The sequence below is a fragment of the Mesorhizobium sp. WSM4841 genome (genome assembly GCF_055811515.1).
In genome coordinates this window covers 1-54,022 of the sequence record NZ_JBVVQC010000040.1, presented here as the reverse complement: position 1 = coordinate 54,022, position 54,022 = coordinate 1, and the positions used below count along the sequence as shown (strand labels likewise).

The window sequence follows — 54,022 nt, the reverse complement described above, 5'->3', positions numbered from 1 at the left end:
GGGGCGCTCCTTAGGTAGCTGCTCAACAGCGTCGAGGGTGCCACACGCTCGCCGCCGCCCATAGCATCTACAGCGCTGTTGAGGGCGCGCTCGCGACCGGCTTCGCTACCGCCGACCTACACCACGTGGTGGGACACGACCTGTACATACACGAGACGAATCCAGGGTCGATCGGCTGGCCGCTGAAAGCAGCTCGACATCGTCGTCGGCCCGTAGTTCGCGACGTTCAACTTCTCTGTAACCGGCGGCAAGGATCTCTTCGCCTCGGCGAATACAGCTTCGCCCGGCGGTCCCTTGGCCAGCCTCTCGGCCGCTTCGAACAGAATTTCGGCTAGCTTTGGCGCCGCAACGCGCTGCTCGGCCGACAGCCTGAGATTGCGCGACGACAGCGCCAAGCCATCGGCTTCGCATACTGTCGGGAAAGCGATGATCTCGATCGGTATGTCGAGATCGCGGGCAAGCCGGGGCACTTGCAACTGCTGCAAATCCTTCTCGCCGAAGAAGGCGGACCGGCGCCGGTCTGGAGAAAGAGCTTCGTCACCAATGTCCCCACGCCGTCGAAATGGCCGGGGCTGCGCCGCATAGGCCTTCGCTCACCCCGCTCACCGCGACCGCGGTGGGCAAACCACTCCAGATAAATCTCTCTTGCATCCGGCGCGCAAAGCATGTGGTGCCGAGCGGCGCCAGCTTGGCGGCGTCCTCATGCTCCCGGCGTGGGTAGGTGGCAAGGTCGGCGGCGTCGTTGAACTGCTTCGGGTTGACGAAGAGGGTAAGGATCACCCGGTCGGCGCGCTGAAGTACGGCGCGCACCAAGCTGAGATGGCCTTCATGCAAGGGCGCCCATGGTTTAAACGACGGCGACCTTCATGCCCCGCCTGCGCCATGCCGCCACGGATTTGCGCAACTCGGTGACGGTCCGGGCGACCGGTGTGCTCATGTCGCTTCTCGTCCTTTGATGGCTTTCGGTTCATCGCCGAAGACATGTTCGGCGGTCGGAAACCGGCGCTCCTTCACTTCGCACGCGTAGGCCTCGATCGCTGCCGAAGCAGCCTCTCCCAGTTCGACATAGCGCTTGACGAATTTCGGGCGAAAGTCGCCGAACAGGCCCAGCATGTCGTCCACGACCAGGATCTGCCCGTCGCAGGCCGCCGAGGCGCCGATGCCGATCGTCGGGATTGGGATTTCCTCGGTGATGCGGCGGGCGAGCGGTTCGGGCACTTTTTCCAGCACGACGGAAAAGGCGCCGGCCTCGCTGACCGCAAGAGCATCGCGCCAAATGCGCTCGGCATCCTCGCCCCTGCCCTGCACGCGATATCCGCCAAACACGTTGACCGCCTGCGGCGTCAGGCCGACATGCGCCATGACCGGGATGCCGCGCGCTGTGAGGAAGCGGATCGTCTCGGCGATCGTCTCGCCGCCCTCGAGCTTGACCGCAGCGCAGCCGGTCTCCGCCATAACGCGCGCGGAATTGCGGAAGGCCTGCTCTAGGCCTTCCTCGTACGAGCCGAACGGCATGTCGACGACCAGGAGCGCCCGCTCCATTCCCCGCCGAACCGCCTTGGCGTGCATGATCATCATATCGAGCGTGACACTGAGCGTGGAGGGAAGGCCGTGGAGAACCATGCCGACGCTGTCGCCGACAAGAACGATGTCGCAGTGGCCGTCAACCAGCCTTGCGACCGGCGTTGTGTAGGCCGTCAGGCAGACCAGCGGCGTGCTGCCCTTTCGCGCACGGATATCCGGCGGCGTGATCGCCTTGACGACACCAGCAGCGCTCAATCCACGTCTCTCCTCACCCAGCGTCACCCACGGCCAGTGTCGCGTTTGGCATATTTTTGTCCAGGTGCGAAGAGGTAAATTGCCAGAGCGCGTGGTGTTGACGCGACGAGTGGTATGATAAAGAACAGAACTAAATCGGTTTAGACAGCCGGAGCTCTGCCAAGTAGGTCAGGAACCATGGATCAGGCAAAGGGACCAAGGAAAGGCAGAGCCATCGGCAAGACCAACGACGTCAACGCGGACCTGATCGCAGTCGTCGTCGCCGTGAACGACGCTGGACCATGTGTTCTGACCATCGAACAGGGGGCCGCCCTTCCCTCGGGCCCGTTTGAGCTCGCTCATCGTTCGCTCCAGTCGGGCCTCAGGGCATGGGTGGAACTGCAGACCGGTCAGCCTCTCGGTTATATCGAGCAGCTCTACACCTTCGCCGATCGCGATCGGATCGGCGCCAACGAGCGCGTGATCTCGATCAGCTATCTCGCACTCACCCGCGAAGAAGATGCGGGCGCCTCGGGCAGGCGCAGCTGGGCCAGCTGGTACGACTATTTCCCCTGGGAGGATCATCGCTCCGGCAGGCCCCCGATGCTGGAAGAATTGTGGCCGCGCCTTATCGAATGGGCGGACGGCGCGGACGACGGCGCGACGCGCTTCGATCGCCGGCGGCGAGCGGCGGTCGCTTTTGCCTTGGACGACCGGGCATGGAACGAAGAGCTCGCGCTGCAGCGCTACGAGCTGCTCTACGAAGCCGCCCTGGTGGAGGAAGCAAAGCGCGGCGGAGATTCTGCCATCCTCGCTCCGGTGCCGGGCAGATCGATGAGCGCCGATCACCGCCGCATTCTGGCAACGGCTATTGCGCGGCTGCGCTCCAAGATCAAATACCGGCCTGTTGTGTTCGAACTGATGCCGCCGCTCTTCACGCTTTTACAGCTACAGCGAACCGTGGAGGCGCTCTCCGGCAGGCTCATCAACAAGCCGAACTTTCGCCGGCTCATAGAGCAGCAGGAGCTGGTTGAGAAGACCGGGGCGACGACCGCCGAGACCGGCGGCCGGCCGGCGCAGCTCTACCGCTTTCACCATGCTATTCTAGACGAGAGGCCTGTGGCCGGCACAAAATTGCCGCTCGCACGGGCTTGACACCACTTATAGTCACAACGATTATATAGGCCTTATAATCGCGTTGACTATAACTGGAGGCTCGATGAGCGCCGTCCTGCCTTCGAGCGCCTCACTGTACGACCGCGTTCGGCGCGTTATCCCGCCGATCGAGTGGCCGGTCTTCGTCGAGGACATCGACGCGATCTGGAAACTGAAGCGACAGCGCAACGCGGTCATCCTGGCGCATAACTATCAGACGCCGGAGATTTTTCACTGCGTGGCTGACATCGTCGGCGACAGCCTGGCGCTGGCCCGCAAGGCAATGACGGTCGATGCCGAAATCATCGTGCTCGCGGGCGTGCATTTTATGGCCGAGACCGCCAAGCTCCTCAATCCGGACAAGACCGTGCTCATCCCGGATCTCGGTGCGGGCTGCTCGCTGGCGGACTCGATCACGGCCGAAGACGTGCGCCTGATGCGGCAGCGTTATCCGAGCGTTCCAGTGGTGACCTACGTCAACACCTCCGCTGCGGTGAAGGCAGAGTCCGACATCTGCTGCACCTCGGGCAATGCGCTCGCGGTGGTGGAATCACTCGGTGCGCCGCGCGTGATCATGCTGCCCGACGAATATCTGGCCCAGAACATCGCCGCCCAGACCGACGTCGAGATCATCGCCTGGAAGGGACACTGCGAGGTGCATGAGCGCTTCACGCCCGCAGACATCCGCCAGTTGCGCGAGGACAATCCTGGCGTCGCGGTGCTCGCCCATCCCGAGTGTCCGCCCGAGGTGGTAGCTGAGGCCGATTTTTCCGGTTCGACCGCTGCCATGGCCGAATATGTCGGACAGCAAAAGCCGGCGCGGGTCGTGCTGATGACGGAATGCTCGATGAGCGACAATGTCGCGGTCGAGCATCCAGAGGTCGAGTTCATCCGGCCCTGCAATTTGTGCCCACATATGAAGCGAATAACGCTCGCCAATATCCGCACAGCACTCGAGGAGAACCGCCACGTCGTGACCATCGAGCCGCAGGTCGCGGATCGGGCTCGTCATGCAGTGGAGCGCATGCTCGCTGTATGACTCCCGACATGCACGACATCGGCGGGGCGCCGGTCATTATCGGGGCTGGCGTTGCCGGGCTCATGACGGCGCTTCACCTCGCGCCGCAACCGGTCGTCCTTCTCTCCAGAACGCCGTTGGGAACCGATGCCTCCAGTACACTCGCTCAAGGCGGCCTTGCGGCGAGCCTCGGCGCCGATGACAGCCCCGAACTGCACCTCTCTGATACGCTTGCCGCCGGGAATGGGCTTTGCAATGAAGCGATGGTCAGACGGGTTGTCGAGGCGATGCCTCGCGCGATCGACCACCTCATCCGCCTGGGCGCTCCCTTCGACCGCAATTTGGATGGGAAACTGCGGCTTGGGCTGGAGGCGGCGCATTCGCGCCGTCGGATCGTGCATGCCGCCGGCGACGCTACCGGACGCGAGTTGTTCCGCGTGCTGGTCGCAATGGCGCGGCGGACACGTTCGATCACGATCATGGAAGGCATGGATGCACTCCGCTTGATCGTGGCGGGCGGTGCAATCGTGGCCGTGTTGGCGGTCCGACACACCAGCATCGTCGCATTACCCACGCGCCGCGTGGTGCTTGCGACAGGCGGTATCGGCGGGCTTTTTAACGACACGACCAACCCGCTTGCATCGTTCGGGCACGGACTGGCGCTCGCCGCCTGCGCCGGAGCGGAGCTCGCCGATCTCGAATTCGTGCAGTTTCACCCGACCGCGCTCGATACTCCGCGCCGGCCAATGCTGCTTGTGAGCGAAGCGGTGCGCGGCGAAGGCGCGGTACTGGTTGACGAATACGGCCAGCGCTTCCTGGCCGATACGCCAGGCGCCGAACTCGCATCGCGCGATGTGGTAGCGCGCGTGATCTCTGACCAGCTCGCGGCGGGGCATCGTGTCTATCTCGACGCCCGACAATGCCTCGGCGCGAAATTCGCAAAACGCTTTCCAGCGATCGAGGCGGCTTGCCGGCAGGCCGGCATCGATCCGGCCCTCGAACCGATCCCGGTGCGCCCGGCTGCACACTATCACATGGGCGGCGTCGCCGTGGATGTTGAAGGGCGCAGCTCGGTAACCGGGTTGTGGGCATGCGGCGAAGTCGCCTGTACCGGATTGCATGGTGCCAACCGGTTGGCCAGCAACTCGCTTTCCGAAGCGGTCGCAACATCGGCTTGGGTGGCGATAAGCGTCGCCGGCACTTGCGCGGGCTGGCAGTGGCCCAGACTTCCTGAGTTCGTGCCTGTGCGGCCCAGCCCGTCATCTATACGCCAGATCGCATCTGATGCACTTGGGATTGTCCGCAACGGCAAGAGGCTGCGCGAAGCGATCACGACATTGCTGCCACTGGCCGTCGGCGACACGGTCATGGCCGACCCGGCGTTGGTCGCACTGCTGATCGCAATTGCAGCACTTGGGCGCGAGGAGAGCCGCGGTTCGCATTACAGGTCCGATTTCACGGAGCGCAATGCCGCCGCCCTTCCCTCACGGCTGACGCTCAGCACGGCATTTGAAAGTGCCCTCGCGGTTAACTGCCTCGCCTCGGAACGGAGCTCCTGATATGGCCTCATTGTCACCGCTTCCCCCGGTCGTCATCGAGCCGATCGTACGAAATGCCCTTCTGGAAGATTTGGGCAGAGCCGGCGACGTCACGAGCGATGCAATTATCCCCGCCGGTTGCAAAGCTACGCTCTCGCTGAACGCGCGCCAGGCAGGGGTGGTCGCCGGGCTCGACCTGGTGGCGTTTGCTTTCCTGCTGATCGACCCGGCAGTGGAGATGCAAGTCCGCCGCCCGGACGGCAGCGATGTCGCAGCAGGGCAAACCATTGCGATCGTAAACGGGCCAGCGCGCAGCCTGCTCACGGCCGAGCGGACAGCGCTCAATTTCCTGTGCCGTCTGAGCGGCATTGCAACGGCTACGGCTGCGTTTGTCGAAGCGGTGCGCGGCCATAAGGCCAAAATTGTGTGCACACGCAAGACGACGCCTGGCCTGCGTGCCCTGGAGAAGTATGCCGTGCGTGCTGGAGGCGGCGCCAACCACCGCTTCGCGCTGGATGATGCCGTGCTCATCAAGGACAACCACATCGCCATTGCCGGTGACATCCGCAGGGCGATCGAGCGGGCGCGCGGCGCCGTAGGTCACATGGTCAAGATCGAGGTCGAGGTCGATACGCTCGAACAGCTCGATCTTGCGCTTGAAGTGGGAGTCGACGCCGTGCTCCTGGACAACATGTCGCTTGAGGAGCTTGCCCGGGCTGTGGCGATGGTCGGCGACCGCGCGATTACCGAAGCCTCCGGTCGGGTAACGCGGGCGACGGTCGCGTCGATCGCGTCGACCGGGGTGGATCTCATCTCCGTCGGCTGGCTCACCCACAGCGCGCCTATCCTCGATATCGGATTGGATATGCCTATCAATGGGAATTGCAGCAGACATCTGAACTGAGGAGGGGATATGCACGCGCTGCCAGGCGATACGGTTCAATCGACGAGGGGGAGGGATGACGGATAGAAAACGAACAAGCGACCGCACCGAAGCGCTTGCCTTTATTGTCTGCCGCCTGGACGAACTGCGTCAGATGGCGGCCTCGCACGGGCTCGATCTTCTCGGCTACCTGTTGGAAATCGCTTTCACTGAATCCTGCGACATGATCAGAAAGGAGCATCCTTCCGCTCAAGCGAAGCCAAAGATGCCGATAACTCCGGGCAGCACCTCAATTGAGCCATCGTGGCCAGCGGCCGGAGCATCCTGTTCTGAACGAGACGGGTAACCGACTCTGCGTACCGGCGCGGGGTCGCCGGGTCTTCAAGCATCGGCCGTCGACCAGCAGTCCCCTACAGTGCTCACCGGCCAAGCGGTTCTAATTTAAAGGACGAGGTGCAATGAACATCGAACTCAACCTGCTCTTGGATCCGATTGGTGGGGCGCTTCCTCGCTGGACGCGAAAGGCAGCCCAGGCGATCCACGATCTGCCTTTCAACGACCTGCTGTTTCAGGCGCAAACCGTTCACCGGCAGAATTTCGATCCCAACAAGGTCCAGCTCAGCCGGCTTCTCAGCATCAAGACAGGCGGCTGCCCCGAGGATTGCGGCTATTGCAGCCAGTCGGCGCATCATGAAAGCGGGTTGAAGGCGTCGAAGCTGATGGAGGTCCGGCGCGTCATCGCCGAGGCGACCAAGGCGCGTGACGCCGGCGCCACGCGCTATTGCATGGGCGCTGCCTGGCGAAACCCGAAGGCGCGCGACATGGATGCGGTGGTGGCGATGGTCGAGGGCGTCAAGGCACTAGGCATGGAGACCTGCATGACGCTCGGCATGCTCGATCTTGAGCAGGCCGCTCGGCTGAAACAGGCTGGTCTCGACTACTACAACCACAACATCGATACATCGAAGCGCTACTACAGCGAGATCATCTCGACCCGCACGTTTGCCGACCGGCTGGATACGCTCGCCAATGTCCGCGACAGCGGCATCAAGGTCTGCTGTGGCGGCATTGTCGGCATGGGTGAAGAGCCGGTGGACCGGATCGACATGCTGGTGACGCTGGCGAACCTGCCGGAGCATCCCGAAAGCGTTCCGATCAACATGCTGATCCCGATCGACGGCACCCCGCTCGCCGACGCCAGGCCGATCGAGCCGATCGAATTCGTGCGCATCATCGCGCTGGCCCGCATCATGATGCCGAAGTCGCATGTCCGCCTGTCCGCCGGCCGCACCGCCATGACCGACGAGATGCAGGCGCTGTGCTTCTTTGCCGGCGCGAATTCGATCTTCGTCGGCGACACGCTGCTGACGGCGGACAATCCCGGCGAGGACAAGGACATTCTGCTGTTTCGGCGCCTCGGCATCGAGCCAATGGAACTCGAGGCGCAATGAACGGGGCGCTTCTTGCCCGGTATGACGCGTCCTTGCGCGGACTGGCGCGCAAGGACCGGCTGCGGACGCTGGCACCGCGCGCCGGGCTCGACTTCTCGTCGAACGACTATCTCGGACTTGCCTCCTGCAAAAGACTTGGCGAGGCGGTTGCGGCGGCGATTGCGCGGGGCACGCCGGTGGGCGCCACCGGATCGCGGCTGTTGCGCGGCAACGCGCCGGAACACGAGGCGCTGGAGTCGGACGCTGCGGCGTTTTTCGGAGCCGATCGCGCCCTGTTCTTCGGCAGCGGCTACATCGCCAACTTCGCTCTGCTGACGGCCCTGCCGCAGAAGGGCGACCTGCTGGTGCTCGACCAGCTCGCCCATGCCAGCATGCATGAGGGCGCGCAAGCCGGACGCGCCGAGTTCAAGCTGGCCGCGCACAACGACGTCAATGCTGTCGAGGATGCGATCACGCGCTGGCGCGCCGAAGGCGGCATGGGGCGCGTCTGGATCGCGGTCGAAAGCCTCTATAGTATGGATGGCGACTACGCGCCGCTGGAGAGCCTGGTCGCGCTTGCCGATCGGCACGAGGCATTCCTTGTCGTCGACGAGGCACATGCCACCGGCGTCTGGGGACCGGATGGCCGCGGCCTTGCCACCGCGTTCGAGGGCCGCGACAACATCGTCGCGCTGCATACATGCGGCAAGGCGCTCGGCGCGTCCGGCGCGCTCGTCACCGGGCCAAGAACGCTGTGCGACTTTCTCGTCAACCGGTGCCGGCCGTTCATCTACGCCACCGCACCATCGCCGCTAATGGCGGTCGCGGCGCGCGAAGCGCTCACCATGCTGTCCGACGAGCCCATGCGCCGGGTTCAGCTGCGTGAGCGTATCGCTTTCGCGGGCCGGCAATTGGCCGAGCGCTGCGGCGTGGTGCCCAGCGGCTCGCAGATCCAGCCATTCGTCATCGGCGATAACAAGTGCACCATGGCGGTGGCGGCGGCACTGCAGGCGCGCGGCTTCGATATCCGCGGCATCCGTCCGCCGACCGTGCCAGAGGGCACATCGCGCCTGCGCATTTCGTTGACGCTCAACGTGGACGAGGCAGATATCTCCGACATGGTCGAGGCTCTTGCCGAGGAATGGGATCGTCCGCAATGACGGCACGGGTCATCGTGACTGGTACCGACACCGGTATCGGCAAGACTGTGTTCGCAGCCGGGCTTGCCGGCCTGCTCGACGGCTTCTACTGGAAGCCTGTGCAATCGGGCCTCGACGACGAGACCGACAGCGAGGTCGTGGCGCGGCTTGCCGGCCTGCCCGCAGATCGGGTATTGCCGGAAGCCTGGCGCCTCAAAGAGCCGCTCTCACCGCACTGTGCCGCCAAGTTGGACAGGGTGGAGATCGACGCGCAGGCACTCGCACTGCCCACGACCGACCGGCCGCTCGTCGTGGAAGGTGCCGGCGGGCTGATGGTGCCGATCAACAGGCGCGTGCTCTACATCGACGTCTTCGCGCAATGGGATGCGCCGGTGGTGCTCTGCGCGCGCACCGCGCTCGGCACCATCAACCACACGCTGCTCTCAATCGAGGCTCTGCGCGCCCGCTCCATACCATTGCTTGGCATCGCGTTCATCGGCGACAGGATGGTCGATACGCAAAGGACGATCGCCGAAATGGGCAAGGTGCGCGTGCTTGGTCGTCTGCCGCGTCTCGAGCCACTGTCGTCCGGAGCGCTTTCCGCAGCCATGCAGGCCTCGTTCAACGTCACTGATTTCATCGGAATCCGCGCATGAGCCGCTCTGCTGTCTGGCATCCCTTCACCCAACACGCCACGGAGCCCGTGCCGCCGACAGTCGCTTACACCGAAGGCACCTATGTCGAGACGCGTGAGGGCAGGCGTATCCTCGATGCAATCTCCTCCTGGTGGGTGGTCACTCACGGCCATCGCCATCCGCGGATCATGGAAGCAATCCGGAATGCAACCGAGACATTCGATCAGGTAATTTTCGCGGGCTTCACCCACGAGCCGGCCGAACGCCTGGCCGACGCGCTTGTCGCCCTCGTTCCTCCCGGCCTCGACCGAGTGTTCTATTCCGACAGCGGCTCGACCTCAGTCGAAGTCGCACTGAAGATGGCGCTCGGCTATTTCCGCAACATCGGCGCGCCGCGCTCGCGCATTGTCGTCATGGAGCACAGCTATCATGGCGACACGATCGGCACGATGAGCGTCGGCGCCCGCGGCGTGTTCAACGCCGCTTATGAGCCCTTGCTGTTCGAGGTGGACACCATCCCCTTCCCGGCCCCCGGGCGCGAGCAGGAAACACTGGATCGGTTCGAGGCAATCTCCCGCGACCGGGGCGCCGCCGCGCTGATTGTCGAGCCGCTCGTGCTTGGCGCCGGCGGCATGCTGATGTATCCGGCCTGGGTTCTGGCCGAATTGAAGAGGATCTCTGAGGCCTCCGGTACGCTCTTGATCGCTGATGAGGTTATGACCGGCTGGGGGCGCACTAGAACCATGTTCGCCTGCGAGCAGGCGAACATCTCTCCAGACATCCTGTGCACCTCGAAGGGCCTGACTGGCGGCGCCATCCCGCTGGCGGCAACGCTCGCCACCGATGCCATCTTCCAGGCCCATTATTCCGAGGACAGGAAGAAGACCTTCTTCCACTCGAGTTCCTACACGGCCAATCCGATTGCCTGCGCGGCAGCACTTGCCAATGTCGAGATCTGGCGCGACGAGCCGGTGGCCGAGCGGGTCGCGGCGTTGAGCGCCAAGCAGGCCGCCGGGCTTCGACGCTTTCGCGACAATCCATATTTCACCGACAGCCGGGCGACCGGCACGATCGCGGCCCTCGATCTGCGCACTGGCTCAGCCGGTTATCTGGCCGAGATTGGGCCAAAGCTGCGCGCCTTTTTTCTCGAGCGCGGCATGCTGGTGCGCCCGCTAGGCAACGTCCTTTATCTTCTGCCGCCCTATTGCATCACCGGCGAGGAACTGGACGGGCTCCACAACGCCATCGAGGAGGCCGGCGAACGCTTCGGTTCGCGGCCATGAACCGATCGTCGCGCATTCTCGGGTTTGGTCATCATGCGCCGTCGCGCAAAGTGGCGAATGCCGAGATCGAGAGCAATCTCGGGCTCGAACCTGGCTGGATCGAGCGCCGCACCGGGATACGGTCTCGCTTCTGGGCAACGGACGAAGACACGCTGTCGGGCCTTGCCGCGTATGCCGGCGACATGGCGCTGGCGAGCGCCGGAATTGACCGCAGCGACATCGGTCTGCTGCTGCTTGCCACCTCGACGCCCGACCATCTTCTGCCGCCAAGCGCGCCGCTGGTCGCACATCGGCTGGCACTGGGCCGTGCTGGCGCGATCGACCTGACCGGCGCCTGCGCCGGCTTCATATATGCGCTGATGTTCGCCGACGGCTTCACCCGCCTGCATGGCAAAGCGAGCCTTGTCATCGCGGCCAACATCCTCAGCCGTCGCCTCAATCCGACAGAGCGCGCCAGCGCCGTGCTGTTTGCCGACGCCGCCGGCGCCGTGGTGATCGGTCCTTGCGATGAATCCGATCGAGGCATTCTCGGCGCCTCGGTGGATTCCGACGGCTCGCGCTACGGGCTGATCCAGATTGCCGCCGGAGGAAGTAACAAGCCGTTCCATGGCGACCTCGACCTGGATCAGACTCGCATGACGATCACCGACGGCCGTGAAGTTTTCGCCAAGGCCGTGGAGATGATGGCCGCCTGCTCAAAGGACGCACTCGCTGCAGCCCAAATGCGGCCGCAGGACATCGATCGGTTCGTGCCGCATCAGGCCAATGCGCGCATTTTCGATGCCGTTGGAAGGAACCTCGGCGTTGCGGATGAAGCGATCGTCAAGACCATCGCCGAATACGGCAACTCTTCCGCCGCGACGATCCCGCTCTCGCTGTCGCTAGCCCATCGGACGCAGCCGTTTCGGGCGGGAGAGAAGGTTCTTTTGGCGGCCGCGGGTGCGGGTCTTAGCGGCGGTGCGCTCGTCGTTGGGATTTAGCCGCGCGAACCAACTGCCATTCACCTTGTATGATGATGAGGACAACAGAACCAATGCGAAAAATAGTGGCCGGCAAGCTGCACGGCATCCACGTCACCGAAGCGAACCTCAACTACCATGGTTCGATAACGCTCGACCCCGACCACTGCGAGGCAGCCGGGATCCTGCCGATGGAATTCGTGGAGATATGGAATAAGAATTCCGGTGCGCGGATTTCGACCTATGTCATCCTCGGTGAGCGCGGCTCACGGTGCTGCATCCTCAACGGAGCGGCGGCTCGCACCTGTCAGCCCGACGACCCGATCATTGTGTGCAACTCCATCTACCTGGACGAAGCGCATATCACCTCGCTGAAGCCGCGGATCGTCACGTTTGACCAGGATAACCACATACTCGACCGCCTGAGCTACTCCGTCGATCTTGACACAAGCGGCCGTTACAGTTTCTCCATTCTTGACGAGGCGGATGAGCCTTTGGTCATTCCTGCCCTGGTCTCCGGGGCGTGAGCAGCGCTCCACAGATGTGCGAGCCTCTTCGCCCCGTTGCAACTTGCTCGGCACTGAAGAGCGTCTAAAACTCGACGAAGTTGCTGACGCTCAGCTTCGAAAGGCCGATGCCCACCGCGCCTTCGGCACGGCGGCCTTCGTGGGATAGCGCAATGTCTCGCATCTGCTGATCCGCGAACAGCGGTTTGCATGTTGACCCCTATCTCAGTTACTTGCGGTGGCGGCTTGCAAATTCTTGCTGCTTTTTCCAGCGCCGCGGCTGGGTCCTTGACGACCTGGCGTTTCATGATCTTTGCCGCCGTGTCGATTAGGCAGGCCACATAGCCGTCTTCCGCATCGGCAGCGGTGCCAACCATCATCGCGAATATGGCCAGCCGGACGGCCACAAGCAGCATTGAAGTGGGCCTTCGGCAAAGTGTTTCCCGCCGGTGCCAAGGGCTCACCAGCCATCCAACGTCTAATCCGGTGCACATATCAGCGTTCGTCGATCGGTGGCTTGGCAGCAAGGCCGAGCCTGACTCGTTGGCAATCGGCGAAATTTTCAGCCGGAGACTGCGTTTTGAACCGAAGAACTGTTAGTTTGCCCTCCTCAACAATATGAACCACCCATCCGCCATGGGCGCGTTTGACGCGCACGTCATTTGGTTCGCCAACCACCATCACTCCCCCCATTTTCGCCGCTTCAGGATGGGACTGGAAGTCGTTCCCGCACATCGGAAAACATAGGACCTTACGTCACGTCAAGCGCCGATCTTTTGATAGCCGATGCTTGTCGATTTCAGGGTGACGGCGATTCAGGTCCGGAACGTCCGTGCGCGCGGAACCTCGCGCTCGGATCGATTTAGGTGCTCAGATTTTTGCCTGTTAATTCAGCCTTAATTATCCACAGCTAAGGTGAATGGGGACGCGTATTCAGTCCGAGTGGCTCTGCAAAAAACCCGCCGCTCTGGTGCGCTCAGCGCGATCACCCGGCAATTCACGATGTATCATAGCTCCGGACCGTTCCGATCGATCAGGCTGCCGGACGGCCACTCGCTCATCCAACGTCCAATCGGCACAACTACGACGAGCACGTCCTCGACGCACGTGGGCGGCAGGTCGAGATACACATCTGCGAGGGTGGACCGCACGCGAACGCCCGACACAATGGCCGCCAGGCCGTCTCTGCAGAACCTCTCAAAGGGCAGCGAGCGTTATATAGATATCGGTGCCCATCTAGATTTGAATGAATGTCCGGCCGGGATGATCAAGGCCCACGACCGAACGCCCGGCGCGCGCGCGCTCGACAGGCGCGGCCCTCATCAGAATGCCGACCAGCTTGAACACCGGCGCGACGAGCGCCCTGAAGCAAAGAAAGGGCAGGCGTGCCCTCTCTCCGAACATCGCCAGAGCGATGCCGGGAAGAACAGGACCTGGAGAATGTCGGAGCGGGTTGCGACTCGGCGGAACTGCTTGAGCTTGGAGAAGCAGCACTCGACGAGATGACGCGGGCATGGAGGTGCCTGTCGAGTGGATAGTTGAGTGAGCGTGATGGATTGTTGGGTATGACAGCAACCGGATCTTGGCGGCGATGGCTTGGCGGAAATAGTCGGCGTCATAGGCGGTGTCGGCCATGACACACGTCGGCGGACAGTCCTTCGATCAAGGCTGCGGCTTGCGGCGCATCGCCATTTTTGCCCTGCAGTAAGCGTGAACCGCACAGGGACCCCAATCCGCGAACGGCCATTGGTGCTCAAGCCGCCGCGGGAGCGACCAAGGGCTTGATTTTCAGGTCCTTTTTTGGCCCCAGCCGCATGTTGGTGGGCTCGGACGATGGTGGAATCGATGATTAGATATTCGAAGTCCGGATCATCGGACATCGAGATGCGCCACCAGATACTGTTGAGCTGCCTCCTCGCGCGCGATGTTCGTGCTCGCCGCACCGCCCGCGAGCCACAATAAGTTTGTCCCGCCCCTTACAATAATTCATCAAGGCGTCGACCTCGGCAATCACCAGATCGGGCGTGATGTCGAACTTGCAGCGGACTTTGATCGGACAGCGCCGCACTTTGTCCAGACCACATCCGCGACATTCAATAACGCTCATAAGCATGCTGACCAGGGGACCACGAAACCCCCAAATTTCCGGTAGATGTGACGCGGTGAAGATGCCGACAGTAGGGCGGCCAAGCTGGGCAGCGACATGCCCGGTGCCTGAATTGTTCGACACCACGAGCGCGGCCGAATTCATGAGATGATTGAATTCCAATTCTGACAAGTCGACAGCCGTTCGAATCTCCGCGGCTCCACGGCCGCGAGCTGTCATCGCGACCTCCTCAAGCGCTTCCCGGCTTTCGCCACGGCCGACGAGAACCACCTCACCGCGGGCAGAAAGAGCAGCGACAAGTTTGCCAAAATTTTCAATCGGCCAATCGCGCAGGCTGGAATTCGAAAACGGAGCCACGACGATCGGGGACTTGCCTTCTGTCGTACTCTGTCGGCGGCCCGCTTCACTTTCTCCGTCAAAATAGGCGGCTGCCTTTGCGACCAGAAAGAGGAGGATTTCCGACACATGCTGAAGACGTACGTGCTTACGGTCAACGAACCAATCAAGCCATCTGCGAGGGACTCTGTTGGCGATCCCTAATTTTTGGGCGAGCTTGTAGAAGATGGTTCTACGCAATTTCAGATCGAATGGGGCTATCGCAATATCGATCTGATGCATGCCGTAAGGATCAACTATCGCCGCACGATGCCTGGCGGGGACTTCCAGCAAAATGGGCCTTGTCTCATCCGGAACACGCATATCAATGGCAAGATCAAACTCACCGGTCAGCAGCGGCCGTATGTCGGCCGCTTTTTTGCGCGTTTCGACCTTCGGGTTGCGAGGAAAGAAATCAAAAGCAACGTAATCGTCGGCGAGGTCGAACTGTTTTGCAGTCTCGATGTTCCAGCTTCCGACCACCAGCGTAATGTGGGCATGCGCAAAGCGCTGACGCAGGTCCTTCAGGGGCGCTAGAGACATCCAAAAGTCCCCGACATGATCAAGCTTAAGCGCCAAAATTCTCATCTTGGCGCTTGACTGTTCCGGCTCTTCCCAGCTGCGGTATACAACTTGATTGCTGTCGTGCTTTGTAAAGTATCCCATTGCCATTCCGAAGATTATACGGATAACACTGCTAGCCCAGTGATGTCTGTGTAGGTTGGAGTGCTTCCCGTCTTATCCGCATGAACGAATTAAGCGGCAAAGACTCTGAAATGACTGGTAATTTTGCAGTGTTCGCGGCTGCGAGTGAAAGAGGAGTTCCGGCGTTCGGCCCGGTCAGTCGGGAAAGCTTTGCCGACCGGCGAGGGCAATCACGGGCGGAAAGATGGGCTGCCGGACTTCTTTGCGGGAAAGGGCAGGTGCGGTAGGCCCGGGTGACGCTGGCCGTTCAACCGTTCTGAGAGCTAAGACTCTCCGCTAATTACACCTGCGTGAAAAAGAGGTCTGAGTTCGAAATCGTCGGCCTGCTGCAACTCATTCCCAGGACAATTTCCAGCGCACGTCTGAGCTCATCCAAAGATTTTCCCCTTTCGGGTCCCTTTTCAAGCGACAGAGGCAACGGATGATCGGTGCGTGTCCGGTGCTCTTGTCAATGCGAGATTCCGGAAGGTTGATCAAATAGTTTGTTTCGATAAAGCGCATCCATGCCATGGATAGTGGATGCGGACCGGGACCACACCGCTTAACTGATGACGATGCCGGCCTCGGCACTTTCTAGTCTAGGGCATCGAGGATGACTAGCCAAAAGGGCCTTTGAAGCGGCGCTCGGCAAACGCTTTCAGGCTCTTTTCCAGATGCTTGCTGATGGCTGAGATGAAAGCGGTCGAGAAGGCGTGACCGCAGGGCACTTCGGGGGACTTTCAGGAATTCTGTGCGCGAGGCCGATTTCGTCATTGGCTGACCAACCTTCGCCGAAGACGGCGAACTGGGTCTTGGCCTCGAACCATTAGCGCGGCGGTCGTTTTCATTCCTCGGCGGCGTGGTTCAGGACCAAGTATAACGTTCCCGGCGGCGGCGTCGCGCTGCTGCGCGCTTCGCTGGCCATCACCGTCAGCGGCGCCAACTCCGACCAGACCGCCGGCATCGCCATCGTGCGTCGCGCGCTGCAGGCTCCGGCTCGCCAGATCGCGGCCAACGCCGGTGCGGAAGCATCGATCGTTGCCGGCAAGATCCTCGAGAACAAGGGCCCGACCTTCGGCTTCAACGCCCAGACCGGCGAATATGGCGACATGATCGCCATGGGTATCGTCGATCCGGTCAAGGTCGTGCGCACGGCTCTCCAGGACGCGGCCTCGGTCGCCGGCCTGCTGGTCACCACCGAAGCCATGATCTCGGAGGCTCCGAAGAAGGAGCCGGCTGGCGGCGGCATGCCTGGCGGCATGGGCGTCATGGGTGGAATGGACTTTTAATCCAGCCGATCTGGCTTCACATACGCGAAAGGGCGGCAGCGATGCCGCCCTTTTCTTTGAAGTCGGATCCGGCCGGAAATGTTCGGCGCGTACGCCGGCCGTATGGCCGTAGTAGCGATGGTCGTGAAAGCAGGACAAGGAGAGCGAGCGCGCGGGCACGGATGCGGCGGAGAGCCGCTGGCGCATCGTGGCTTCGAAGACAATCAACGTATTCGAAAACCGTTCAAGAGTATGAGGGAGCGGTGGCGAAACCGTGCAATCAGCCTAGATTCGCGCCACCCCCAAGTCGCCGAGAGCATGAGGCAGCAGCGACCGCTTGTCGTCGAGATCAACAGAAGCGTGGGCTCGTGAAGCGGCCACAGTCAATCTGGGCCGGCATCGACCTGACTGCCATCCCGAACGATATATAACGGTCGCAGCGGTGGCCAGAACGACTATCGGCATAGCGTCCGGCCGTTTTTCGCCAGCACGAATGCGGCAGCTCCATTGCGATCGCGGCAATTCGGATCGGCACGGGGCGCCGCTCCGACCCTCAGGGCTGTCCCGGTCGGCACAAGCCATCGCTCAGCGGGGATCAAGCCATCGGCTTTCGGAATGACCGGCGACGCTTCGTCTCAACGATTATGCCGGTCGGGCTGTCGGCCGTATTCTTCGCCTTGAACACGGCGGTTCGCTTCGGTTTTGGTTTGGGTGGCGCTTGAGGCTCTGCCCTTGGCTCCGGCGTTTGCTTGGTTTCTTGCTTGTGCTTGCGGGCGCAAAGCAAAGCCTTGGCGGTCGCCGCGTCCGCATCCGAGACCACGCCGGCCGGCTTGCCATCGAGATCGACCCGTGCGGCGCCGGCATCCAGTCTCGCCAGGTATTTGGCCATCCTGGTATACGCCAGCAGGGCTCTCCTCAATTCATCATCAGACAGTTCGCCGTCAAGCACCCGAATGTCATGATGGATGCCGATCTTGAGCGGCCTGGGCGCTTTCGGATTGAACGCCGCAGGCCACTTGGCCGATAGATAGCGGAAAAGCTGTGCAGGCGATTTGCCTCGGCTAGCGCTCAACATCATAAGCCTCGCCCGATTTGTTTTCGTTTTCGATTCGGACCTTCCTAGCACTGATATATGCGATGATTATGGAGAAATGGGCATTCATCCCGCAGAGCAAAGCAGCAGGGCGCCTCTTCATTCGGGCAGACGAAGTTCCTGGTGGACCGAGCAGGATCGGTACCAATCACGCCGAGCCGCCCCGATCGAGTTCATAGCAGTAGGGTCGGCGGTCTCTTGCCCCATATCTCCGCCAGCCCATTGAACCTTGGCAGCGTATCTGAAACGCCAGCAGCGAAAAGACTCGGCGGCCTCCGCCGTGCGCCCGTCGGCGAGTAGGACGCCGAAAGCGTCGCGGCTCCCCTCACCCGTTCGGCCGTTCCGTTCTACCAGGCGAGCGTCTCGTAGCGCGAAAGCTGCTCACGCGACCGTTTCGCGATCTCGGCCGGATCGACGCCGTCCTGGGACAGGAAACCATGCGGATGGCAGGCAAAACGGTTTCGCCGCAGTCCGGCGTCGATCACGAGAACCCGGCGTCGGGCGCGGAGCAATCTGCAGGGCGGCGGCCATTCCGGAATAGCTGCCGCCGATGACGATGATGGAACCTTCAGCCAGGGCAGCTCAATTCGATGGTTGTGAGCGAACGCTTCGGGCCCCATTCGATTGCCCGACTCGGCTCATGCCGGGACGGGCTGTATTCTGAGGATGTTTGCGCCATGTTCATGGTGGCCACCAGGAGATCGCCTCAGAAGCGGCGCTCAATCGGAAACATTAGCACCTCCGCGTCTTGTCGCGGCTGCTTGAACTCTTCGACGGCAACCGTCTCAATTAGCAGATCCAAGGCTTCGCGCCCCCTCCGACTCATCGGGTCATCGCCACGCAGGTAATGATACGCTCGATCTAAATGCACTCGCGCGGCGGAAAAATCGCTTGTCATATGACCCTCTCAGTTGCCGCCCGCGCTGGCCGTCTACGAGGTGAGGGTCGCGCAATCGTCAATATCCACAGACGGATTTGATTTAAATTGCGGATGATCTGAGAGAAATCCGGACCCCGGCTTGTCTTATGCGAGAGCCCCTTGCTGGACGTCGCCGGCCCGGCTCGGTTGGCTCTGCAATAGGGGTTTCGTTGTGTGCGCCGTCATGAAATGTCGCACGTTTTACGCTATGATCGGATTGAACCTCGCATCGGCCGCTACCGCTATGTTCGGTCGGCAGCCGATACCGGGAAAAGTGCTCCTCCGCGAATGACCTGACCAACGTGGAAGCATGGGTCCTACCTCGTGCAGGAGATTGTCGCTGGCGAGTTTTGGAATGGCCGCAGAAACGCCGCAGCTTGCATGAAACAGCTCCTTCGCGCGAGCTAACAAGCACACGACAGCCGTCAGCCGACAAGCGTGGCGCGCAATGCCTTTGCCGGGTTTGCCAAGCGAGCCCTGCCAATGTGTCCCCAGCATCATCCATAAGCCGTCCCGAGTTTCTGGCCGGTCGAGCGATCGCACGCGCAGGCATCCTGTTCTCCTGTCTCGCGCCGCTCGCGCGGGCCGTATATGCTACGGTCCCGGCACCAAAGAAAAACCTGCTCGAGCATGGCGCCAACCGATTGCCCGGTCGGACACAGTTCGCCAGCGATCCACAATGTCAGCTCTTCCCGATCGGGCCGTTTCAGGCGCCGTAAGCCGAGATACTGCAAAATCTCGGCACAATGCCGGCGCGCAGTCCGACCGGAGAAATCATACTGGTTCACGGCGTCACATTCGACGCCAAGCTGCTCAGCCAGCCAGGAAACGCTGTCGGTCGGGATCGAGGCGTGGTCCTGTACAAAGAAGCCGTGTGCGGCGAAGTAATAAGCTGAACCGCCAATCCCAGTAGCGCCGGGGCCGGCTTGCCGTTCACAAATCCATGTCGGAAAAGCTCAGGCTCCAACGCCCGATAAAATCCTCATTCGAAATACTCAAACCCATCAGCCTACTCCATAATTCGGAGCAGACTGTCATTCCCCGCAATTAGCGGGACAATTTTCCCACAACGTTCTTCAACTTGGCCAAAATCCCAGCTTCGAGCCGACAGGGCCAGGATCTGCTGCAGCGGCTGTTCCCGGGGCATGCCGGAGCCTGCTGCGCGAGCTGGGACCGTGAGAACAAGCACGAGCGCGGCGGTCCAAAGAAAGCGAAGCTTCTTGCACATGAATTAGCCCTTTCAAAACTGCTGAAGTTGCGGGAGCGTCAGTTGGGTGACGGCTTAATCGCCGCTGCCCTCTGACCGCTGGACCATGGTTCGTCCGGTTTGACGAACCGACTTTTCAAGACCGGTCGGCTGAGTAGCCAAGTCGCCTGCCGCCATCGAGACCGGCAACTGCAACGCAGAAGGACGAAGCCGACGTCACACATCCATTTCGTAAATGTTTCTATCGAATAAATCTATTTTTCCAATTGTCTGATGAGGAATATGAACTCGCCAGGTGGCGTGGGGGCTGTATCAGAAGGAGTGTTTGCGATGGAAAAGTTTATCCAGGGTGGTCCGAGGGGAGGAAAAACCGTCTTCGGCAGAGACCGCGATGATGATATACTTGGTTCCGATGGCGGTGACTGGCTCGAAGGTCGTGGCGGCGGTGACCGGATCTTGGCCGGCCAGGGTAGTGACCGAGCCATCGGCGGCGAGGGCAATGACCGAATCTTCGGCGAACAGGGCCCTGACCATCTCTCCGGCGACAACGGCCGCTACGAACCGCGAATCGTCGGTCAGGACAATGACGAGATCGACGGCGGTCCCGGCGACGATTTCATCTACGTAGGTGACGGCAGGGACTATCTGAGAGGCGGGGCCGATAATGACACTTTCGTGTTCCAGTTCCACGATCCAATTCTGGATATTGAGCCTTGGCCTGGGGAGCCTGAGGGGCCTGGGGGAGACTTGGAAGGAACCGGTGTTCCTGACATCACTACTATCAAAGATTTCGATCCGAAGGAGGATACCTTCGCCTTCGACGCCGTGGGCCTCTACAACGATGGTTTTGGCGCAAACTTCATCAATAACGCCAGCTCAGAGTCTGGCTACCCGGTGAGCAGCTTCTACAGCGGTGCGGCCTCGGATGCGAAGGGCGAGCACGTCGTGGTGATCACCGACAAATCTTTCACCTCTGCCTCTGACGCCGCGAATGCCATCTCCGGCGAAACCGTCGGCGACATCATCGTCTACCACGACGGCAGAACGGGACTCGCGAGTCTGGCCTATGTCACCGCCGAGAACCAGGCGGAGGACTTCACCCACCTGGGCGGTGTGGACAGTTTGGCCGACCTGGCCGGGCTGGGCCTGACAGCCTCGGACTTTACCTTCGTCTGATTCGGAAAGTCCATACGGGACGCGCGCGCCCCCCACGTGGGGGCGCATTCCTTTCCACTACTTGCCGTTGGCCGTGGGCGCAGCGTGTCCAGTTTGATAAAGGGCTGCTGGTCGTAGACCGTACTGAAGGTAAAATATTCAGGCGGTGAGGCTGTTCGGGCCCTCACGGCAGGCGCGGAGCACTGATCGCTGAGAGCGAGCCGATGCGATCAGTGTCGCTGCCCCTTCGGCGAGCACTACGCGTGCTGTGCTAACAGTTTAACGGAGGCATCCCTGAGCAACCATCCCTCGAATATTTCAGCTTTGAGACCTTCCGGTCTGACTTCCACCATTGGGGGAATTTTGTTGATAAGCGGCGTGGTCAATGTGCTTGCGCTGACCTCGCCGCTGTTCATGCTGCAGGTCTATGACCGCGTTCTGGCAAGTGGCAGCGTACCGACGCTGGTGGGGCTCGCCGTGCTTGCTGCTGGGCTTTGTGCGTTCCAATGCCTGCTCGCAGTTCTGCGCGCCCGCGTGCTGCTGCGGATCGGCGAGCGTTTCGACGGACAGTTTTCCGGACGCATTCACGATGCTATCGTTCTGCTTCCGCTTTCAATGCGCATGCCGGGCGACGGCTTGCAGCCGCTTCGCGATCTCGACAATGTTCGCGGATTCCTATGTGGAAAAGGTCCGACGGCCTTTTTTGATCTGCCATGGATGCCGCTTTATCTTGGCATTTGCTTCCTCTTTCATTTCTGGATCGGCGTGACGGTGACTATCGGAGCGGTCGTTCTGATATCTATGACATTTCTTACCAATGCTCTCTCGCAACGGCCGACACGCGATACAACAGCCCACAACATAGTACGTCATCGCCTGTTGGAAGCAGGGCGCCGCAATGCCGAGGTCGTGCAGGCGTTTGGTCTCGGAAAGCGAATCGCTGCCCGATGGCACCAAGCCAATGCCAAGTATTTGGCCGCCAGCCGGAAAGCCGGGGACGTGGCAAGTGGGCTCGGCGGCATTTCAAGCTCGCTGCGTGTGATGCTGCAATCGGCCGTCCTTGCCTTGGGCGCATACCTTGTCATCAGGCAGGAGGCTACGGGTGGGGTCATGATTGCCAGCTCGATCATGATGGGGCGTGCGCTGGCTCCGGTCGATCTGGCCACTTCAAACTGGAGACCCTTCCTCATGGCGCGCCAGAGCTGGGCGCGGCTGGAGGACCTCCTGGCAAAGATCCCCGAAACTGCTCCTGTCATGCCTATGCCTGCACCTGAACGCGAACTGCGCGTCGAAAGCGTGACAATCTTTCCGCCCGGCGAAAGGAAGCCGACCGTGACCGGCCTTGCGTTTGCCATTCAGGCGGGAAGCGCACTGGGCGTCATCGGCGCATCGGGTTCCGGCAAGTCGACGCTCTCGCGCGCCCTTGTCGGCGCATGGGCCCCGGCCGCCGGAAAGGTTCGCATCGACGGCGCAAGCCTCGATCAATGGGACCGGGAAGCACTGGGCCGTCATATCGGGTATCTGCCGCAAGGCGTTGAACTGTTCGACGGCACCATTGCCGAAAACATCGCTCGTTTTGAAGATAGTCCTGACCCTGACGCTATTGTCGCCGCAGCGAAGGCCGCAGGGACCCACGAGCTCATCCTCCGATTTGAGTACGGTTACGAAACTCCGATCGGTGAGGCCGGATCAGCACTTTCCGCCGGGCAGCGTCAGCGCATCGGTCTTGCCCGTGCTCTCTATCGCGACCCTTTCCTTGTCGTGCTCGATGAACCTAATGCCAATCTCGATGCGGAAGGCGAGGCCGCCGTCATTGAGGCGATCGCCTCCGTGCGCGAGCGGAAGGGCATTGCGGTTGTCGTCGCCCATCGGCGGAGCGCCCTGCGTGCAGTGGATTACGTGTTGACTATGGACGGTGGGCGGCAGAGGGCCTTCGGTCCGCGTGATGAAGCGCTGTCCAAGGTCCTGAAAGGGGCAGCGACGACACCAGGCATGCGTCAAGGCGCACAAGTCTTCACACGATGAAAGGGGAGTGCTGATATGGTGGCCCCGATGTCCGGCATTTATCAGAGCAATGACGTTTCCAGCTCCATTCGCCATCACCTGTTGGTGGGCCTTGTGGCCAGCGTGATCGTTGTCGGAGGAGCCGGAGCCTGGGCGGCCGTCACGAATCTTTCCGGCGCAGTTGTCGCATCCGGACACTTTGTTGTCGATTCCCATGTGAAGAAGGTGCAGCACCCAACTGGCGGGGTGGTGGGAGAAATCCTGGTGCGCGAAGGTGATAGAGTGAAAGCCGGCGACGTCGTCATGCGGCTCGATGCCACCCAGACGCGCGTCAATCTCGCCATCGTCACCAAGCGGCTCGATGAGCTGGCCGCCCGGCTGGCACGATTGGAAGCTGAGCGTGACGATCTGGCGGAGATCGCCTTCCCCCACTGGCTGCTCGCTCGCGGAGATGGTTCGGACGCAGCTGCGGCAATACACAACGAGACGCGGCTGTTCGAATTTCGTAGACAATCCCGCGAAGGAAAACAGGCCCAGCTAGCGGAGCGCATTGCTCAATGTCAGCACGAGATCGAGGGACTCAAGGAGCAGGAAATTGCCTACGAGAAAGGCATCGAGATTCTCCAAAAGGAAATTGCTGCCCTCAGTGGGCTGCGCGAACAAGGCATTGTCTCGGACCAACGCTTGAATAGCCTTAAGACGCAGGTTGCCACTTTCGGCGGCGAACGCGGTGAGAAGATTGCCTATCAGGCACAGACGGCAGGCCGCATAACTGAAACGCGCCTGCAGATCCTGCAGGTCGATCAGGATCTCAAGACGGAAGTCGGCCAAGAGCTCAGAGAGGTTCAGGCGCAGATAGGGGAATATGTTGAGCGCAAGGTGGCGGCTGAAGACGAACTGCGACGAATCGATATTGTCGCGCCTCAGTCAGGCATCGTTCAACAACTCGCAGTTCATACGGTCGGCGGAGTGATCACGCCCGCCGATCCGATCATGCTAATTGTGCCCGAAGGCGACGATCTGACGCTAGAAGTGCGGATCAACCCGAAGGACATCGACCAAATCCAGCTCCTTCACAAGGCTGTGCTGCGGATGTCAGCCTTCAATCTGAGAACCACGCCTGAATTGAATGGATATGTAAGCGGGATCGCAGCCGATCTGGTGACGGACGAAAAAAGCGGCATTTCCTATTACCTGGTGAGTCTCTCAATCCCGCATGCGGAACTGACGAAACTCAAGGACCTGACGCTCGTGCCTGGCATGCCGGCCGAAGCGATGGTCCAGACGGGCGAGCGTACGGCGCTTTCCTATCTTGTGAAGCCGCTGTCCGACCAAATCAGTCGCGCATTCCGCGAGGAATAGAAAATAGGCATTTTCGCCGTTGAACTCATTATTTTGCGAAACGTTGAATCTGGAGGGTTCTGTGTAGTCGCGAGCCCGATTGGGTGGGCACGCACGGGTCGCGACTACATTGAAGCCTGATTGAGCTGAACCGCGGGATGGCGGGCGGGGCTATGGGGATTTAGGGCTCGACAGTGTGTCCGAGGCGCCGGAGCGGGCTCGCCGATCGCTCTGGGGCAGTCGCCCGTCGTCGCGGTGCAGGACCATCTGCGACGCGAGAGACGGCGCCATTGGGTCGTTGACGCTGAGGTGCAGCGTTGCTGGCGACAACTAGGCTGCGACTTTGACTAGCGGCGCGCAAAGGCCCGGCAGCGACTGTAGCAGACGCCGGGATGGACGGGGCGAGCGTGTCGGTAGGCAGCGTATCATGAGGTGTCTGGCCAGATCGGGGCCTTGCGCGGGATCGGGCCGAGCGAGGCCATGGCGCCGCCGCAGCCCGGACAGATGTCCAGGGAGCGCCCTGTGAGACAGCGATAACGCTGGCGATAGTCGGCGGTCGGGTCCGGCGTCAGCGGCATGGGCGCCACCAGAAGAAGACGGCACTGGGCGAGGTTGGCGACGCGGTGGCCGTTGGCGAGGAGGCCGTAATGGCGGATGCGATGGAATCCGTCTGGAAGGGCGTGCAGCAGGAAGCGCCGGATGAACTCGTCGGCGCTTAAGGTCATGAGCTTGTGCTTGGACTTGTCGTGGTGGCGATAGTCCTTCCAGCGGAAGCTGACCTTTCCGTGGTCCAGGCTCACGAGGCGGCTGTTGGCGATGGCGACGCGATGGGTGTAGCGGCCCAGATAGGCGAGGACCTGTTCGGGACCGCCGAACGGGGGCTTGGCGTAGACGACCCATTCGATCCGCTTCAGTCCAGCCAGTTGGGCGCAGAAAGTGGCAGGGTCGGCCAGGCTGGCGAGATCGCTGAAGAAGCGAAGCTGGCCGGCGTCGAAGGCGTCCCGCAGGCGCTCCAGGAATAGCCGCCTGAACAGGCGCGACAGAACCCGCACGGGCAGGAAAAATCCCGGCCGGCAGGCGATCCATCGCCGGTCCCCGGCCTTCCCCGGGGCAGGCTCGAGCGACAGGCCACCGCCCGGCACGACGCAGTGGACATGCGGATGATGGTGGAGATTTTGACCCCAGGTATGAAGCACGGCGACCATGCCGATCTCGGCGCCCAGATGCCTGGGATCGGCCGCCGCCACCCTCAAGGCTTCGGATGCGGCCTTGAACAGGATCGCATAGACCGCCGCCTTGTTCTGGAAGGCGATCTCAGCGATCTGGGCCGGGACGGTGAAGACCACGTGGAAGTATGGGACCGGCAGCAGCTCAGCCTGCCGCTCGGCCAGCCACTGGGCGCGGGCTAGGCCTTGGCACTCACATGGGCGAACTCGGGTCAACCGGATTGTGTACGGCTTACGGCTTCATGGATTCTCTCCTCGTGTTGTTACGGATCCGAGGTTGAGCCTGTTTCCAATTCGAGCATTTCTGGCTCGGTTGAAACTCACATACGGTCGCCGCCTCGCGGCGGCTGCACCCTTATCCCGCATACGGCGGCTAGGCTCAGGGGGACGTGACCATTCTTAGGGGCGGTTGTTGAGACCATATGCCAGGCCGGTTCGTCCACCTGGATCCGCCGGGGCTGATCAGGCCCCGTCAGATGGCGAAAGAGGCTTAGTTGGCTTCAGATCAGGCCGGCTTTATGATGGCGCCCTCCATCACCACACCGGCGGTCGCATACTGCCACAGTGCGACCAGCAGTTTACGCGCCAAGGCGACGATCAGCGGCTTACGCAGCCGCCCGCCGTTGCGCTCGACCCGCTGTTTGAACCACTGGCTGAGGGCCGAGTTTGGTTGGTGTCGCAGCCACAGCCAGGCCATCTGCACCATCGTTCCTCTCAGCCGCGGATTGCCCGCTTTTGAGACGCCCTGCTCGTGATCGACAGAACCGCTCTGCCAGGGCGTTGGCGCAAGCCCGGCGTAGGCCGCAAGCTGCCTTCGATTGTCGAAGTGACGATAAAGACCTTCAGACCAGAGTACGTTGGCGAACTCAGCGCCCACACCCTTCAGATGCAGCAGTCTAACCACCGGCGCCGGGTCGTTCGCCTTGGCCCGATCCAACAGCAGATCGTCGCGCGCCGCCTCGACCTTTTGCAACTGCTCCAGGATTAGCTCAAGCCGGTCGAGCTCACGCACAACCTGTGCCTTCAGGTGGAAAGGTAAGGCGCGACCGTCACCCGTTTGCAGACCCTCGAGCCTGGCGCGCCGGTCGCGACGCAGCGGCTCATAGTCACCGACACCCTGGGCGAACAGCAGCCCCTTGATCCGGTTGACGTGCTCCACCCGCTCGGCGATCAGCGTCTTGCGCTCCCGGCAGATTCGGCGGCGATCCTCTTCCTCGGGGCTCGGCGGCTTGACCATGGAGCAGACCCGCGGCTCGCCGCGCTTGTAAGCCAGCAAGGTCCGTACCAGGGTCTCGCCGTCGATCTTATCGGTCTTCGCCCGCCGGCGTCGCCGAGACACCAGGATCGAGGCGGCGTCGACCACGTGGCTCTCGATCGCTTCGCCCTGAAGCACCCGATGGATCCAGAAGCCGTCTAGTCCAGCCTCCTGGATGACAATAATCCGGAAGCGCTCGCCGGTTCGTGCCCGAGCCTTTTCCTGGAGTGTCGCAAACAGCTCCAGGAGTCCCGCAACGTCCCCGCCCCGCAGAGAATGCTTGGACATCTTCTCCCCGCCACCCGGCGACAGTGAAGTGATCAGCCAACTTGATCGAGACAGTTCCATCGAAACAAAGATCGCGCCAAGATCGATGCGGATAGCGGCCTGTTCCGGCCGATTTGCAACCTGTTGCATTGTCGTCTCCAGAATGAGTGGGTTTAGCAACGCCATTCTGCCTGACGGCAGGTCGCTATCCACCAGCCCATAGGATCTTAGGGCAGTGGCGGTTGCGGCAGTTATAGGCTTGCCGCACGAGGCCGCAGTCGGTGCAGTGTTCGGCGTGACCGCCCAAGGCCGCGGTCCGGCACGCCTCCACCGCGGCCATGACCCGCCGCTCGACACGCCCGAGATGGCCGGCATGGTCGCGGCGATAATCAGCCCCGTGACGGTGGAATACATCCGCCACTTCCAGATCCGGGCGCATGGCGCGCGGCTCAGCCGGGCGGCGTAATCTCCATGTGGAGTTGGTCAAAAGGACTGGCGGTCCGGCCGATCACAGCCGTTGAGACCTGGGCGTATAGTGTCGTCGTCGCCAGGCTGCGATGGCCCAGCAGGACCTGAATGATCCTTATGTCCGTGCCGGCTTCCAAAAGGTGGGTGGCGAAGCTGTGGCGAAGGGTGTGCACCGTCACCCGCTTCTCAACGCCCAGGAACTCGCAGGCTGCTCGACAGGCGATCCCCAAGGTCTGTGGATGGATCGGGCCGCGGCCATCGCGCCGGGGAAACAGCCATCGTCCCGGCTTGGTCAACCGCCAATAGACGCGCAAAATCTCCAGCAGCTGCGGCGACAGCATCACATAGCGGTCCTTGCCGCCCTTGCCTTGCTCGATGCGAATGATCATCCGGCTGCTATCGATGTCCGTCACCTGCAGACGCGCCGCCTCCGCGGCGCGTAAGCCCACCGCATAGGTGGTCATCAGAGCGACCCGGTTCCTCGTCCCCTTCACGGCCTGCAGAAAGCCGACCACCTCATCGGCGCTCAGCACGACCGGCAACTTGCGCGGCGTCCGGGCGTAAGCGATCCGCTCAGGCAGATCAGATCGACCCAGCGTCACGCCGTAGAAGAAACGCAAGGCGCAAACCGTCTGGTTCAACGCGCCCCACGAGACCCTTCGGCCCACCAAGTGGGCCTGATAGGCGCGCACCTCTTCGTATCCCAGTTGATCGGGTGATCGTCCAAAAAATCGACTGAACTTCGCCACGTGATGCACGTAGGATCGCTGGGTCTCCGGTGACAAATTGCGGATCGTCAGATCTTCAATCATCCGCTGACGCAGAGGGCTTATCTGGGCCATCTCGGGTTCTCCTGTCTGGAAGGTTGGCTCGACACCAAATCTTCTCAGTCAGGGGCCTCCTCAGGCCAGACCCGCGCATCAGCTACCGCGGCAGCGGTTTAGTTCAATCAGATCATTGCTGATTTGGGAATCCTACGACTCCTACAAATCCCATCCCGCTCTAGCAGACACAACACAGGAGAAAGACACATGGCACTAGTCAGTGGCAGAGACTCCAACGATCACTTGCATGGGACGCCCGATGAGGACTTGATCCGAGACAGCCAGAACAGGAACGATCTGCACCCGCCACGCGCCTTGGCGAGCGCGAGAAGATACGTATCCGTGACCTGTGCCGAGGTCAGGATTTTCGCTGCATCGATGCCGCCGGAGCCAACCAGGCGCACATCGTCGGGCCAGAAGCTGTGCCCGTGCGGAGCCCGCAACTTGGTAACGATTTGCGCAACGACGGCGGGCGAGCCGGCGAATTGGGATACCTTTGGTTGCCGACGATGCGCAGGACGCCATTCTCGGTAAAGGGACACGTAGCCCATGCGGCGTTACCGGTCTGTTCGAACCAGCCATGCGCGTCGTCATGGGCGACATGACCAGGATCGATCAGTGCGATCAGGACATTGACATCGAGCAGGAACATCAATGCAGTTCGTCTCGCAAGGCATTGGCCGTCTCAAGCGTGACAGGAGGTGCATCCGGCCGAGGCGACAGTAGAGGAATGCCGTTGCGCTCGCCGCCGGCTTGAGGCCGACGCAGCGAGCGCCGGGCGAGATCGGTGATGACCTCGCCAAGGCTGCGATCCTGCTGCCGGGCGATGGCCTTGGCCGCGACCAGGACGTCGTCATCGATAGCGAGTGTGGTTCTCATATCGCGCTCCTTAGCATGGCATGCATCAATCATTACGCATCAAATAGCAGAGAACGGGATACTCAACCGCAACGTCAATCCCCGACACCGCGCTCCCGCAACGTTGTTCGCTTGGCCAAAATCGCAGTTTCGGGTCGGCTGGACCAAATTCGGCAATCTGCCCAAGATACACGCGTCTAAATAGAGTCCACCCCATTCACAAAACCGGCTCCGTGGAGTAGTGGGAACGCAGAGAAATCTCCGGTCGCAGCCTTACCCGGTCAAAACAAGGACTCAAACCATGAATGCCCTCGTCATCTGCTCCGGCGGATTGGACTCTGTTTCGCTCGCTCACAAGGTGGCGACCGAGCAGAAACTCATTGGCCTGCTTTCGTTCGATTACGGCCAGAGGCACAAAAAGGAACTCGGCTTTGCCGCTATCTGCGCCAAGCGGCTGGGTGTTCCGCACCAGATCGTCGATATCCGCGATGTTGGCCGGAACCTGAGCGGCTCGGCGCTGACTGATAATGTGGACGTGCCCGACGGGCACTATGCCGAAGACTCCATGAGGATCACGGTGGTGCCGAATAGGAACGCCATCATGCTGGCCATCGCCTTCGGGGTTGCCGCCGCGCAGAAGGCCGATGCGGTGGCCACTGCCGTCCACGGCGGAGATCATTTCATCTATCCCGATTGCCGGCCCGCTTTTATCGACGCCTTTCAGACGATGCAGAACCATGCGCTCGCAGGCTACGCCGATATCCGCCTGTACGCTCCGTATGTGAATATGTCGAAGGCCGACATCGTCAGCGAGGGGGCAAAGTACGCCACACCGTTCGAGGCGACGTGGTCCTGCTACAAAGGTGGCGCACGCCATTGCGGTCGCTGCGGGACATGCGTCGAACGGCGCGAAGCATTCGATCTGGCCGGCATTGCCGACCCGACGGATTATGAGGACGCAGCCTTCTGGCTACAGGCCATCCGGATAAGGAGCGCGTGATGTTCCGCATCACCAAAGAGTTCCACTTCTCGGCCTCGCATCAACTCACCTCCTTGCCACCCGGTCATCAGTGCGCGCGCCTGCACGGCCACAACTACATCGTCGTAGTGGAGCTTTCGGGTGGCGAACTGGACGAACACGGCTTTGTGCGCGACTACCAAGATCTGGCGGCGTTCAAGCACTACATCGATGGGACGTTCGACCATCGGCATCTTAACGACGTGCTGGGGCATGACCATGCCACAGCGGAATGTCTGGCCAGGCACTTCTACGACTGGTGCAAGGTGCGGCTACCCGAAACCTCCGCCGTGCGGGTGAGCGAGACGCCGAAAACCTGGGCGGAATACCGACCATGACTTGCGGGTTGCATCCTCGAATCCGCGTGAGCGAGATTTTTGGCCCGACCATTCAGGGCGAAGGCATGCTGATCGGCTTACCGACGGTGTTCGTAAGAACAGGCGGGTGTGATTATCGCTGCTCCTGGTGCGACAGCTTGCATGCGGTGGACAGTCGCTTCCGCCATGAATGGCAGATGATGTCTCCTGACGCGGTCTGGCGAAAGGTCGCTTCGCTTTCCGGCGATCAGCCTGTGATGGTGTCGCTGTCGGGTGGGAATCCGGCCATCCAACCGCTTGGCCAGTTGATCGACCGAGGGCATGGTGAGGGCTACCGCTTTGCATTGGAGACCCAGGGCTCGGTGCCTAAGGAATGGTTCGCAGATCTCGACGTGCTGGTGCTAAGCCCCAAGCCGCCCTCAAGCGAAATGACGACAGATTGGGCCGTGTTCGACACCTGCATCGAGGCGGCCCAGGATAAGCCGCAGATGGCGCTCAAGCTCGTCGTCTTCGACGATGATGATTTTGCTTATGCCAAAGACGCCGCGGCGCGCTACCCACACTTACCCGTCTATCTGCAACCCGGCAATCACACGCCGCCGCGTCCCGGCGACGAAGACGCGTTCATCGACATGGTCGGAGTGATGAAGCGCATGGAATGGCTGGTCGAAAAGGTGACCCGCGACAGGTGGTGGCAGGCGCGTGTACTGCCGCAGCTTCATGTTCTGCTTTGGGGAAACAGACAGGGCGTCTAAGCCCACACTGGCCAGTGTTTCGTTGGCAGCATGGATATCTGCCAGGGCGACGATGAACCGCTTCCGTAGGGGGTTGCGACTTGGTTTGGCACGTGTTGCCCGCCTAACTGCAGAACAACGAATGCCGGTTCCCATCACCCGCAATTCTCATGGGCGACTTAGCTCAAGCCCAAGCTCGCCAAGCCTTTTAGGACGGCCTCTCAAGGGCGATCTTACTGTACTGATGATATGAGACGCTGCTGGAGCTCGGGCGCAAGCCCTCCAATGCTCCAAGGCCCCGAGGCGGGATGCTCAGGGTCTCCAGCCCCCCGGCGAGGGCGACGAGACGCTGCTGGAGCCCGGGCGCGAGTCCTGCCAAGTTCGCGCCGATCTGTTCCAGGGCCCAGTTGCCCTCCGGGGGATCAATCAGCCCTCGACCACCGCGACGAGTTGTGCCTGCTGACTCGGGTGACGCAATTGAAATTCAACGCGAGTGTTTGGATCACGTCGGATATATCAGCGCGGCAAAGGGTTTCTCGTCATCATGGTGTCGAATCAACCTATTCCAGATGGCCTGAACTCGGATAGCCCGTTGATACCTTTTTCCAAGCGCCTGGGTTTCCTTGGCGACGTCACGCAGCTTGGGATTTGACTGCGACAATATGAGGAGATCGATGGGGCTGAGCCGCTCAGCAATCTCGCCGACTACCGCGAGCGGTAGATGCGTAATCCCCGTAGGCGTAGACGGTCGAGCGGAAGTGAAGCCGGAGTGTCATGCAAAAGATCGCACATTTGCAGGCGTAAAATGGGCGAAGCCATGAACGAGCTCAAGACACGGCTGTTACCTCATGTCCGATCCAACACCCATCCCGTCTTTGACGCTCTCCTTGATGTAGTCAGCGATGGCGGGTTCCGGTTACACTCGATCGCGTGCTCTTTTCACCGCCAATTCAAGCGCTTGGCTCAAAGGCACCGCCTTGGAGAATAGGAAGCCCTGAGCGGTTCTGCAGCCAAGCTTGTGCAGAATTTGCCGGTCTGCCTCTGTTTCGACGCCCTCGGCCATGACCTCGATCCCGAGCGTCCTACCAAGATCGATCACCGTTTTGACAAGCAGCCGGTCCTCCCGGGACCTGGCCAGTCCGCGAATGAAGCCCTGGTCTATTTTCACCTTGCGTATCCGACTGTCCTTGAGCGATGCCAACGTGGAAAAGCCGGTGCCGAAGTCATCGAGCGCGATGGAAATGCCGGCATGTGAAAGGCGTCCGAGCTTTTCATCCACTCTGTCCGGATCCACTGGGGATTCTTCGGTAATCTCGATTTCGAACATCGTTGCAGGGAGGTCTTTTGCCGCCAGACCATCCAGAACCATGTCGTCGATATCGCCGGCTTCCAGTTCACGCGGTGAAACATTCATCGCCACACGAACATCACGACGGTCAGCTTTCACCAAGCCGTCGATAAGAGCACAACAGTCGGTGAATACCGTTTGAGTTAGCAGCTGAAGCATTCCGGTTTCGCGTGCAGCAATCATGATTTCGGGTGGAGAGATGGCACCATGAATCGGATGGGACCACCTTAGCAAGGCTTCAAAACCGACCACGGCCTCGGTGTCGAGTCTTACGATGGACTGGAACCAAGGGCCCAAGCTTCGTGTCTCTATCGCCGAATGAAGGTCGCGTTCGATGGACTGGCGGCGTTGCAGTTCCCTGTCGAGTTCGGCATCGAACAGGCAAAATTCGTTCCGGCCACGACGCTTGGCCGTGTAAAGGGCGACATCCGCCCGCAGCAACATTTCCGTCAGCACCGGCCTTTCAGCTAGGTATATTCCTATAGATGCACCGATCCGGACGGACGCGACCTTAGGATAAGGGCGGGCAACTTTGGCTATGATGTTGGATGCGAGGTTACTGGGAGAAAGCGAATTTCTGAGCGAGGGAAAAAACAGCACGAACTCATCGCCGCCGATGCGGGCGAGCGTTGAGCATTCCGGCGCTTCCTCCTCTATCCGGCGGGCGATCATGGCGAGCAGTTCATCACCGGTCCTGTGACCGTAGGTATCGTTGACAGATTTGAAGCCATCTAGATCAATCAGCATTGCGACGAAGGGGCCGTCTGTGTTTTCGAACTGACCGATTGCGTGTTCGAGGCCCCGTCTGTTGAGAAGGCCCGTTAGGTGGTCCTCCCTGGAATTGCGCTCCATTTCCGCCGCAAGCCGCTCGGCCTCATGTCTCAGGCGGCTTGCTTCGCGGAAGCGAGCTTGCCCTACAAACGAGCTTCGAACCAAGCCGCCCATGAAGAGCAGAACGGTAAAAGCCAGAATATAATCTTCAAAGTTGCCTTTCGCCGACAGGCACCCCGCCGCGATGAGGAGCGGCGGCGTGATGAAGTTGGTCGCTGTCGCGGCATATGAACTGCCGTATGTAACCGCACCAGCTGAAATGCCCGCCAAAATAATCAGATGCAGCGGTGCTTGAGGTGTCGTGTATCCACCAGTGAGGACGGCAAGAAAGGACCAGGCAATCCCTGCCAGAAGAGCAAGGATGGCAAACCAGCGAAGCCGCAGCGAAACCGCTGTCAGATCGTCCTGGTGCCCCGTCTCTCTAAGTTTTAGCTGATAACGGGCGAGTGCAAGGCGGGCGGCGTTTATGGCATTGACGACCAAGAACCAGATCGCGGCGGCAAAGCCGCCGCCAGAAAGGGCCTGCACCATCAAAATCAGGCCTGATAGGATAGCGCTTATCGGCATTGACACGAAGAGACCGGCCCTCAGGTCAGCAAGCTGATCCTGAAGAATTCTGGCATCCAGCGCGTCTTCTTTGTTCAGGGCCATAGATCAGTCAGCTTGCTTCCAGGTTTCTTTCGCGGCGAAAATCTATGCAAACCCACTGAAGGGCGGGTTAACTATTCAGCGGGGTATCAGCCTTTTGGGTCGCTTAGCCAAAGAAATGTCTGCCGAGCCCCTAATCAGCGGGGCGAAGAAAGCGGCGTCAACCTGGTGTCCCGATTTTGGATTCTGCACGGCACCGCGATCTGGGAAGTGCGACACGGAGCCGCGCTGGGCGTGCAAGCGCTTGTCGACGGTTGGGCGGGGGCGATGCAAAAGGGGTTCGCGATGCTCTTCACGAGCCCTATCCCGCGTGTGCCTGTCATGAAGTGAAAGCCTTCCGAAGCGCGAATCGAGATTGAGGCTGTCATTGCTCTCGGCTAATCAGTCGGGAAGCTGCTTTTGCAAAGACGGAGGGCCGGAACGATCTCGTCCGATGGTCCGGCAAAAGGTGTTCCTATTAGTACATTCGCGCAGCTAGTAACTTAACCCATGAAGGGGGGACCACGGTTTGACCGTGACACAGTCGCTGACGATACGTCTCAAAAATCCCGAGCTATTTGACGATCTGGCCGGTGTGCCTGATCGCAATGCGGAGCAAGCCACGAGGCGTTTTTCAGTGTTCAATCCCTCAACAGGCGAGCTGTTGGCTGAGCTTCCAGATATGGATGTCCGGGACGTTTCCAGGGCAATCGACAAGGCGGAAGCTGCGCAGGAACATTGGGCGGCCCTCACCGCGCGCGAGCGCTCCGACATGTTATGGGAATGGCACCAACTGATCCTCGACCACAGCGAGGATCTTGCAGCCATTTTGACGGCTGAAATGGGTAAGCCGCTTGCAGAGGCGAAGTCTGAAATCGCCCATGCCGCAGCCTACCTCCAATGGTATGCCGAGGAGGCCAATCGCATCTATGGCGAGACGATTTCGCCGCCTTCTAACGACAGGCGTATGCTGGTAATCAAACAGCCGATCGGTGTTGTCGGCGCCATTACTCCTTGGAATTTTCCCGCCTCGATGGTGGCTCGCAAGATTTCGCCGGCGCTTGCCGCCGGCTGCGCGATTGTTCTGAAACCAGCGGAGCAAACACCGCTTGTCGCGGGTGCTATGTTCACGCTTGCCCGGATGGCAGGTTTTCCCGATGGCGTTCTAAACTTGATCTACGCATCGGAAGGCGATGCGGTTGGGCGTGAACTTTGCTCGAACCCGAAGGTCCGCAAGATCAGCTTCACTGGGTCGACCGAGGTAGGGCGGCTGCTCATGAGGGAGTGTTCGGACCAGATCAAAAGAACCAGCTTCGAACTTGGTGGTAACGCTCCTTTCATTGTTTTTGATGATGCAGACGTCGACGCTGCCGTCGATGGTGCGGTACAGGCAAAGTTTCGGAATGCCGGCCAGACCTGCGTTTCAGCCAATCGGCTTTACGTGCAGTCCAGCGTGTATAATGAATTCTCCGACAAATTCACCAAGCGCGTCAGTGCATTGCGCGTCGGTGACGGTTTCGAGCCAGAAGTTGCGATCGGTCCCCTGATCGATAAGTGCGCGCTTGCAAAGATTGAAGATCATATTCGCGATGCTGTGCGGCAGGGTGGGAAGATCCGTTGCGGTGGCAACCGTATCGGCGAATCGGGAACCTTCTTCGAGCCCACGGTGATCACCGACGTCGAAAGGACAATGCGGGTCGCTCAGGAAGAAACCTTCGGACCGCTGGCTCCCATAATCCGCTTCAACAATCCTGACCAGGTGGTGCGCGAGGCGAATGACACGATTTACGGTCTTGCAGCCTACTTCTACGCTTCCAATCTAAAGCGTGTGTGGCGCGTGGCTGAAGCCCTCGAATACGGAATGGTCGGCATCAATACGGGACGCATGTCCTCCGAGGCCGCACCCTTTGGCGGAATGAAGCAATCAGGGATCGGTCGTGAGGGGTCGCGCCACGGCCTCGAGGATTATCTCGAAATGAAGTACCTGTGCATGGGTGGGCTATAATCCCGCAGCATCCGCGTCCCATTGACTTTGCCCTGACAATCTGCCGCGGCCATCAATGGAATGGTGGCCTTCGATCAAGGCCCAGCGCAAAACCTGCTGTCATCGCCGCCGCCATCCTTGCCTCCGGCCGCATTCACCGCTACCCGATTCACCACGTGCTTGCCATGTACCGCTTCAATCCGCCGGGAGTGGTTTTTCCTGTCTCGGCCGCGATACTGGACCAGATCAACGAGTACAGGGGCGTGCTCGCCACCTGGTCGAGCCGTGCTCGCAATAAGGAATTCGCCGCGCTGACCAATGACGAGGCAGGGCGGATCGAGGCGATCTACGGGCAAACCTTTGGTGGCGGTTGAAGGCGTGATCATCATAAGAATTGATCTTTAGTCCGACGGCACGGCGGTCCCCTTAATCCGCCCATTGTTTCCGGAGCTTGGTTTGTCGCCGACACATGCGCGAGCGTCCCTCGGGTTCGACCGGCCGCCGATGACGGCCGCGAGCCGAATGCGCTTAACAAGATGGCCGATCGCCCGCTCGATTTGACGCATTCACTAGGGGAGTCCCGGCAAGGGGCTGAGATACTGCTGGCTTTCGCGACGCAGTGACCCATTGAGCCTGATTCAGTTCATACTGGCGTAGGGACGGTGCGAGCGCTTTGCGGGGTCCCATGCCCGAAAACCTTGTAAGTGGGCAGGCCGAATTGCCCGCCTCGCGGAAAATCCACAAGCCCGGTGCCATCCACCCGCAGATCAGGGTGCTGGTGCGCTAAATCTCCGTCCATCCGACAGCCGGCGAGCCTTCGGTCACAGTTCTACGATCCGTCCGGCCGAATGGCGGCATCTTCTGAAGCCTTATTTCAGCCCCAGCTTCCTCTTCAGTTCCGCGTTCTCTGTGCGCAGGCGTTCCGCGAGCAGGCTCTTCAATCGCTTGTTTTCTTTCTCGAGGGCGACCAGGTCCTTCAGATCGTCGCCATCGGATGTAGGCGCCGCGGCCTTCTTCCAGTGATAATAGGTCTGTTCCGATATACCGGCCTGCTTTACGGCGCTCTTGAGAGTGGTGCCGCCGCTGATCGACGTCTCGACCTGAGCGAGCTTCTGGGCGCGCTCTTTTCCGGAGTAGACCTTCCGGGCGCTCCGCACGGCCGCTGCTGTTGCTGTTGCTTCCTTGGCCGGGGACGCCGTATTGGCGCCATTCTTGCGACCAGGCTCAGTCTTTGCCTTCGGCGACGGTGGGGTTTTCTTCTTCGTTTCAGGCGTCCTTCCTTTGGGAGCGTGTTCGGTTGCAGTTTCTACTGATTCAGCGTCTAGGGGATTTGCCATGAGATACTCCGCTCGCGGTTTGTGCGCGTGTTCAGCATCAAGGGCTATGACATTAGAGTCAATCAGCCGACGATTTGGCAGATCCATTTCTTTGAGCTCCCTTGTTGTGTCGGCTATAGCTGCGGAGAGATCGACATCGCTCCAGATGGAACGGCCCCGTTTTTGATAATTGCGCTTTTGTTTGACCTGCACAGTGAAAGGTCGGGGCTGCCGCCTCATAGTTTCTTCCTTGTTAGAACGAATTGCACAGGAGGTCGCGGCTGACGATGACTGAACAACTGGCGCCTCCTCTGTTGCGCCGAGCTATATGGATGAGATAGCCCGAGAGCAAGCGGCACTTGCGGTGTGCATTGACAAATGCTCGTTCGAGCCACGTCGCTGGCTGGTCGCAGCTTTGTTTTCATATCGATGCGTTTGCAGAGCTGGAACAGCTGCTCGCGCGTCGCAACACCATCGAGCACGTTTTGAAGGGTGGATCTGAAGGCATGGCGGTTTCTGCTGGGCGCACGCCAACGCCGCGCGGAATATTCTCCGCGATGGCTCGATCAGATGGTTGCGAGCTTGTCAGCGAATCTAACGCGGGGGTGCATGCAACGACACATCATCGACACAGTCGGCTAGTCGGAGCGTCTGATCGACGTGGCCGGCAAGGCGGTCATGCTGTCGTGACGCAAGTGGGCGTCGACGGTCAGGTTTTCACTTAGCGTTTCAATTGAATTCGGAAATGAAAGTCCCCCTAGCTCCAGTTGGATAGGCTTCGCCGTAAGTTATGATCGTGTCGTCCCAGTGAAGGTCGCAATCGTTCCTGATTGCGACCTTCCCTAGCCAGCTCCGGCCAATCATTGCGCGAGGATATGCAATACAGGTCGAGGCGTTGTCGGCGTTTCGGCGGGTAAGATGGGATAGGCGACCTCCGGTACCTTTCCGGTCAGCGAATTAAGGAAGGCAACGAGCAGGTCGACTTCTTTTTCCGTCAATTCTTGGCCGAGCTGGGTAGTCCCCATAATGGCGACGGCCTGTTTCAGATCCCAAACCTTGCCCGAATGAAAGTATGGCGCGGTGAGTGCTACGTTGCGCAACGGCGCCACGCGAAAAACATAGGAATCGTCGGCTTCATGGGTGACGGCAAATCGGCCTTTGTCGTTTTCCGGCAGGACATCGGTGCTGGGCTTTTCAACGAGGCCGAATGGGTAATAGCCCTCCCCACCTACGTTGATACCGCCGTGGCAGGACGAGCAGCCTTTGTCCATGAAAAGCGCCAGGCCCTGTTTCTGTTCGGAAGTCATGGCGGCGTCATCGCCGTTGAGGAAGGCATCGAAGGGCGCCGGCGTGACCAGTGTCGCCTCAAAGGCTTCGATTGCCCTGGCGACGTTTTCGAAGGTGACGCGATCGGCTTCACCCGGGAAAGCTGAATTGAACCACTCGACATATTGCGGCATCGACTTGAGCGTAGCGATGAGTTGACCTGGTGTGTTGGCCATTTCGACAGCGGCTTGGATCGGTGCCTTGGCCTGAGCCTTCAGGTCATCCGCACGACCATCCCAGAACTGCGCGATGTTGAAGACAGCGTTCAGTACCGTCGGCGCGTTACGCGGTCCCTTCTGCCAACCATGGCCGATCGAGCTTTCATGATTATCGTCGCCCCCGGTGGCCAAGTTGTGGCACGAATTGCACGACAAGACGCCTGACGCCGAGACGCGTGGATCGAAGAACATTGCCTTGCCCAGGGCTATCTTCTCCGGTGTGATCGGGTTGTTGGCGACTGTCGGCGTGATGGATGGTAGAGCCTTGAAGGTGGCCCGTGCCGTTTCTCTGAGGTATACGGGGATCGTTTGCGCAGCAAAAGCGATGGCCGGCAACGCGACAGCCACCGTAGTGAATAGGATTTTCACAAGTGATCTCCCTGCGTTTTGCACGGAAGCCATTGTTGATATGCGGTTCGTGAACGCCTTGCGCTACAGGCGGCAATCCTCTTTGCATAGAATTGGTTCTGACGCGGACCTGACATATTGTCTTCCTTCGTTGCCTTGCGCCCGATGTCACCCACAAATGAACGCCAGTCGAAATCTCCTGTCGCCTCTCGAGAGGCATCAAAAGTCGTGCCAACTGAGCAGAAGGAACCTCCGGGGGATTTTCTACTATTATTCAATAAGTTGAACGAATTCGCAGCAAAGCGCAGCCGTACTCCGGTGTCGCGGATCTGACAAACCCAACAGTCTGGCTGAAACAGAGAGATGTTGGTCCCTCAGCGCTTTGTCCGATGGGCACCCGGCCTCCTGCATTGGCCGGAGGGGACCACACGGTATTAACGTTCAAGATGAACGCCGCCGGCAAGCATCCCTGGACAGTCCCCGCTGATACTTTGACGCTAGTCCGCGCGCTGGTGCGCCTAATGCCCGACCTCCAGATCGCGCGGCTCCTCAATCGCGCCAGTAAGCCGACGGCGCGTTGAAGCGGCCGCGCAATCATCGATGTGAGCGTCATGACGGCGCTGCGCACGGTGTCGTCGAGTTGTGGCCACTGGACCAATCCTCGTAAAGCGAGCCAAGGTTCTTGATCTAAACGGCGGCGGCCGCCATATTAGCGTAGCGCCTCTCACACGTTCGAGAGTGATCGCGTTTTTGGATGCCGCCCGCTCGGGCTGTTTGGGCATCCTATTTCAACATCGGCGGCCGCTTGTTTCGAGTTATCGAGTGGCCGATCTCTGCATTTGGAGGCAAAATGACCGCAACGCCTTTCGCGCTGCCCGAGGCAGTGCTTACCGCAATCTCAAACGGAAAACCCGTAATTCAGGCATATCGGGAACATCTTGGCTATTCGACCGAGGACATTGCCGTGACCAGCGGTCTGACAGTCGAGGAGGTCGGGCTGATCGAATCTGGCTATCGTTTCGACAAGGGCTATCGCGATCGGATCGCTCGGGCGCTTGGCTTGGCTGAGAGTGTCTTCGATGAAATCTCGGCCATCCCGAACGCTGCCTGACGTCGGCCTCTGAAGATTACCCGCCGCCTGCCAGGTCGGATCAGAATCCTACGGGTATATCAATACCCTTACGGCGGCGGGGCCGGTGTCAGAATTCTTATTTCTACGGAATCGATTCGCTCTGCGGAAGATCGGCCTCATGGCGGGCGACACGGATGTAACCTTGGCCCGCACGAGAGGCCAGATCTGTGGATAGAGAGAACCGGCTAGCCGCGTTGACGGGTCGCTAGGAAGCCAACAAGACCTTGGGAACAGACCCAAAGGAGGCCAAGCGAAAATACGCAGAGGTTGGCTGCCGAATTTGAGCGCGAGCCGGTTCACACGCCGCTTAGAGAATGGAAACGATCCGGGACGTGGCGCGCCGGCGCCCATTATGAACGAGCATAAGTCGCGGACTATCACCGACCGAGAGGCGCATCACTTTGCCAAAGCCGTCCACGATGAATGGATCACAAAGTTCCGAGAGAATCCGAGCGAACAGCTGCACTGGCACACCGGCCGCTACGAGGGCATGTGGACAAAATATTCCCTACCCGATGGTGGTGCCGAACTACGCGGCGCAACGATCAGCGCTTGCGAAGTCGAGCGGCTTAGACGAAAGGTTTCGGCGAAACCGCCCGAGGCCATCAGGGAAGGTTCGTCACGATGAAAGCGATCCCTTGCCCGTTCTGCACAAGCTGCGAGGTTAGGCCATATGAGACGGACGAGGCGCGCGTTGCAGATCTCGACGTGCTGGTGCTAAGCCCCAAGCCGCCCTCAAGCGAAATGACGACAGATTGGGCCGTGTTCGACACCTGCATCGAGGCGGCCCAGGATAAGCCGCAGATGGCGCTCAAGCTCGTCGTCTTCGACGATGATGATTTTGCTTATGCCAAAGACGCCGCGGCGCGCTACCCACACTTACCCGTCTATCTGCAACCCGGCAATCACACGCCGCCGCGTCCCGGCGACGAAGACGCGTTCATCGACATGGTCGGAGTGATGAAGCGCATGGAATGGCTGGTCGAAAAGGTGACCCGCGACAGGTGGTGGCAGGCGCGTGTACTGCCGCAGCTTCATGTTCTGCTTTGGGGAAACAAACGGGGCGTCTAGCCGAAGGGGAAGGATTTGCCGACGACGAGCAAGACAGACATCTATAGCAATCTCACCCAACTGGGCGGCAGCAGCGTCGTTCCGGAAAGCCCCGAAAACACCGTGCTGGAAAAGGCACCGAATCCGCATGAGGGCTCGCCTTATTGGGGGCGCTTCACCGCTCCTCTGGGGCGTGACTTGCTCTCGATACTAGCATGCTTTTCCGCTGGGTTTGTTTGGTCGCCGATCACCGCTACGGGACGAATGCGCTTGACAAAATAGTGACGGGCCGTTCAATTCGATGCATTCACCAGGGGAGTCCCGGCAAGGGGCTGAGATACTGCTGGCTTTCGCGGCGCAGTGACCCGTTGAACCTGATCCAGTTCATACTGGCGTAGGGACGGTGCAAGCGCTTTGCGGGAGTTTACGCCCGAGGTCCTGTTTCGACAGGTCGACAGAAGCGTCTTTTCATCCTTCCGGCACAGAACTGGGTCTCCAATGCATGAGCAAAGGAGCCTCACGATGAATGCCCTCACCCCCGCCGTGTCGACGGGACCACTGCCCGCCTCGCGGAAAATCCACAAGCCCGGTGCCATCCACCCGCAGATCAGGGTGCCGATGCGCGAAATCTCCGTCCATCCGACAGCTGGGGAGCCGCCTGTCACCGTCTACGATCCATCAGGCCCCTATACCGACCCGACTGTCGAAACCAGCATCGAAAAAGGCCTTACCCGGCTTCGCCGTGAATGGATTGCGGCGCGCGGCGATGTCGAGGCCTATGACGGCCGCCATGTCCGGCCGGAAGACAACGGATTCGTGACTGGCGAGCGGCAGACGCCGGAATTTCCCATTCGCCACCGACCGCTCAGGGCCAAGGCAGGCGAGGCGGTGACACAGCTTGCCTATGCTCGCGCCGGCATCATCACGCCCGAAATGGAGTTCGTCGCCATCCGCGAGAACCTCGGCCGCGAGATCCTGCACGGCAAACTGCAGCGCGACGGCGAGGCCTTCGGCGCCGCAATTCCCGATTTCGTCACACCGGAATTCGTGCGCGAGGAGGTAGCGCGCGGACGCGCGATCATTCCTGCCAACATCAATCATCCCGAGAGCGAGCCGATGATCATCGGTCGCAATTTCCTGGTGAAGATCAATGCCAATATCGGCAATTCGGCGGTCACCTCCTCGATGGCCGAGGAGGTCGAAAAAATGGTCTGGGCGATCCGCTGGGGCGCCGATACGGTGATGGATCTGTCGACCGGCCGCAACATCCACAACATCCGCGACTGGATCGTTCGCAACGCACCGGTGCCGATCGGCACGGTACCGCTCTATCAGGCGCTCGAAAAGGTCGGTGGCATCGCCGAAGACCTGACCTGGGAGGTATACCGCGACACGCTGATCGAACAGGCCGAACAAGGCGTCGACTATTTCACCATCCACGCGGGCGTGCGGCTGCAGTACATCCCGCTGACGGTTGACCGGGTCACGGGTATCGTCTCGCGCGGCGGGTCGATCATGGCCAAATGGTGCCTCCACCATCACCGGGAGAGCTTCCTTTACGAGCATTTCGCGGAAATCTGCGACATCTGCCGAGCCTATGACGTGTCCTTTTCGCTCGGCGACGGGCTTCGTCCGGGCTCGATCGCTGATGCCAACGACGCGGCGCAATTCGCAGAGCTGGAGACGCTCGGCGAGCTGACGAAGATCGCCTGGGCAAAGGACTGCCAGGTGATGATCGAGGGGCCTGGCCACGTGCCGATGCACAAGATCAAGGAGAACATGGACAAGCAACTCGCCGTCTGCGGCGAGGCGCCATTCTATACGCTTGGACCGCTGACGACCGACATCGCGCCGGGCTACGACCACATCACCTCAGGCATCGGCGCCGCGATGATCGGCTGGTTCGGCACCGCCATGCTCTGCTACGTCACACCGAAGGAACATCTCGGCCTTCCCGATCGCAACGACGTCAAGATTGGCGTGATCACCTACAAGATCGCGGCGCATGCCGCCGACCTGGCGAAGGGGCATCCGGCGGCGAAAGTCAGGGATGACGCCCTTTCCCGCGCGCGCTTCGAGTTCCGCTGGGAGGACCAGTTCAACCTGTCGCTCGACCCCGAAACCGCGCGCTCCTTCCACGACCAGACCTTGCCCAAGGAGGCGCACAAGCTGGCGCATTTCTGCTCGATGTGCGGGCCGAAATTCTGCTCGATGCGCATCTCCCATGACATTCGTGCCGAAGCGCAGAAGGAGGGCATGGCGGCGATGGCGGCGAAATACCGCGAGGGCGGCGATCTCTACGTGCCGGCGGACGAGACCAGCGCACCGCTCTTGCCACAGGCGTGTGAGCCATCATGAGGGTCCTGGTCAAAGGGGCCGGCGTCGCCGGCCTCACCGCGGCCTTCGAACTCGCCATCCGCGGCGCGGCGGTGACGGTTGCCGAGACGAGGCTTAGCCTCGGCGGCAATGCGTCGTGGTTCGCCGGCGGCATGCTGGCGCCGTGGTGCGAGCGTGAAAGCGCCGAGCAGCCGGTGTCTGACCTCGGACGCAACGCCGCCGACTGGTGGGATGCGGTAACGCCAGGCCAGGTGACGCGGGCCGGAACACTGATCGTGGCCGCGCCGCGCGATGTGGGCGAACTCGAGCGGTTCGCCAGCCGCACCTCGGGTCATCGGCGTGTCGATGAAAATGCAATCGCGTTGCTGGAGCCCGACCTTGCCGGCCGCTTCCGCAGCGGATTGCTGTCCCCCGACGAAGCGCATCTCGACCCGCGCCGGGCGATAACGGCACTTCATGACAAGCTCGCGGCCATGGGCGTCGAATTCCGCTTCGAAGCAGACGCCCCGACTGTTTCCGGTTTCGATCGCCAGATCGACTGCACGGGAATGGCTGCGGTCGACGACAGGCTACGCGGCGTTCGTGGAGAGATGCTCATCCTGCACATGCCCGATGTCTCGCTGTCACGCCCGGTCCGGCTGCTTCATCCGCGCTTTCCGCTCTACGTGGTGCCGCGCACCGACCACCGTTTCATGATCGGCGCGACGATGATCGAGAGCCAGTCCACAGGACCGGTCACGGCGCGTTCGATGATGGAGCTTTTGGGCGCGGCCTATGCTCTCCATCCGGCATTCGGCGAAGCTGGCATCATTGAGACCGGCGCCGGTGTTCGTCCGGCCTTTCCAGACAACCTGCCGCGTGTCGAGGCCCATGGAAGCACCGTCGTAATCAACGGGCTTTATCGCCATGGCTTTCTTCTCGCGCCCGCCATGGCGCGCCAGGCGGCCGAACTGGTTTTCAATCAAGACGGAACCAAGGAGCTTGCTCATGAAACTGACCGTCAACGGCGAAGCGCTTGAGATTGATGCCCCAACGCTGGCGGCGCTGCTCGCGGCGCTTGACTACGAAGGCGATTGGCTGGCGACGGCCGTCAACAGCGATCTCGTTCACAAAGCCAAGCGGGCGGAGTTCCAGTTGAGCGACGGCGACCGGATCGAAATCCTCTCGCCGATGCAGGGAGGCTAGCATGTTCGAGCTTCTCGGGACGACGCTTCCTTCCCGCCTGCTTCTCGGCACCGCGCAATATCCTTCGCCGGCCATCCTTGCCGATGCGGTCAAGGCATCGGGCACGTCGGTGGTGACCATCTCGCTGCGCCGTGAGATGGCAGGTGGCAGGGCCGGCGAGAAATTCTGGTCGTTGATCCGCTCGCTGGGCGTCAGAATCCTGCCCAACACTGCTGGCTGTCACTCCGTCAAGGAAGCGGTCACCACTGCGAAAATGGCGCGCGACGTCTTCGGTACGAGCTGGATCAAGCTCGAAGTGATCGGCAACCACGACACGCTGCAGCCAGACGTGTTCGGCCTGGTCGAAGCCGCCCGCATCCTGTGCGAGGACGGCTTTGCGGTATTTCCCTACACCACCGACGACCTTGTTGTCGCCGAGCGGCTGCTTGCGGTGGGCTGCAAGGTCTTGATGCCGTGGTGCGCACCGATCGGTTCGGCCCTCGGGCCGATCAACATCATGGCGCTGCGCTCGATGCGCGGACATTTCCCAGGCGTCCCGCTGATTGTGGATGCAGGGCTCGGACGGCCGTCGCACGCGGCGACCGTCATGGAACTCGGCTTTGACGCCGTGCTCCTGAACACGGCGGTCGCCAAGGCGGCCGATCCGGCCGGCATGGCGCGTGCGTTCGGCAAGGCAGTCGATGCCGGTCGGGAAGCTTTTCTTTCCGGTATGCTTCAGCCGCGCGATATGGCGATTCCGTCTACACCGGTTATCGGTATGGCGGTGTTCTCGTGAAGCTCGACCCCTTCTATCTAATCGTCGATTCCAGCGCTTGGATCGAGCGTCTCGTGCCGCTTGGCGTCAAACTGGTCCAATTGCGCAGCAAGGACAAGGACGAGTTTTCGCTACGCCAGGAGATCCGCGCTTCAAAGGCGATTTGCGAACGCCACGATTGCCAGCTCGTCGTCAACGACTACTGGCGCGTTGCGATCGAGGAGGGCTGCAACTTCGTCCATCTCGGCCAGGAAGATCTCGCACGGGCCGATGTGAAGGCGATCCGACGGGCAGGAATCAGACTAGGCCTCAGCAGCCACGACGACGCCGAACTCGAAACCGCCCTTGCGGCTGATCCCGATTATGTAGCGCTCGGCCCCATCTATCCGACCGTGCTCAAGATCATGAAATGGGACCCGCAGGGGCTCGACCGCATCGCTGCCTGGAAGCAGCGTGTCGGCAACCTTCCGCTCGTTGCCATAGGTGGCCTGACCGTCGAGCGCGCGACCGGGGTCTTCGCCCAGGGAGCCCAGAGCGCCGCGGTCGTCACTGACATCGTCGGCAACGCGCGTCCCGAGGTTCGTCTCCTCAAATGGCTAGCGGTGACGGCCCCGTGGCGATGAAGCCGTACGTCCTCATCGTCGCCGGCTCGGATTCGAGCGGCGGGGCTGGTATCGCCCGCGATATAGAAACGGTTTCCGCCTTCGGGCTGCGCAGTTGTCTTGCCGTCACCGCCGTGACAGTCCAGACGCACTCGGCTGTCGAGCACGTCAAGCTTGTGCCGTCGGAGCTTGTCGCCGCTCAGATGCGCGCCGCGTTCGCTGCCAACGCTGTCGCGGCCGTCAAGATAGGCATGATTGGGACATCGGCGGCTGTTGAGGCAGTCGGCGCTGTTTTGGTCAACCGCCAAGTGCCTGTGGTACTCGACCCGATCCTGGCCTCTACCTCGGGACGCAATCTGCTGGCGGACGATGCCATTAATATGCTGCGCCACGATCTGATGCCGATCTGCCGGCTTGTAACGCCTAACCTGGTCGAGCTGGCTGCGTTGACCGGCTCATCACCGGCCGCGGACGAAGAAGGGGCTTGTCGTCAGGCTGAAGAGCTATCTAGGACGGTGAGGACCGCCGTACTCGTCAAGGGCGGCCATGCACAAGGAACCCGTTGCGTCGACGTGCTTTTGCAGCCGAACCAACCTGCAGTTCGGTTCGAGGCGCCCCGCTTGCCGCGTGGGATGCGCGGAACGGGTTGCATGATGGCCAGCGCAGTCGCCGCCTCGCTTGCTCTTGGAGCGTCGCTGGAAGCGAGCGTGCGCCAAGCCAAGCAACATGTTTTCGATGCGCTTGCCGGATCGAAGGACATCGGGCCGAAAAGCTGATCGGGCCGAACGTATCCAACGCTCCGATCAAGTCTGGCAGGCGATCGTGGGTCTACTCCTAGGACATGAAGGCCCTATCCGAGGGGTGAGAATGCGGCATACACGGTCGCTTTCGCCTATGAACAACACGCCGCTTTGAGGAGGAAGCCGCATGCCTCTGTGCCAACCGGTTGATGGGTCATCCGAAACCCGCACCTAGTCGTCGCTAGCGACCGCATGCCGCTTGGCGCGTTGTTGGGTGAGCGAACGTTCGAACCGGGGTTAGCCAACTCGAGCCATAATTGCGGATTGAATCGCCGTTGCGGTATATAGGGAAGCATCTAACGACAGATTCCCAAACGCCGGTTGACAAAGGAGGTAGTTTGCACCTGCCGCTTCCAGCTGATCAAGAAGAGCTTGTCCCGCAGAAGCTGCCGTTCCTACTACGCACAATTCCTTCTCTATTGCTGCATCGAAGGTCAGCGGCAGGTTTGGTGGAGTCGGCATGCCATTGAGATCATAAAGGAATTTAAAGCTCTTGAGCCACCGTTCGTAAGCAGGTGCGGCGAGTGAACGTGCATCTGTTTCAGAACGCCCAATCACGACCATTCGGAGCAATCCAAGAAATGGCGCTTGGTCGTCCGCCTCACTGGTGTGCTCTCGACCGGCGCGGAAGGCATCAGTGATTCTTCGAACGGAAGAGGAAGGTCCCACGCACGCGATGTTCACGCCATTCGCAGCGGCCCAGACTGCCGATTCCGGTCGATTGGTGGCGATCCAAGTCGGCGGATGTGGACGCTGATGAGTTCTTAGCGTCAGCGGAACGCTGTTCAACTCAAAATGGCGACCTTGATAGGATAGCGTGCCGCCCTTCAGCGCATTGATAAGAATTTCGCTGGCTTCCGCATAGTGGTCTGGCGCCGCGTCCGAGCCAATCCCGAAGTAACCCAATTCGATCGGGAGCGAGCCGCGCCCTATCCCAAGTTCGAGCCTGCCACCGCTCAATTGGTCCAGCATACAGATCTCTTCGAACGCACGTAGCGGATGATAGAGGGCAAGCAGCATTACCAACGGGCCGACACGAAGGCGCCGGGTTCGCTGGGCTACGCTCGACAAGAACAGATTCGGTGATGGACCTCTCCCATGTGGGGTACAATGGTGCTCCGCGAGATGATATGCATAGAACCCAAGGTGATCGCACGCCTCCGCTAACATCAGGCGATCTTCGTACTGTCGGGCGATGTCGAGGCCGTCCTCGTCCAGATGATCGAAGATGCCGACAGCTAGGCCTGAAGGAAAGGCCTTATCCATGATATTGTCTCCATTTTTGACGCAACAAGTCCGGCTGCTTGCGTGTTCCAAGCAATTTAAAGATTTCTCGCTTGTGTAATCGCTCGGATTATTGCCTGCGAAATGCTAAAGCAGAGCCTTAGCAACCTAATGCGGGGGTCTTGACATATTCAATATTCTACTAATACGACTAGCGGCACGAAGAAACGCATCCATTTGCTCTTTTGTACCGATGCTGACGCGGATGTAATTTTCCAAACCTTTATCGGGAAAGACGGCAACAAGTATTTTTTGCCTTGCAAAGGCTGATTGCCACCATGAGCCGTCCTGTCCCGTTGGCACGCGGGCAAGCAAGAAGTTTGCGTGGGAAGGGATTACGGAAAATCCAAGTTGCGACAGCGCGAGCGTCACTCGCCGTCGTTCATGCCTGATGTGTCTGTGGTTGTCTGCATAGGCGGCGCGGTGCGCAAGGACGCTGATACCAACCGCATGCCCGACCACATTCATGTTGAAGACGTTCTGGATGTTGCGTAGCCTGCCGATAATTTCAGGGTGACCGAAACCGAAACCGACGCGAATGCCGGCGGCAGCATAGCTTTTCGAAAATGTTCTTAAGACCAGAAGGTTCGAATAGCGATTGATGAGGCGTAGAGCATTCTCGGGTGCAAAGTCGACGTAGGCCTCATCCAGCACGATCAAGCGGTCCGATTTCGCTACCAGGCGTTCGATATCGGCCACTGGAACGAACGTTCCGGTCGGATTGTTCGGATTGGCTAACAGAATGAACTTGGCGTCCTTAGCAGGACCGAAGAGCAATTGCTCCATCGGCAAGGAATGATCTTCGCTAAATTCGATCTCGACAAATTGAGCACCCTGCAACGTTGCAAGTTTGCGGTTGAACGAAAAACCTGGCGACATCATCGCCACGCTATCCCCCGGGGCAAGGAAAGCTCTGTAGACAAGTCCAAGCAGTTCAGACGATCCGTTGCCGGCGATCACCTGATCCACGGAGAGGCCGTAGGCATTGGCGGCTGCTTCCCTCAAGCTGATGTTATCGTCTTCTGGATATAGATACTGCCGTTCGAGAGCTGCAGTCGCACTTTGCATTATGATTGCTGGAAGCGGGAAGGGGTTCTCATTCGTGTTTAGTTTTACCCAAGTTGAATCCGGCGCTGGTCTATCGGATGGCAGAGCATCTAACTGTCTCGCCACTTGCGAAAGAGACGAAAGCACACTCTGAAGTTTTGCATCGGACATGTTTTTCTCCGTTTCAGTCGCAGAGGGAATCCGGGATGAACTGATGGTCTAGAGCACATGGCCGACCAAACGGTGCATTCACACCGCCGTTGTCAGCACATTGACCCCGTGAGGTCGGGCGGGCTGTCCTCCCGGGTCGGATTGGCCCGACGCTCAGGTCCGCATCCACTCGTCATCGGGCCAAGGCTCCGCCAAACCACCAACGCTTGATTTGTCCCTGATATTTGCCTCGGTCGGCCTTTCAAGGACGCTTGATCTGATGCCGTATTTCCTCAGCGTGTATCCAATCTGGCGGCGTCAGTCCAAGCAGGCGCCGCCTTTGCCTGCACCGAGCCATCTCTCCACGGCCGCGATGACACGCTCGCGATTTGACATACTCGTACCTTTAAAGAGGCTGCGCTGGCAGGCGCCAGCGGTGCCTGGTCGCTGACGACGGACGGGACCGTAGCGGCGGCCCAAGGAGCAGCCTCAGTCGGCCGCGTGGCCGGCCTGTCTGGCATCATCGGCAGTTGCAGCACCTTGTTGCCCGGTCCGCTCTTCCACGGCGCCGCGGAAAAACACTGTCCGTGGCAGCAGTCAAAGTCGTTTCTGCCGATTGACGCTCCCGCTGCCAGGAACATGCGATGCAGCTTCACTGTCTGCCCAACCAGATTGGCGATTGTGGTGAGGAGGCGGAGGTCGTAATCGAGGAGGGAACCTGATTTGTTGTCCAGGATGCGGTCGATGGTCGGCGTGCCCACGACGTTCGCATCGACGCGAACGGGTACGCCGATGAACGACACTTTCATGTTGTCGGACGCCCCGAGCACGTCCTTGTCGGCGGCGTTGAAAGCCGGATCCACCGCTTGGTTGCGGATTTTGACTGGTCACGGGCAAGCGCGAAAAACGCCCTGGCCGTAAGTCGGGGCGCCGCGACGTGGTCGAGTGCACAGCGGTGCGATGCCTGGCCATGGGTTTCCTTTCATGAATCGCGACCGTCGACTGACTTCTGCACGCCGCAACCGCACGTTGATTCACGAGACCGGAATGGGGCGGGAGAGTCAATCGAGCTTTCTTTCATTCGCGAAAGGAAACTCCGCGCTCATGATAGAATTCCATCAGTTTCATATACCTCCGGTAGATGATATCGAACGGCAGAATGTCTGCCCCGGCGTCCCCGCGGTGCCGGTGCTGATGGCCCGGGCCATCAGCCTAATCAGCTCCTGGCAAAGCTGGCGCAGGCGTGGCGACCGCCATCGCGACGATGTCATCTACGAGGGCCGACCGCGTGATTTCATTCACAATCGCGACAAGGTCTTGACCTTTGCCCTCCTCGCGGAGCGCCTGATGGCCCCCTGCCCCGCCGACCATACAGAAGCCGACGAGCTCAGGTTGCCGTGCATGAGATCCAGCGTGGTCTCGTATGTGATCTGCCGCTTCTCGAGGTTCACGAGCGTATCGAGCACCTCGAAACTCGGCGCGTTGTCACGGAAATAGGAGCGAAAGCCGATTTCGCGGAGCTCGTGCCCCTGCAGCGGTGGCTGCCGACGAAGACCGCCACCTTGCCGGGCCGTTTTGCGACCTTGGAAAACATCCAAGCGGCTGTCCCCCCGACCTTGCGGTTGTTGAGGCCGATATAGCCTTCGCGCACGCCGGCGGCGAAGTCGAAAAGCGAGAAAACCCGAATGCCTTTCGCCTTGAGCTCCTCGACTGCTGCCTGATCTTCGGGTGGGCCGGCGCCCGCATGGCGATAGCATGGCAGCGTCCGCTAAAGTCCTTGTGCTCGCCGGCACCTTCGGGCAGTTGGGGATAGTCGAGCCCGGTGCTGCCAGCGCTAACTCGTTCAGGCCTTGTTGACCGACAGCGACGTTCGCGAAGATCGAGCCGGGCGCTCCCATCGGCTAAGATGGGCGGCTATGTCGATGAGCGCAAAGACAGCGCACCAGCGACTCATTACTTGCGACCGTCTCAGCATTCAGGAGTTCTGGTCGACCTTCGAGGAGCATCTCGTCGCGGCCGCCGCCCAGAACTCACCATTCCTGTGAGGACCTGGGTCGACGCGACAGCGAGCGATGGGGTCACGGCGTCTTACCTGACCAGGCAAGTCTGGCGATCGTCTGCGTCGCTCGGGGAGGCTAGGACAACCGGCAAGATGATCGCGTCACTCAGTGCCACTGTGAGTCCTAAGGCCTGAGGATCTGGTCGAGTTCGCGCCGGTCGAGCCGCACCGGCTGGCCGCCGTGTATGTCGCCCGTCGTGCTACGAATCACTGTTGTGAGCGTTTCCCCATCCTCCATCCGATCGCTGTAATTGGTCAGTCCTCTTCCCACAGCCAAAGTCGCACTTTCGCGGCCGAACTGCAGACCGCAAGCGAAGCCAACTGCGCTGCGCCGTTTCCGAAACGTCTAGTCACATTTTCGAAGTGCGTGTTGGAATCGGTGATTCCGTGGCACATTATCGCCACCTTTTAGCCGCGACGTTGTCGCAATCTTCCACGAGAAAGCCGGCGTTGCCCTCAGACGGTTCGGTCCGGCATCGGCTCAAACCAGCCCCCCCGCTTAAGGGTCAGTGCCGGATCGAACCACCCTGCATCTCTTCTTGAAGGAAATCAGGTGCGACGCCCGAAAAGCAAACTGCGGGCATTAGAAGCAAGCTGATCATTGATCGATACATGGTCCGCCAAATTGCACAGCGCGCCAAGGACCTGCACAGCAACGATGGTTGAGGCGGCGGCTGCTAGGCGAGACGCATCTCGGGCCGGCAGGGCCATTCCGAGCGCGAGCGCGCGAGATGCTTCGGATCGGAACTGTTGCGCAGCTCACCTCTCGAGGAGATCCGGTCGCAAAGATGCATCACGGATCGCATGTCGTGCTCGACCAGTAGAATGGAAACATTGTCCGCCCTAAGCATCTCGATCTTGTCGGCGACCTCGGCTTTTTCGGTCGCGTTTAAGCCGGCCAGTGCTCGTCCAGCGGCATGATACCAGCTCCAGCCGCCAAAGCTGTCGAGATGCTAAGCATTCGACGGAGCCCGCCAGGAAGATTTCCAGCCGGACTAGCTCGTTGGCTTCGATGTCGATGACGACGACGCCTCCGACGAAAGAGAAATTGGGATTGTAGTGCGCCGGTTCGCTCACCACCGCGTCACTGGCCATCGCCGGCCAGGCAGCGAGCAACGCTGCCGAAAGACTTTCGCATACAATTTCCCGTAGCGATCCCGGTAGCGGCAGCGGTCTGGTTCATTGGCCCGGCCGATCACCGCACCGGCAACGGCGCCGACGGCGCCACCGACAACGGCGCCTTGCACCGGATCATTTGCCACGGCAGCGCCTATGGCCGCGCCGCCCAGGCCGCCGACGGCTGCACCCTTTTCCGTCTGAGAGACGGCGCCCAGCGCCATCAACTACCCTCATAGGAATCATCCGCCATTCGGCTACACGCACGTAACCGTCAGGCGGAAGCGGACGGTCAGAAGTTTCTGGCGCTCACGTCATTTCAACGGCTTGCACCACATTCGCCAACCGGTCGTTGATTTTTCAGATTGGTCAACAGCAACCCATTGCACCAAACGTGGTCCACGCGTCCCCACTCACAGGCTGCCGCGGCATCCGGAAAGAACCCACGTCCGTTAAGGTTGGCACTCGTGTTGCAGAGCAGCGGAATGCCAGTGAGTTGTTCATATTCGATCAGGAGCTCTGCAATCGGGTGATCAGATTTTCTAGAAACTGTCTGTAATCGCGCAGTCCCGTCGAGATGAACGACTGCCGGGATTTTCTCTTTCCACTCCGAACGTGTTCGGTGATCGAACAGCATGTAAGGATCGGGCGTACCAGGCTCGAATATCTCATGTGCACGATCCTCCAAGCATATTGGCGCTACCGGCCGGAAGTGCTCTCGACGTTTTATTTTGTTGAGGTGGTCCTTCATTTGCGGCGAAGTCGCGGCCGCCAGGATGCTTCTGCCCCCCAACGCACGTGGACCAAGCTCTGCACGGCCCGCGAGGAAAACGACAGGCTTGTCGTCGGCGAGCACGCTGGCAAGTTCTGTAAAGCTGCATGGAGCAGCCTGCCATCCCAGCGGCACGGGGCCATGATTCATGTTTGGTCCGCTGTAGACTGACCAGTCTAGGTGAACGAAGCCCTTATCGGCAGCTAGCGCGCAGCAAGCGGCACCGATCGCCGACGATCGTGTCCCAGGGAGTGGTGTAGCTGACGGCTTGGTCGCCGCGCTCTCCGGCAAGGGCCGGGCTGATCAGCGTGC

General features: G+C 60.5%; 45 protein-coding genes, 12 pseudogenes and 2 riboswitches. Of the genes and pseudogenes, 30 read left to right on the top strand and 27 right to left on the bottom strand.

Annotation, left to right across the window (positions count from 1 at the left end; genetic code table 11):
- Nucleotides 1-116: 116 nt before the first annotated feature.
- The 3 genes from AC0L14_RS30965 to panB all read right to left on the bottom strand — a co-directional run bounded on the left by AC0L14_RS30965 (nucleotide 117) and on the right by panB (nucleotide 1,779).
- The gene (locus AC0L14_RS30965; protein ID WP_473751770.1) at nucleotides 117-485 is read right to left on the bottom strand and encodes a pantoate--beta-alanine ligase; all 369 of its coding nucleotides are present in this window, start codon (nucleotides 483-485) and stop codon (nucleotides 117-119) included.
- 52 nt (nucleotides 486-537) lie between these two features.
- Nucleotides 538-810, bottom strand: a complete 273-nt coding sequence (locus AC0L14_RS30960) for a pantoate--beta-alanine ligase (RefSeq protein ID WP_473528515.1) — start codon at nucleotides 808-810, stop codon at nucleotides 538-540.
- A gap of 123 nt (nucleotides 811-933) precedes the next feature.
- Nucleotides 934-1,779, bottom strand: coding sequence for a 3-methyl-2-oxobutanoate hydroxymethyltransferase (gene panB, locus AC0L14_RS30955; RefSeq protein ID WP_473751769.1), 846 nt, complete (start codon nucleotides 1,777-1,779; stop codon nucleotides 934-936).
- 177 nt (nucleotides 1,780-1,956) lie between these two features.
- Between panB and AC0L14_RS30950 the strand changes: the two genes are divergently transcribed.
- From AC0L14_RS30950 to panD, 11 genes are all read left to right on the top strand, one after another.
- The gene (locus AC0L14_RS30950) at nucleotides 1,957-2,913 is read left to right on the top strand and encodes an NUDIX hydrolase (RefSeq protein WP_473751768.1); all 957 of its coding nucleotides are present in this window, start codon (nucleotides 1,957-1,959) and stop codon (nucleotides 2,911-2,913) included.
- Between the two features lie 64 nt (nucleotides 2,914-2,977).
- Nucleotides 2,978-3,952 (top strand): quinolinate synthase NadA, encoded by a 975-nt coding sequence (gene nadA, locus AC0L14_RS30945; protein WP_473751767.1) that lies wholly within the window; start codon nucleotides 2,978-2,980, stop codon nucleotides 3,950-3,952.
- The gene (locus AC0L14_RS30940; RefSeq protein WP_473751766.1) at nucleotides 3,949-5,490 is read left to right on the top strand and encodes an L-aspartate oxidase; all 1,542 of its coding nucleotides are present in this window, start codon (nucleotides 3,949-3,951) and stop codon (nucleotides 5,488-5,490) included. Before nadA ends, AC0L14_RS30940 begins: the two co-directional genes overlap by 4 nt.
- A 1-nt stretch (nucleotide 5,491) precedes the next feature.
- A complete protein-coding gene (gene nadC, locus AC0L14_RS30935) occupies nucleotides 5,492-6,373 on the top strand; it encodes a carboxylating nicotinate-nucleotide diphosphorylase (protein ID WP_473751765.1) in 882 nt (293 codons plus the stop codon).
- A 55-nt stretch (nucleotides 6,374-6,428) separates the two neighbouring features.
- Nucleotides 6,429-6,698, top strand: coding sequence for a hypothetical protein (locus AC0L14_RS30930; RefSeq protein ID WP_473528521.1), 270 nt, complete (start codon nucleotides 6,429-6,431; stop codon nucleotides 6,696-6,698).
- A 112-nt stretch (nucleotides 6,699-6,810) separates the two neighbouring features.
- The gene (bioB, locus tag AC0L14_RS30925) at nucleotides 6,811-7,803 is read left to right on the top strand and encodes a biotin synthase BioB (protein ID WP_473751764.1); all 993 of its coding nucleotides are present in this window, start codon (nucleotides 6,811-6,813) and stop codon (nucleotides 7,801-7,803) included.
- Entirely contained in the window at nucleotides 7,800-8,942 is a 1,143-nt protein-coding gene (locus tag AC0L14_RS30920; protein WP_473528523.1) for an 8-amino-7-oxononanoate synthase, read from the top strand. The genes bioB and AC0L14_RS30920 overlap by 4 nt, the downstream gene beginning before the upstream one ends.
- Entirely contained in the window at nucleotides 8,939-9,577 is a 639-nt protein-coding gene (gene bioD / locus AC0L14_RS30915; protein ID WP_473528524.1) for a dethiobiotin synthase, read from the top strand. Before AC0L14_RS30920 ends, bioD begins: the two co-directional genes overlap by 4 nt.
- Nucleotides 9,574-10,839: an adenosylmethionine--8-amino-7-oxononanoate transaminase gene (locus tag AC0L14_RS30910; protein WP_473528525.1), complete on the top strand. Its 1,266-nt coding sequence runs from the start codon at nucleotides 9,574-9,576 to the stop codon at nucleotides 10,837-10,839. Before bioD ends, AC0L14_RS30910 begins: the two co-directional genes overlap by 4 nt.
- Nucleotides 10,836-11,819 carry a beta-ketoacyl-ACP synthase III gene (locus AC0L14_RS30905; RefSeq protein ID WP_473528526.1) on the top strand — a complete coding sequence of 328 codons (984 nt, stop codon included), beginning with the start codon at nucleotides 10,836-10,838 and terminating at the stop codon, nucleotides 11,817-11,819. Before AC0L14_RS30910 ends, AC0L14_RS30905 begins: the two co-directional genes overlap by 4 nt.
- Nucleotides 11,820-11,872: 53 nt before the next feature.
- Nucleotides 11,873-12,325, top strand: coding sequence for an aspartate 1-decarboxylase (panD, locus tag AC0L14_RS30900; RefSeq protein WP_473528527.1), 453 nt, complete (start codon nucleotides 11,873-11,875; stop codon nucleotides 12,323-12,325).
- A gap of 474 nt (nucleotides 12,326-12,799) precedes the next feature.
- Here the strand turns inward: panD and AC0L14_RS30895 are convergent, their stop codons facing one another.
- The 5 genes and pseudogenes from AC0L14_RS30895 to AC0L14_RS30875 form a co-directional block, all read right to left on the bottom strand.
- Nucleotides 12,800-12,985, bottom strand: coding sequence for a hypothetical protein (locus tag AC0L14_RS30895; RefSeq protein ID WP_473751762.1), 186 nt, complete (start codon nucleotides 12,983-12,985; stop codon nucleotides 12,800-12,802).
- 326 nt (nucleotides 12,986-13,311) lie between these two features.
- A pseudogene (locus AC0L14_RS30890) lies at nucleotides 13,312-13,503 on the bottom strand (acyltransferase); the annotation flags it as partial.
- 106 nt (nucleotides 13,504-13,609) lie between these two features.
- A pseudogene (locus tag AC0L14_RS30885) lies at nucleotides 13,610-13,732 on the bottom strand (cation:dicarboxylate symporter family transporter); the annotation flags it as partial.
- Between the two features lie 20 nt (nucleotides 13,733-13,752).
- Nucleotides 13,753-14,205, bottom strand: a pseudogene (locus tag AC0L14_RS30880) (IS5 family transposase); the annotation flags it as partial.
- Nucleotides 14,154-15,029 carry a glycosyltransferase family 9 protein gene (locus AC0L14_RS30875; RefSeq protein WP_473751774.1) on the bottom strand — a complete coding sequence of 292 codons (876 nt, stop codon included), beginning with the start codon at nucleotides 15,027-15,029 and terminating at the stop codon, nucleotides 14,154-14,156. The pseudogene AC0L14_RS30880 and the gene AC0L14_RS30875, both read right to left, overlap by 52 nt.
- Nucleotides 15,030-16,342: 1,313 nt before the next feature.
- On the opposite strand from AC0L14_RS30875, the pseudogene AC0L14_RS30870 reads away from it, so the two are divergent.
- Nucleotides 16,343-16,759: pseudogene (locus tag AC0L14_RS30870) on the top strand (TCP-1/cpn60 chaperonin family protein); the annotation flags it as partial.
- A gap of 574 nt (nucleotides 16,760-17,333) precedes the next feature.
- On the opposite strand, the gene AC0L14_RS30865 reads toward AC0L14_RS30870, so the two are convergent.
- From AC0L14_RS30865 to AC0L14_RS30850, 4 genes and pseudogenes are all read right to left on the bottom strand, one after another.
- Entirely contained in the window at nucleotides 17,334-17,816 is a 483-nt protein-coding gene (locus tag AC0L14_RS30865; protein WP_473751761.1) for a ProQ/FINO family protein, read from the bottom strand.
- A gap of 362 nt (nucleotides 17,817-18,178) precedes the next feature.
- Nucleotides 18,179-18,316: a hypothetical protein gene (locus AC0L14_RS30860; RefSeq protein WP_473751759.1), complete on the bottom strand. Its 138-nt coding sequence runs from the start codon at nucleotides 18,314-18,316 to the stop codon at nucleotides 18,179-18,181.
- Nucleotides 18,317-18,537: 221 nt separating this feature from the next.
- A complete protein-coding gene (locus tag AC0L14_RS30855) occupies nucleotides 18,538-18,729 on the bottom strand; it encodes a hypothetical protein (RefSeq protein WP_473530211.1) in 192 nt (63 codons plus the stop codon).
- Between the two features lie 593 nt (nucleotides 18,730-19,322).
- A pseudogene (locus AC0L14_RS30850) lies at nucleotides 19,323-19,755 on the bottom strand (DUF4158 domain-containing protein); the annotation flags it as partial.
- 532 nt (nucleotides 19,756-20,287) lie between these two features.
- Here AC0L14_RS30850 and AC0L14_RS30845 point away from each other — a divergent pair.
- The 3 genes from AC0L14_RS30845 to AC0L14_RS30835 all read left to right on the top strand — a co-directional run bounded on the left by AC0L14_RS30845 (nucleotide 20,288) and on the right by AC0L14_RS30835 (nucleotide 24,478).
- Nucleotides 20,288-21,133 (top strand): calcium-binding protein, encoded by an 846-nt coding sequence (locus tag AC0L14_RS30845; RefSeq protein WP_473751758.1) that lies wholly within the window; start codon nucleotides 20,288-20,290, stop codon nucleotides 21,131-21,133.
- Nucleotides 21,134-21,427: 294 nt separating this feature from the next.
- A complete protein-coding gene (locus tag AC0L14_RS30840) occupies nucleotides 21,428-23,137 on the top strand; it encodes a type I secretion system permease/ATPase (RefSeq protein ID WP_473751773.1) in 1,710 nt (569 codons plus the stop codon).
- A 27-nt stretch (nucleotides 23,138-23,164) separates the two neighbouring features.
- Entirely contained in the window at nucleotides 23,165-24,478 is a 1,314-nt protein-coding gene (locus AC0L14_RS30835; protein WP_473751757.1) for an HlyD family type I secretion periplasmic adaptor subunit, read from the top strand.
- Between the two features lie 404 nt (nucleotides 24,479-24,882).
- Here AC0L14_RS30835 and AC0L14_RS30830 read toward each other — a convergent pair.
- The 6 genes and pseudogenes from AC0L14_RS30830 to AC0L14_RS30805 all read right to left on the bottom strand — a co-directional run.
- Nucleotides 24,883-25,893, bottom strand: a pseudogene (locus AC0L14_RS30830) (IS91 family transposase); the annotation flags it as partial.
- A 295-nt stretch (nucleotides 25,894-26,188) separates the two neighbouring features.
- The gene (locus tag AC0L14_RS30825) at nucleotides 26,189-27,355 is read right to left on the bottom strand and encodes an IS110 family RNA-guided transposase (protein WP_473751755.1); all 1,167 of its coding nucleotides are present in this window, start codon (nucleotides 27,353-27,355) and stop codon (nucleotides 26,189-26,191) included.
- 76 nt (nucleotides 27,356-27,431) lie between these two features.
- Nucleotides 27,432-27,644: pseudogene (locus tag AC0L14_RS30820) on the bottom strand (transposase zinc-binding domain-containing protein); the annotation flags it as partial.
- Between the two features lie 10 nt (nucleotides 27,645-27,654).
- Nucleotides 27,655-28,515, bottom strand: coding sequence for a site-specific integrase (locus AC0L14_RS30815; protein WP_320237185.1), 861 nt, complete (start codon nucleotides 28,513-28,515; stop codon nucleotides 27,655-27,657).
- A gap of 284 nt (nucleotides 28,516-28,799) precedes the next feature.
- Nucleotides 28,800-29,152 (bottom strand): annotated as a pseudogene (locus AC0L14_RS30810) (TA system VapC family ribonuclease toxin); the annotation flags it as partial.
- A complete protein-coding gene (locus AC0L14_RS30805; RefSeq protein ID WP_473751752.1) occupies nucleotides 29,149-29,376 on the bottom strand; it encodes a CopG family transcriptional regulator in 228 nt (75 codons plus the stop codon). The gene AC0L14_RS30805 and the pseudogene AC0L14_RS30810, both read right to left, overlap by 4 nt.
- 280 nt (nucleotides 29,377-29,656) lie before the next feature.
- Between AC0L14_RS30805 and queC the strand changes: the two genes are divergently transcribed.
- From queC to queE, 3 genes are read left to right on the top strand one after another with little or no spacing between them, the layout of a single operon-like run.
- The gene (gene queC / locus AC0L14_RS30800) at nucleotides 29,657-30,355 is read left to right on the top strand and encodes a 7-cyano-7-deazaguanine synthase QueC (protein WP_473751750.1); all 699 of its coding nucleotides are present in this window, start codon (nucleotides 29,657-29,659) and stop codon (nucleotides 30,353-30,355) included.
- Nucleotides 30,355-30,711, top strand: a complete 357-nt coding sequence (gene queD, locus AC0L14_RS30795) for a 6-carboxytetrahydropterin synthase QueD (RefSeq protein ID WP_473751748.1) — start codon at nucleotides 30,355-30,357, stop codon at nucleotides 30,709-30,711. Before queC ends, queD begins: the two co-directional genes overlap by 1 nt.
- Nucleotides 30,708-31,445, top strand: a complete 738-nt coding sequence (gene queE, locus AC0L14_RS30790; protein WP_473751772.1) for a 7-carboxy-7-deazaguanine synthase QueE — start codon at nucleotides 30,708-30,710, stop codon at nucleotides 31,443-31,445. Before queD ends, queE begins: the two co-directional genes overlap by 4 nt.
- An 895-nt stretch (nucleotides 31,446-32,340) precedes the next feature.
- Here queE and AC0L14_RS30785 read toward each other — a convergent pair.
- A complete protein-coding gene (locus AC0L14_RS30785; protein WP_473751747.1) occupies nucleotides 32,341-34,254 on the bottom strand; it encodes a putative bifunctional diguanylate cyclase/phosphodiesterase in 1,914 nt (637 codons plus the stop codon).
- A gap of 505 nt (nucleotides 34,255-34,759) precedes the next feature.
- On the opposite strand from AC0L14_RS30785, the gene AC0L14_RS30780 reads away from it, so the two are divergent.
- Entirely contained in the window at nucleotides 34,760-36,235 is a 1,476-nt protein-coding gene (locus tag AC0L14_RS30780) for an NAD-dependent succinate-semialdehyde dehydrogenase (protein WP_473751745.1), read from the top strand.
- A 164-nt stretch (nucleotides 36,236-36,399) separates the two neighbouring features.
- Complete coding sequence (locus AC0L14_RS30775) at nucleotides 36,400-36,588, top strand: hypothetical protein (RefSeq protein ID WP_473751744.1); 189 nt, start codon at nucleotides 36,400-36,402, stop codon at nucleotides 36,586-36,588.
- Nucleotides 36,589-36,775: 187 nt separating this feature from the next.
- Nucleotides 36,776-36,892, top strand: a riboswitch (TPP riboswitch).
- A gap of 191 nt (nucleotides 36,893-37,083) precedes the next feature.
- Here the strand turns inward: AC0L14_RS30775 and AC0L14_RS30770 are convergent.
- Together AC0L14_RS30770 and AC0L14_RS30765 are read right to left on the bottom strand one after the other, a co-directional pair.
- On the bottom strand, nucleotides 37,084-37,770 hold the full coding sequence (locus AC0L14_RS30770; protein ID WP_473751743.1) for a transposase: 687 nt from the start codon (nucleotides 37,768-37,770) through the stop codon (nucleotides 37,084-37,086).
- 620 nt (nucleotides 37,771-38,390) lie between these two features.
- The gene (locus AC0L14_RS30765) at nucleotides 38,391-39,476 is read right to left on the bottom strand and encodes a cytochrome-c peroxidase (protein ID WP_473751742.1); all 1,086 of its coding nucleotides are present in this window, start codon (nucleotides 39,474-39,476) and stop codon (nucleotides 38,391-38,393) included.
- A 796-nt stretch (nucleotides 39,477-40,272) separates the two neighbouring features.
- Here AC0L14_RS30765 and AC0L14_RS30760 point away from each other — a divergent pair.
- The 9 genes and pseudogenes from AC0L14_RS30760 to AC0L14_RS30720 all read left to right on the top strand — a co-directional run bounded on the left by AC0L14_RS30760 (nucleotide 40,273) and on the right by AC0L14_RS30720 (nucleotide 47,258).
- Nucleotides 40,273-40,533, top strand: a complete 261-nt coding sequence (locus tag AC0L14_RS30760; protein WP_473751741.1) for a transcriptional regulator — start codon at nucleotides 40,273-40,275, stop codon at nucleotides 40,531-40,533.
- A gap of 373 nt (nucleotides 40,534-40,906) precedes the next feature.
- Nucleotides 40,907-41,182, top strand: a complete 276-nt coding sequence (locus AC0L14_RS30755; RefSeq protein ID WP_473751739.1) for a hypothetical protein — start codon at nucleotides 40,907-40,909, stop codon at nucleotides 41,180-41,182.
- A 68-nt stretch (nucleotides 41,183-41,250) separates the two neighbouring features.
- Nucleotides 41,251-41,625 (top strand): annotated as a pseudogene (locus tag AC0L14_RS30750) (7-carboxy-7-deazaguanine synthase QueE); the annotation flags it as partial.
- A gap of 281 nt (nucleotides 41,626-41,906) precedes the next feature.
- Nucleotides 41,907-42,023: riboswitch (TPP riboswitch) on the top strand.
- 103 nt (nucleotides 42,024-42,126) lie between these two features.
- Nucleotides 42,127-43,962, top strand: a complete 1,836-nt coding sequence (gene thiC / locus AC0L14_RS30745; RefSeq protein ID WP_473751738.1) for a phosphomethylpyrimidine synthase ThiC — start codon at nucleotides 42,127-42,129, stop codon at nucleotides 43,960-43,962.
- Complete coding sequence (gene thiO / locus AC0L14_RS30740; RefSeq protein WP_473751737.1) at nucleotides 43,959-44,960, top strand: glycine oxidase ThiO; 1,002 nt, start codon at nucleotides 43,959-43,961, stop codon at nucleotides 44,958-44,960. Before thiC ends, thiO begins: the two co-directional genes overlap by 4 nt.
- A complete protein-coding gene (gene thiS, locus AC0L14_RS30735; protein WP_292450026.1) occupies nucleotides 44,929-45,126 on the top strand; it encodes a sulfur carrier protein ThiS in 198 nt (65 codons plus the stop codon). The genes thiO and thiS overlap by 32 nt, the downstream gene beginning before the upstream one ends.
- A gap of 1 nt (nucleotide 45,127) precedes the next feature.
- The gene (locus AC0L14_RS30730) at nucleotides 45,128-45,901 is read left to right on the top strand and encodes a thiazole synthase (protein WP_473751736.1); all 774 of its coding nucleotides are present in this window, start codon (nucleotides 45,128-45,130) and stop codon (nucleotides 45,899-45,901) included.
- Nucleotides 45,898-46,503, top strand: a complete 606-nt coding sequence (locus AC0L14_RS30725; protein WP_473751735.1) for a thiamine phosphate synthase — start codon at nucleotides 45,898-45,900, stop codon at nucleotides 46,501-46,503. The genes AC0L14_RS30730 and AC0L14_RS30725 overlap by 4 nt, the downstream gene beginning before the upstream one ends.
- Nucleotides 46,500-47,258 (top strand): hydroxymethylpyrimidine/phosphomethylpyrimidine kinase, encoded by a 759-nt coding sequence (locus tag AC0L14_RS30720; RefSeq protein WP_473751771.1) that lies wholly within the window; start codon nucleotides 46,500-46,502, stop codon nucleotides 47,256-47,258. Before AC0L14_RS30725 ends, AC0L14_RS30720 begins: the two co-directional genes overlap by 4 nt.
- Nucleotides 47,259-47,519: 261 nt before the next feature.
- On the opposite strand, the gene AC0L14_RS30715 is transcribed toward AC0L14_RS30720, so the two are convergent.
- From AC0L14_RS30715 to AC0L14_RS30700, 4 genes and pseudogenes are all read right to left on the bottom strand, one after another.
- Nucleotides 47,520-48,548, bottom strand: a complete 1,029-nt coding sequence (locus AC0L14_RS30715) for an LLM class flavin-dependent oxidoreductase (RefSeq protein ID WP_473751734.1) — start codon at nucleotides 48,546-48,548, stop codon at nucleotides 47,520-47,522.
- A gap of 126 nt (nucleotides 48,549-48,674) precedes the next feature.
- Nucleotides 48,675-49,784, bottom strand: a complete 1,110-nt coding sequence (gene hisC, locus AC0L14_RS30710) for a histidinol-phosphate transaminase (RefSeq protein WP_473751733.1) — start codon at nucleotides 49,782-49,784, stop codon at nucleotides 48,675-48,677.
- A 614-nt stretch (nucleotides 49,785-50,398) separates the two neighbouring features.
- A pseudogene (locus AC0L14_RS30705) lies at nucleotides 50,399-50,641 on the bottom strand (GAF domain-containing protein); the annotation flags it as partial.
- Nucleotides 50,642-50,887: 246 nt separating this feature from the next.
- A pseudogene (locus tag AC0L14_RS30700) lies at nucleotides 50,888-51,542 on the bottom strand (substrate-binding domain-containing protein); the annotation flags it as partial.
- A gap of 143 nt (nucleotides 51,543-51,685) precedes the next feature.
- Here AC0L14_RS30700 and AC0L14_RS30695 point away from each other — a divergent pair.
- Nucleotides 51,686-51,808, top strand: coding sequence for a hypothetical protein (locus AC0L14_RS30695; protein WP_473751732.1), 123 nt, complete (start codon nucleotides 51,686-51,688; stop codon nucleotides 51,806-51,808).
- Nucleotides 51,809-52,895: 1,087 nt separating this feature from the next.
- Here the strand turns inward: AC0L14_RS30695 and AC0L14_RS30690 are convergent.
- Nucleotides 52,896-53,162, bottom strand: a complete 267-nt coding sequence (locus AC0L14_RS30690; protein WP_473751731.1) for a glycine zipper domain-containing protein — start codon at nucleotides 53,160-53,162, stop codon at nucleotides 52,896-52,898.
- A 95-nt stretch (nucleotides 53,163-53,257) separates the two neighbouring features.
- Nucleotides 53,258-53,965, bottom strand: a pseudogene (locus AC0L14_RS30685) (carbamoyltransferase C-terminal domain-containing protein); the annotation flags it as partial.
- Nucleotides 53,966-54,022: the final 57 nt, after the last annotated feature.

What these genes read in the sequence shown, in the direction of transcription:
- AC0L14_RS30950 (WP_473751768.1), top strand. Translation starts at nt 1,957, where the DNA reads ATGGATCAGGCAAAGGGACCAAGGAAAGGCAGAGCCATCGGCAAGACC.
- nadA (WP_473751767.1), top strand. Translation starts at nt 2,978, where the DNA reads ATGAGCGCCGTCCTGCCTTCGAGCGCCTCACTGTACGACCGCGTTCGG.
- AC0L14_RS30940 (WP_473751766.1), top strand. Translation starts at nt 3,949, where the DNA reads ATGACTCCCGACATGCACGACATCGGCGGGGCGCCGGTCATTATCGGG.
- nadC (WP_473751765.1), top strand. Translation starts at nt 5,492, where the DNA reads ATGGCCTCATTGTCACCGCTTCCCCCGGTCGTCATCGAGCCGATCGTA.
- AC0L14_RS30930 (WP_473528521.1), top strand. Translation starts at nt 6,429, where the DNA reads ATGACGGATAGAAAACGAACAAGCGACCGCACCGAAGCGCTTGCCTTT.
- bioB (WP_473751764.1), top strand. Translation starts at nt 6,811, where the DNA reads ATGAACATCGAACTCAACCTGCTCTTGGATCCGATTGGTGGGGCGCTT.
- AC0L14_RS30920 (WP_473528523.1), top strand. Translation starts at nt 7,800, where the DNA reads ATGAACGGGGCGCTTCTTGCCCGGTATGACGCGTCCTTGCGCGGACTG.
- bioD (WP_473528524.1), top strand. Translation starts at nt 8,939, where the DNA reads ATGACGGCACGGGTCATCGTGACTGGTACCGACACCGGTATCGGCAAG.
- AC0L14_RS30910 (WP_473528525.1), top strand. Translation starts at nt 9,574, where the DNA reads ATGAGCCGCTCTGCTGTCTGGCATCCCTTCACCCAACACGCCACGGAG.
- AC0L14_RS30905 (WP_473528526.1), top strand. Translation starts at nt 10,836, where the DNA reads ATGAACCGATCGTCGCGCATTCTCGGGTTTGGTCATCATGCGCCGTCG.
- panD (WP_473528527.1), top strand. Translation starts at nt 11,873, where the DNA reads ATGCGAAAAATAGTGGCCGGCAAGCTGCACGGCATCCACGTCACCGAA.
- AC0L14_RS30895 (WP_473751762.1), bottom strand. Translation starts at nt 12,985, where the DNA reads ATGGTGGTTGGCGAACCAAATGACGTGCGCGTCAAACGCGCCCATGGC.
- AC0L14_RS30875 (WP_473751774.1), bottom strand. Translation starts at nt 15,029, where the DNA reads ATGCATCAGATCGATATTGCGATAGCCCCATTCGATCTGAAATTGCGT.
- AC0L14_RS30865 (WP_473751761.1), bottom strand. Translation starts at nt 17,816, where the DNA reads ATGATGTTGAGCGCTAGCCGAGGCAAATCGCCTGCACAGCTTTTCCGC.
- AC0L14_RS30855 (WP_473530211.1), bottom strand. Translation starts at nt 18,729, where the DNA reads ATGACAAGCGATTTTTCCGCCGCGCGAGTGCATTTAGATCGAGCGTAT.
- AC0L14_RS30845 (WP_473751758.1), top strand. Translation starts at nt 20,288, where the DNA reads ATGGAAAAGTTTATCCAGGGTGGTCCGAGGGGAGGAAAAACCGTCTTC.
- AC0L14_RS30835 (WP_473751757.1), top strand. Translation starts at nt 23,165, where the DNA reads ATGTCCGGCATTTATCAGAGCAATGACGTTTCCAGCTCCATTCGCCAT.
- AC0L14_RS30825 (WP_473751755.1), bottom strand. Translation starts at nt 27,355, where the DNA reads ATGCAACAGGTTGCAAATCGGCCGGAACAGGCCGCTATCCGCATCGAT.
- AC0L14_RS30815 (WP_320237185.1), bottom strand. Translation starts at nt 28,515, where the DNA reads ATGGCCCAGATAAGCCCTCTGCGTCAGCGGATGATTGAAGATCTGACG.
- AC0L14_RS30805 (WP_473751752.1), bottom strand. Translation starts at nt 29,376, where the DNA reads ATGAGAACCACACTCGCTATCGATGACGACGTCCTGGTCGCGGCCAAG.
- queC (WP_473751750.1), top strand. Translation starts at nt 29,657, where the DNA reads ATGAATGCCCTCGTCATCTGCTCCGGCGGATTGGACTCTGTTTCGCTC.
- queD (WP_473751748.1), top strand. Translation starts at nt 30,355, where the DNA reads ATGTTCCGCATCACCAAAGAGTTCCACTTCTCGGCCTCGCATCAACTC.
- queE (WP_473751772.1), top strand. Translation starts at nt 30,708, where the DNA reads ATGACTTGCGGGTTGCATCCTCGAATCCGCGTGAGCGAGATTTTTGGC.
- AC0L14_RS30785 (WP_473751747.1), bottom strand. Translation starts at nt 34,254, where the DNA reads ATGGCCCTGAACAAAGAAGACGCGCTGGATGCCAGAATTCTTCAGGAT.
- AC0L14_RS30775 (WP_473751744.1), top strand. Translation starts at nt 36,400, where the DNA reads ATGTACCGCTTCAATCCGCCGGGAGTGGTTTTTCCTGTCTCGGCCGCG.
- AC0L14_RS30770 (WP_473751743.1), bottom strand. Translation starts at nt 37,770, where the DNA reads ATGAGGCGGCAGCCCCGACCTTTCACTGTGCAGGTCAAACAAAAGCGC.
- AC0L14_RS30765 (WP_473751742.1), bottom strand. Translation starts at nt 39,476, where the DNA reads ATGGCTTCCGTGCAAAACGCAGGGAGATCACTTGTGAAAATCCTATTC.
- AC0L14_RS30760 (WP_473751741.1), top strand. Translation starts at nt 40,273, where the DNA reads ATGACCGCAACGCCTTTCGCGCTGCCCGAGGCAGTGCTTACCGCAATC.
- AC0L14_RS30755 (WP_473751739.1), top strand. Translation starts at nt 40,907, where the DNA reads ATGAACGAGCATAAGTCGCGGACTATCACCGACCGAGAGGCGCATCAC.
- thiC (WP_473751738.1), top strand. Translation starts at nt 42,127, where the DNA reads ATGAATGCCCTCACCCCCGCCGTGTCGACGGGACCACTGCCCGCCTCG.
- thiO (WP_473751737.1), top strand. Translation starts at nt 43,959, where the DNA reads ATGAGGGTCCTGGTCAAAGGGGCCGGCGTCGCCGGCCTCACCGCGGCC.
- thiS (WP_292450026.1), top strand. Translation starts at nt 44,929, where the DNA reads ATGAAACTGACCGTCAACGGCGAAGCGCTTGAGATTGATGCCCCAACG.
- AC0L14_RS30730 (WP_473751736.1), top strand. Translation starts at nt 45,128, where the DNA reads ATGTTCGAGCTTCTCGGGACGACGCTTCCTTCCCGCCTGCTTCTCGGC.
- AC0L14_RS30720 (WP_473751771.1), top strand. Translation starts at nt 46,500, where the DNA reads ATGAAGCCGTACGTCCTCATCGTCGCCGGCTCGGATTCGAGCGGCGGG.
- AC0L14_RS30715 (WP_473751734.1), bottom strand. Translation starts at nt 48,548, where the DNA reads ATGGATAAGGCCTTTCCTTCAGGCCTAGCTGTCGGCATCTTCGATCAT.
- hisC (WP_473751733.1), bottom strand. Translation starts at nt 49,784, where the DNA reads ATGTCCGATGCAAAACTTCAGAGTGTGCTTTCGTCTCTTTCGCAAGTG.
- AC0L14_RS30695 (WP_473751732.1), top strand. Translation starts at nt 51,686, where the DNA reads ATGAGCGCAAAGACAGCGCACCAGCGACTCATTACTTGCGACCGTCTC.
- AC0L14_RS30690 (WP_473751731.1), bottom strand. Translation starts at nt 53,162, where the DNA reads ATGGCGCTGGGCGCCGTCTCTCAGACGGAAAAGGGTGCAGCCGTCGGC.